Source organism: Microcoleus sp. PH2017_05_CCC_O_A (assembly GCF_020738785.1).
Taxonomy (GTDB): domain Bacteria; phylum Cyanobacteriota; class Cyanobacteriia; order Cyanobacteriales; family Microcoleaceae; genus Microcoleus.
This window is the reverse complement of the sequence record NZ_JAEQCB010000015.1, coordinates 1-57,671: the sequence shown is the minus strand read 5'-3', so window position 1 is coordinate 57,671 and position 57,671 is coordinate 1. Positions and strand designations below refer to the sequence as shown.

The 57,671-nt window shown below is 44.9% G+C and carries 46 protein-coding genes and 2 pseudogenes; 26 read left to right on the top strand and 22 right to left on the bottom strand.

Annotation, left to right across the window (positions count from 1 at the left end):
- The first annotated feature begins 732 nt into the window (after positions 1 to 732).
- Entirely contained in the window at positions 733 to 978 is a 246-nt protein-coding gene (locus JGK20_RS05245) for a hypothetical protein (protein WP_293189988.1), read from the top strand.
- 31 nt (positions 979 to 1,009) lie between these two features.
- Positions 1,010 to 2,041 (top strand): ricin-type beta-trefoil lectin domain protein, encoded by a 1,032-nt coding sequence (locus JGK20_RS05240; protein WP_293189986.1) that lies wholly within the window; start codon positions 1,010 to 1,012, stop codon positions 2,039 to 2,041.
- Between the two features lie 96 nt (positions 2,042 to 2,137).
- On the opposite strand, the gene JGK20_RS05235 is transcribed toward JGK20_RS05240, so the two are convergent.
- Positions 2,138 to 2,341, bottom strand: a complete 204-nt coding sequence (locus tag JGK20_RS05235; protein ID WP_293189984.1) for a hypothetical protein — start codon at positions 2,339 to 2,341, stop codon at positions 2,138 to 2,140.
- Between the two features lie 23 nt (positions 2,342 to 2,364).
- Between JGK20_RS05235 and JGK20_RS34430 the strand changes: the two are divergent.
- Positions 2,365 to 2,667, top strand: a pseudogene (locus tag JGK20_RS34430) (calcium-binding protein); the annotation flags it as partial.
- 45 nt (positions 2,668 to 2,712) lie between these two features.
- The gene (locus JGK20_RS05225; protein ID WP_293229634.1) at positions 2,713 to 5,202 is read left to right on the top strand and encodes a hypothetical protein; all 2,490 of its coding nucleotides are present in this window, start codon (positions 2,713 to 2,715) and stop codon (positions 5,200 to 5,202) included.
- A 505-nt stretch (positions 5,203 to 5,707) separates the two neighbouring features.
- Here the strand turns inward: JGK20_RS05225 and JGK20_RS05220 are convergent.
- The 6 genes from JGK20_RS05220 to cobU form a co-directional block, all read right to left on the bottom strand.
- Positions 5,708 to 6,142, bottom strand: a complete 435-nt coding sequence (locus JGK20_RS05220) for a hypothetical protein (protein ID WP_293229631.1) — start codon at positions 6,140 to 6,142, stop codon at positions 5,708 to 5,710.
- 377 nt (positions 6,143 to 6,519) lie between these two features.
- Positions 6,520 to 6,870 (bottom strand): clan AA aspartic protease, encoded by a 351-nt coding sequence (locus tag JGK20_RS05215; protein WP_293229629.1) that lies wholly within the window; start codon positions 6,868 to 6,870, stop codon positions 6,520 to 6,522.
- Between the two features lie 11 nt (positions 6,871 to 6,881).
- Positions 6,882 to 7,154, bottom strand: a complete 273-nt coding sequence (locus JGK20_RS05210; protein ID WP_293229648.1) for a hypothetical protein — start codon at positions 7,152 to 7,154, stop codon at positions 6,882 to 6,884.
- A gap of 675 nt (positions 7,155 to 7,829) precedes the next feature.
- Positions 7,830 to 9,899, bottom strand: a complete 2,070-nt coding sequence (locus JGK20_RS05205; RefSeq protein WP_293178830.1) for an AarF/ABC1/UbiB kinase family protein — start codon at positions 9,897 to 9,899, stop codon at positions 7,830 to 7,832.
- Between the two features lie 266 nt (positions 9,900 to 10,165).
- The gene (locus JGK20_RS05200; protein WP_293178738.1) at positions 10,166 to 10,588 is read right to left on the bottom strand and encodes a hypothetical protein; all 423 of its coding nucleotides are present in this window, start codon (positions 10,586 to 10,588) and stop codon (positions 10,166 to 10,168) included.
- A 278-nt stretch (positions 10,589 to 10,866) separates the two neighbouring features.
- On the bottom strand, positions 10,867 to 11,415 hold the full coding sequence (gene cobU / locus JGK20_RS05195; RefSeq protein WP_293178740.1) for a bifunctional adenosylcobinamide kinase/adenosylcobinamide-phosphate guanylyltransferase: 549 nt from the start codon (positions 11,413 to 11,415) through the stop codon (positions 10,867 to 10,869).
- Positions 11,416 to 11,849: 434 nt separating this feature from the next.
- Here cobU and JGK20_RS05190 point away from each other — a divergent pair, with 434 nt between their 5' ends.
- On the top strand, positions 11,850 to 12,818 hold the full coding sequence (locus JGK20_RS05190) for a glycosyltransferase family 2 protein (RefSeq protein ID WP_293178833.1): 969 nt from the start codon (positions 11,850 to 11,852) through the stop codon (positions 12,816 to 12,818).
- Positions 12,819 to 12,921: 103 nt separating this feature from the next.
- Positions 12,922 to 13,875, top strand: coding sequence for a glycosyltransferase family 2 protein (locus JGK20_RS05185; RefSeq protein WP_293229627.1), 954 nt, complete (start codon positions 12,922 to 12,924; stop codon positions 13,873 to 13,875).
- A gap of 81 nt (positions 13,876 to 13,956) precedes the next feature.
- Here the strand turns inward: JGK20_RS05185 and JGK20_RS05180 are convergent, their stop codons facing one another.
- From JGK20_RS05180 to JGK20_RS05160, 5 genes are all read right to left on the bottom strand, one after another.
- A complete protein-coding gene (locus JGK20_RS05180; RefSeq protein ID WP_293229625.1) occupies positions 13,957 to 15,480 on the bottom strand; it encodes a hypothetical protein in 1,524 nt (507 codons plus the stop codon).
- A gap of 5 nt (positions 15,481 to 15,485) precedes the next feature.
- Positions 15,486 to 15,803 (bottom strand): hypothetical protein, encoded by a 318-nt coding sequence (locus tag JGK20_RS05175; RefSeq protein ID WP_293229622.1) that lies wholly within the window; start codon positions 15,801 to 15,803, stop codon positions 15,486 to 15,488.
- Between the two features lie 5 nt (positions 15,804 to 15,808).
- Complete coding sequence (locus JGK20_RS05170; RefSeq protein ID WP_293229620.1) at positions 15,809 to 19,600, bottom strand: CHAT domain-containing tetratricopeptide repeat protein; 3,792 nt, start codon at positions 19,598 to 19,600, stop codon at positions 15,809 to 15,811.
- A 335-nt stretch (positions 19,601 to 19,935) separates the two neighbouring features.
- Positions 19,936 to 20,520: a hypothetical protein gene (locus tag JGK20_RS05165; protein ID WP_293229617.1), complete on the bottom strand. Its 585-nt coding sequence runs from the start codon at positions 20,518 to 20,520 to the stop codon at positions 19,936 to 19,938.
- Between the two features lie 495 nt (positions 20,521 to 21,015).
- A complete protein-coding gene (locus tag JGK20_RS05160; protein ID WP_293229613.1) occupies positions 21,016 to 21,879 on the bottom strand; it encodes a cation diffusion facilitator family transporter in 864 nt (287 codons plus the stop codon).
- A gap of 44 nt (positions 21,880 to 21,923) precedes the next feature.
- Here JGK20_RS05160 and hpsU point away from each other — a divergent pair, with 44 nt between their 5' ends.
- The 3 genes from hpsU (at position 21,924) to JGK20_RS05145 (ending at position 25,350) form a co-directional block, all read left to right on the top strand.
- Complete coding sequence (gene hpsU, locus JGK20_RS05155; protein WP_293178755.1) at positions 21,924 to 22,601, top strand: hormogonium polysaccharide biosynthesis acetyltransferase HpsU; 678 nt, start codon at positions 21,924 to 21,926, stop codon at positions 22,599 to 22,601.
- 102 nt (positions 22,602 to 22,703) lie between these two features.
- Positions 22,704 to 24,107 carry a mechanosensitive ion channel domain-containing protein gene (locus tag JGK20_RS05150; RefSeq protein WP_293196168.1) on the top strand — a complete coding sequence of 468 codons (1,404 nt, stop codon included), beginning with the start codon at positions 22,704 to 22,706 and terminating at the stop codon, positions 24,105 to 24,107.
- Positions 24,108 to 24,171: 64 nt separating this feature from the next.
- Complete coding sequence (locus JGK20_RS05145) at positions 24,172 to 25,350, top strand: flagellar assembly protein H (RefSeq protein ID WP_293229611.1); 1,179 nt, start codon at positions 24,172 to 24,174, stop codon at positions 25,348 to 25,350.
- Positions 25,351 to 25,609: 259 nt separating this feature from the next.
- Here JGK20_RS05145 and JGK20_RS05140 read toward each other — a convergent pair whose 3' ends face one another.
- Positions 25,610 to 26,218 carry a TetR/AcrR family transcriptional regulator gene (locus JGK20_RS05140; RefSeq protein WP_293178764.1) on the bottom strand — a complete coding sequence of 203 codons (609 nt, stop codon included), beginning with the start codon at positions 26,216 to 26,218 and terminating at the stop codon, positions 25,610 to 25,612.
- Between the two features lie 114 nt (positions 26,219 to 26,332).
- Here JGK20_RS05140 and JGK20_RS05135 point away from each other — a divergent pair, with 114 nt between their 5' ends.
- The 3 genes from JGK20_RS05135 to JGK20_RS05125 all read left to right on the top strand — a co-directional run bounded on the left by JGK20_RS05135 (position 26,333) and on the right by JGK20_RS05125 (position 29,804).
- Complete coding sequence (locus JGK20_RS05135; protein WP_293178767.1) at positions 26,333 to 27,754, top strand: biotin/lipoyl-binding protein; 1,422 nt, start codon at positions 26,333 to 26,335, stop codon at positions 27,752 to 27,754.
- A gap of 68 nt (positions 27,755 to 27,822) precedes the next feature.
- On the top strand, positions 27,823 to 29,007 hold the full coding sequence (devC, locus tag JGK20_RS05130; protein WP_293178770.1) for an ABC transporter permease DevC: 1,185 nt from the start codon (positions 27,823 to 27,825) through the stop codon (positions 29,005 to 29,007).
- An 80-nt stretch (positions 29,008 to 29,087) separates the two neighbouring features.
- Positions 29,088 to 29,804: a DevA family ABC transporter ATP-binding protein gene (locus tag JGK20_RS05125; RefSeq protein ID WP_293178773.1), complete on the top strand. Its 717-nt coding sequence runs from the start codon at positions 29,088 to 29,090 to the stop codon at positions 29,802 to 29,804.
- Between the two features lie 191 nt (positions 29,805 to 29,995).
- On the opposite strand, the gene JGK20_RS05120 is transcribed toward JGK20_RS05125, so the two are convergent.
- The 4 genes from JGK20_RS05120 to JGK20_RS05105 all read right to left on the bottom strand — a co-directional run bounded on the left by JGK20_RS05120 (position 29,996) and on the right by JGK20_RS05105 (position 33,999).
- Positions 29,996 to 30,997, bottom strand: coding sequence for a glycoside hydrolase family 104 protein (locus tag JGK20_RS05120; RefSeq protein WP_293229608.1), 1,002 nt, complete (start codon positions 30,995 to 30,997; stop codon positions 29,996 to 29,998).
- Positions 30,998 to 31,136: 139 nt separating this feature from the next.
- Positions 31,137 to 32,405 carry a glycosyltransferase family 1 protein gene (locus JGK20_RS05115; protein ID WP_293207108.1) on the bottom strand — a complete coding sequence of 423 codons (1,269 nt, stop codon included), beginning with the start codon at positions 32,403 to 32,405 and terminating at the stop codon, positions 31,137 to 31,139.
- 336 nt (positions 32,406 to 32,741) lie between these two features.
- Positions 32,742 to 33,062 (bottom strand): hypothetical protein, encoded by a 321-nt coding sequence (locus JGK20_RS05110; RefSeq protein ID WP_293178782.1) that lies wholly within the window; start codon positions 33,060 to 33,062, stop codon positions 32,742 to 32,744.
- 19 nt (positions 33,063 to 33,081) lie between these two features.
- A complete protein-coding gene (locus JGK20_RS05105) occupies positions 33,082 to 33,999 on the bottom strand; it encodes a YihY/virulence factor BrkB family protein (RefSeq protein ID WP_293178785.1) in 918 nt (305 codons plus the stop codon).
- A 246-nt stretch (positions 34,000 to 34,245) separates the two neighbouring features.
- On the opposite strand from JGK20_RS05105, the gene JGK20_RS05100 reads away from it, so the two are divergent.
- From JGK20_RS05100 to JGK20_RS05090, 3 genes are all read left to right on the top strand, one after another.
- On the top strand, positions 34,246 to 35,139 hold the full coding sequence (locus JGK20_RS05100) for a CNNM domain-containing protein (RefSeq protein ID WP_293207111.1): 894 nt from the start codon (positions 34,246 to 34,248) through the stop codon (positions 35,137 to 35,139).
- A gap of 118 nt (positions 35,140 to 35,257) precedes the next feature.
- The gene (locus tag JGK20_RS05095; RefSeq protein WP_006633633.1) at positions 35,258 to 35,455 is read left to right on the top strand and encodes a hypothetical protein; all 198 of its coding nucleotides are present in this window, start codon (positions 35,258 to 35,260) and stop codon (positions 35,453 to 35,455) included.
- A complete protein-coding gene (locus JGK20_RS05090) occupies positions 35,439 to 35,768 on the top strand; it encodes a type II toxin-antitoxin system PemK/MazF family toxin (protein ID WP_293189957.1) in 330 nt (109 codons plus the stop codon). The genes JGK20_RS05095 and JGK20_RS05090 overlap by 17 nt, the downstream gene beginning before the upstream one ends.
- An 87-nt stretch (positions 35,769 to 35,855) precedes the next feature.
- On the opposite strand, the gene JGK20_RS05085 is transcribed toward JGK20_RS05090, so the two are convergent.
- Positions 35,856 to 42,584: a glycosyltransferase gene (locus JGK20_RS05085; protein WP_293229605.1), complete on the bottom strand. Its 6,729-nt coding sequence runs from the start codon at positions 42,582 to 42,584 to the stop codon at positions 35,856 to 35,858.
- Between the two features lie 493 nt (positions 42,585 to 43,077).
- Between JGK20_RS05085 and ftsH3 the strand changes: the two genes are divergently transcribed.
- Complete coding sequence (ftsH3, locus tag JGK20_RS05080) at positions 43,078 to 44,916, top strand: ATP-dependent zinc metalloprotease FtsH3 (protein WP_293178800.1); 1,839 nt, start codon at positions 43,078 to 43,080, stop codon at positions 44,914 to 44,916.
- A gap of 45 nt (positions 44,917 to 44,961) precedes the next feature.
- On the opposite strand, the gene JGK20_RS05075 is transcribed toward ftsH3, so the two are convergent.
- The 3 genes from JGK20_RS05075 to JGK20_RS05065 are packed head-to-tail and all read right to left on the bottom strand — an operon-like array spanning position 44,962 to position 45,674.
- Positions 44,962 to 45,165 (bottom strand): hypothetical protein, encoded by a 204-nt coding sequence (locus JGK20_RS05075; protein WP_293229651.1) that lies wholly within the window; start codon positions 45,163 to 45,165, stop codon positions 44,962 to 44,964.
- Positions 45,101 to 45,364 (bottom strand): type II toxin-antitoxin system RelE/ParE family toxin, encoded by a 264-nt coding sequence (locus JGK20_RS05070; protein WP_293178806.1) that lies wholly within the window; start codon positions 45,362 to 45,364, stop codon positions 45,101 to 45,103. Before JGK20_RS05070 ends, JGK20_RS05075 begins: the two co-directional genes overlap by 65 nt.
- A complete protein-coding gene (locus JGK20_RS05065) occupies positions 45,357 to 45,674 on the bottom strand; it encodes a hypothetical protein (RefSeq protein ID WP_293207120.1) in 318 nt (105 codons plus the stop codon). The genes JGK20_RS05070 and JGK20_RS05065 overlap by 8 nt, the downstream gene beginning before the upstream one ends.
- A gap of 54 nt (positions 45,675 to 45,728) precedes the next feature.
- Between JGK20_RS05065 and JGK20_RS05060 the strand changes: the two genes are divergently transcribed.
- Together JGK20_RS05060 and JGK20_RS05055 are read left to right on the top strand one after the other, a co-directional pair.
- A complete protein-coding gene (locus JGK20_RS05060) occupies positions 45,729 to 46,367 on the top strand; it encodes a bifunctional 4-hydroxy-2-oxoglutarate aldolase/2-dehydro-3-deoxy-phosphogluconate aldolase (protein WP_293178812.1) in 639 nt (212 codons plus the stop codon).
- A 117-nt stretch (positions 46,368 to 46,484) separates the two neighbouring features.
- Entirely contained in the window at positions 46,485 to 47,006 is a 522-nt protein-coding gene (locus JGK20_RS05055; RefSeq protein ID WP_293178839.1) for a L,D-transpeptidase, read from the top strand.
- A 201-nt stretch (positions 47,007 to 47,207) separates the two neighbouring features.
- Here the strand turns inward: JGK20_RS05055 and JGK20_RS05050 are convergent, their stop codons facing one another.
- On the bottom strand, positions 47,208 to 48,797 hold the full coding sequence (locus JGK20_RS05050) for an Hsp70 family protein (RefSeq protein ID WP_293229602.1): 1,590 nt from the start codon (positions 48,795 to 48,797) through the stop codon (positions 47,208 to 47,210).
- A gap of 74 nt (positions 48,798 to 48,871) precedes the next feature.
- Here JGK20_RS05050 and JGK20_RS05045 point away from each other — a divergent pair, with 74 nt between their 5' ends.
- From JGK20_RS05045 to JGK20_RS05010, 8 genes and pseudogenes are all read left to right on the top strand, one after another.
- Entirely contained in the window at positions 48,872 to 50,065 is a 1,194-nt protein-coding gene (locus JGK20_RS05045; RefSeq protein ID WP_293229600.1) for an ATP-binding protein, read from the top strand.
- A 78-nt stretch (positions 50,066 to 50,143) separates the two neighbouring features.
- Positions 50,144 to 51,231 (top strand): annotated as a pseudogene (locus JGK20_RS05040) (ISAs1 family transposase).
- A gap of 211 nt (positions 51,232 to 51,442) precedes the next feature.
- Positions 51,443 to 51,682 carry a DUF3696 domain-containing protein gene (locus JGK20_RS05035; protein ID WP_293229598.1) on the top strand — a complete coding sequence of 80 codons (240 nt, stop codon included), beginning with the start codon at positions 51,443 to 51,445 and terminating at the stop codon, positions 51,680 to 51,682.
- 1 nt (position 51,683) lies between these two features.
- Complete coding sequence (locus JGK20_RS05030) at positions 51,684 to 52,229, top strand: hypothetical protein (RefSeq protein ID WP_293229596.1); 546 nt, start codon at positions 51,684 to 51,686, stop codon at positions 52,227 to 52,229.
- Positions 52,230 to 52,493: 264 nt separating this feature from the next.
- The gene (locus tag JGK20_RS05025) at positions 52,494 to 53,183 is read left to right on the top strand and encodes a CPBP family intramembrane glutamic endopeptidase (protein ID WP_293229593.1); all 690 of its coding nucleotides are present in this window, start codon (positions 52,494 to 52,496) and stop codon (positions 53,181 to 53,183) included.
- 1,621 nt (positions 53,184 to 54,804) lie between these two features.
- Positions 54,805 to 55,977, top strand: a complete 1,173-nt coding sequence (locus JGK20_RS05020; RefSeq protein ID WP_293229591.1) for a glycosyltransferase family 4 protein — start codon at positions 54,805 to 54,807, stop codon at positions 55,975 to 55,977.
- Positions 55,978 to 56,331: 354 nt separating this feature from the next.
- Positions 56,332 to 57,459: a glycosyltransferase family 4 protein gene (locus JGK20_RS05015; RefSeq protein WP_293229588.1), complete on the top strand. Its 1,128-nt coding sequence runs from the start codon at positions 56,332 to 56,334 to the stop codon at positions 57,457 to 57,459.
- 89 nt (positions 57,460 to 57,548) lie between these two features.
- The coding region (locus tag JGK20_RS05010; protein WP_293229645.1) for a MerR family DNA-binding transcriptional regulator at positions 57,549 to 57,671 on the top strand (123 nt) is incomplete at its 3' end.

Sequence of the window (57,671 nt, the reverse complement as noted above, 5' to 3'; positions counted from 1 at the left end):
TAACCAAAGAAACCGGGTTTTTACCAAATTTTTCGACTACGGCGAAGTTTCCGCAAAAAAACCCGGTTTCTGGGCCCATGCGTGAGTCCTCAATCGATCGCCCCTAAAACCCCGCAAACACCCATCATTCCGTACTTTTACCCAGTGTTTGCCAAAGTTTACAAAAAAAACTTGAGATTTTTGCATAAAACCACCGAGCTCACCCTGATAAGTAAACAGGAACAACAAAAAGGCAACGAGGTCAAACCTCAAACCCCCAAAACACCCGTTGTTCCGTACTTTCACCCAGTTTTCGCAAAACTTTCAAAAAAAACTTGAGAGTTTTGCATAAAACCACTGAGTTCACCCTGATAAATAAACAGAAGGGAAATTACGAACTGCGTAGGCGTAAGCCGGGGCGTAGCCATCGCACTTGTTGAGATTTATTCAAAAGTGCGATCGCCCGTAACTTCCCGATCGCAATCCGAACCAAATTCCCAAGCGATATGGGAAATGGGTTCATCCAATGTTGGCTTAGTCTATTTCCACGTTTGCATTTATTGTGATACGTATGTACGGCGTGTCGGCGGAGTTTATTTGTCAATTTTTAGCACACTTTGGATCTATTAGAAGACAACAATCATGGCTATTTCTCACATTGAATTAGATCCTATATTCCTAATAAAGCGAAAATTCAATTCCTCGAACAAAATGTCAACGCCAGTAAATATTTTATGGCGAGTGACTATTCTAATGACTCTGCAATTAGCTATTTTGTTTTTAGGTGAGCAAGCACAAGCTGGAGGTGGAGATCCAGTTGATTTAGACTCAGAGACTAGACCAAAAACAATCAATGCTACTGCCAACATTAAATGGGATAAATGGAGTCAGCCTTATTGGTTGAATACCCAAGTTTGTCGGGAAAAAAGTGGCGATCTTGCCTGTTTTAGCTCTGATACTGCTAGAAAAATGGGCTGGAATATTCCCGCCCGCAATTGATTAAATCACTCATCATTAAAGGAGTCAGATCATGAATTTCCAAAAAGTTCAAAAAATTACTGCGATCGCCATTGCTAGTGTTTCTATAGCTTTTACGGCACAAGCAGCTCAAGCAGCGGAAACTTTTCAGGTAAATGGCGGATATGCACTGAATACAAATAAGTCTTTTCGCTTGATTGACGGTAATCCTCGGATGTCTCTTTATCAACATAACATCAACGACCCTGACCAACAATTTGATCGTTTGTCGGGTAGCAGTAGCAATAGTATACTGTTGCGTCACGGTTCAACAGGCAAGTGCTTAAATGCTCATTATCTTTCCAATAATGCGGAAATTAATGTGTGGAATTGCAACGCTTCCGACCCCGATCAAAACTGGAATTTAGTGAATATTCCTAGTGGAGAGTTTTTAATCCGCCGCAATGGAACTAATCTATGTGTTGACTCTCCAACTCGTACTAATACTGGCAGGGTTCATCTAATTACGTGCGATTCTAATAATGCGAACCAGCGCTGGAAAAGTAGTGGTAGTAGTGTAAGTGGTAACATTGATTTACCTTTTGGTCGAGGTCAAAGTTGGTATGTTTGTCAAGGGTATCAAGGTAATCCTACACACACCAATTCCTATGCGTTAGATTTAACAGTCAGCAATCAAGATTTTGGTGCTACAGCTTGCTACCCTAGTGATGGAAGAAGTTTCAGTAAATCGGCTAACTATGATGTTCTTGCTCCAGCATCTGGCACTATTTCTTATGTAAATAGTGATTTAGTTTGTCTTTCAATTGACAATAGTCATAGTCTCTTAATTGGTCATTTCAATCGCACAGTTGCTAATGGTCAAAGAGTAAATGCAGGTCAAGTTTTAGGAAAAACTTCCATTGCTAATTCTAATAATGGTGGTTTTTCGCATATTCATTTAGAGGCTAGAAACACTGCTGGATGCCGGGTTGGAACATCAGTTCCTTTAACTTCTCAATATGGATTCCAATTACGAGGGGTAGGAGATTTACCTAATCTTCCTGGTGGTAACGATTATTTTAAACGTGGTTTAACCAGACCATAGTTTATTGGGAAAAAAGTGCGATCGCCCTTTATTTAAAATTAATTCGTAATCCCTCAATCCTAGGGACACTCCAAGAGCCCATTGGTGTCAACTTAATCAGTTGACACCCAAAATTGATTGAGAGCGATCGCGCCACCAATTTCTTAAGTTGACACCAATGAGCAGTGCTGTGTCCTTACAAGAGTGAAAAATCTTACGATCGCGAATAAAATCTCCTCTTTCATAAAATAAATATTCCAATGCTTGGTTCAGGATTTTGCTGACATCGTAGTCTTCGCTATCGCGAGCATTGCTGAGCAAGTTTTCTAAACGGTTCCAGCGGAATTCGCGGCGAAACAGGAAAAGACTTACTCTACGGTGGCGCTGGCGATGATTTTATCTACGGTGGCGCAGACAAACATATCATCTACGGCGAAGGCGAAAACGATACTCTCTACGGCTTCGGTGGCGATGACATCCTCGAAGGCAACTCAGGAACAGACCGACTTTTTGGCGAACTCGGCAACGATACTCTGAATGGCGGTACTGAAAATGACACCCTCGAAGGTGGCGACGGTAACGACATTCTGGATGGTGGTGATAATAATGACAGTCTGTTCGGACAAGTCGGTAATGATACGGTTATCGGCAATCGCGGCGATGACATAGTTGACGGCGGTTTGGGCAACGATTTGCTTCAGGGGAACGAAGGGCGCGATCGCATTTACGGTCAATCCGGCCTCGACACCCTGTTCGGCGGCGATGATAGCGACACCTTGTGGGGAGGCGATGACGCTGACATCTTGCAGGGAGAATCGGGCACTGATACCCTGTTCGGCGGTAACGGCGACGACACCCTGGACGGCGGCGAAGATAACGACAGCCTGTTAGGAGAAGCCGGCCGCGATATTCTAGCTGGCAACAGCGGCGACGATTTCGTTGACGGCGGTACTGAAAACGATACTCTCTCCGGCAACGACGGCAGTGACAAATTATACGGCCGCCAAGGCAATGATTTGTTAGAAGGCAATGCCGATAATGACCAACTGTGGGGTGGCGATAACGACGATACGCTGCTAGGACAAACCGGAGATGACCAACTGTGGGGTGAATCGGGCAATGACAGCCTCGATGGTGGCGATGGGTCCGATCGACTTTTCGGTCAAATCGGCAAAGATACCCTCTCCGGTAACAATGGAGACGACTACTTAGAAGGTGGTGCAGACGACGATAGCATGACTGGAGGTGAAGGGCGCGATCGAATTTTCGGAAATGACGGCAACGACTTCGCCGACGGCAACAGCGGCGACGACTACATCGACGGCGGCGCTAACAACGATACCTTAGCAGGTGGTGAAGGGGACGATCGCATTTTCGGTCAATCCGGCAACGACAGCCTAGAAGGTAACGACGACAACGACTTCCTCGATGCAGGTACCGGAAATGACACCCTGTGGGGCAACGACGGCGACGACGAACTCTACGGCCGCGAAGACCGAGACTTGATCGACGGCGGCCGTGGCAACGACCAAATCTACGGCGGAGACGCAGCCGACACCCTCCTCGGACAAGTTGGAGACGACAACATCGACGGCGGTTCCGGCGCAGACTCGATTCTCGGCGCTGACGGCAGCGATAACATCTGGGCCCAAGCAGGCAACGACTCGATTTACGGTGGCGCTGGCAACGACAACATTTGGGGCAACGAAGACGACGACCTAATTTTTGGAGAAGCTGGCCAAGACAAAATCGACGGCGGTTCCGGCTACGACACCATCGACGGCGGCGCTGGCAACGACGAACTCTTCGGCGGTACGGGCAACGACCAATTATTGGGAGGCGCCGGCAACGACAAAATTGACGGCAGCATCGACGACGACAAACTCTTCGGAGGTGCCGGCAACGACTTGATATTTGGCAGTCAAGGGCAAGACACGATTTTGGGCGAAGTCGGCGAAGACACCCTCTACGGCGGCGACGAAACCGACATGATGGACGGCGGCGCCAGTAACGACATGGTTTTCGGCGACTCCGGCGACGACACCCTCACCGGCGATTCCGGCGACGACACCCTCACAGGTGGTGGTGGCAACGACTTCATGGGCGGAGGCAACGGCGACGACTTGATGTTCGGCGAATGCGACGACGACACGATGCTGGGAGGTGCCGGTAAAGACACCCTCGACGGCGGTTGCGGCAACGACTTGCTAACCGGGGAAGCTGGCAGCGACAACCTCTTGGGTAACGAAGGCGATGACAGTCTCGATGGCGGCAGCAGCAATGACACCCTCGATGGCCAAGATACCTTGATTGGAGGCAGTAGTTCCGACATATTTGTGCTAGCACCAAGTTCGGGACTAGATCATATATTCTACTTCCAGGGCGATCGCGATTACCTCGGACTAACACAAGACCTCACTTTTGAGCAATTGCAAATCGTTCAAGGCGGCGAAAATTATACTAACGATGCCTTGATCAGCATCGCAGGCACCGGCGAACATTTAGCTTGGTTGAAAGATACTCAAGCCAAAACAGTTGACAGTTCTCGCTTTGTCTCCATCACTCCCGGAGGTGCGCTTCCCGCAGCTTTCAATACACCATTGAATATCGACATTTTGACTGGTCAACCTGTTGATAGCGATGATGTTTTAGAATTGATTAGTAGCAGTTCTAGCACTAGCTTATCCAGCGCTACTCCTGCACCAATTAGTCTGCCAACCAGCACAACTCCTGCACCAGCAAGTCTCAGCCTGCAACCATTGACAACAGGTACTAATCCAGCAACAGCAACTGCACCAATTAGTCTGTCAACTAGCACGACTACCGCAGCAGCAAGTCTGATTCTGCAACCATTAACAACAGCTACTAATTCAGCTAGTTTGACGGCAACTCATGTCAAAACTACCAATGACATCTTGCTAAATGGCGGTTCAATCCCAACCATGAAGACCTTTAGCGAAACCGACGATGACATCCTCATCTACGACACAAAGAGCTTGTTGACTTCTCTCACCAGCGCTCAAACTCAGCCAATTCTGCCTTTGAAAGCGGCCAGTTTGAGTGGTGCCATCGCGCCTATTGCTAATCCTTCTGGTAAGGAAGCTGATCTCTTACTTAATGCGAATCCTAGTCCGATTCAGCTACCAAAAAGTAGCGATTCAAGTGTTATACCATTTTTCTAAAATCGTGCAACACTCTTCGACCCCCCCTAGCCCCCCCTTACAAAGGGGGGAGACAAGAATACTGTTGCATTCTTTTTTTAAATTGGTATTACTTCTACCTTGAAGTAATTGTAGGTTTGCTTGAGGGCGATCGAATAGATAAAAACCCGGTTTCTTCAAGAAACCGGGTTTTTTGCAGTTTTTGCGGTTGGTAATACCAAATAAGGGTTTTGAGGACTAATTACTGCTTGGTAAAAAATACTAGCCTTGTTTATGGCTAACCAGAAAAATCACCGTAAATTTACGAGTTCTACCCAAACTTTGTACACTTGGCGATCGCAAACCACCTTCAATCTTCCCTCACTGCAAATTACTCTCTCTATTTTAACTCGATGAGGCAATTACTAAGTTCAGAACTTGGGTTGGGTAGAGCATTGCAAAACCCAACCTACAAATTCTGCGATCACACTTAAGTTAAGTTAAATTAAATACTGGCAGCGCCCTGCATTGAATCAAAGTCCACTGTTTAGTCAGGAATTATTTTGAATTCTGTAAACCATCCTGTATTGTGTGGATGAACAACAACGGTGACGGGCGCATATCGTAAAGGATTTTGGCAGTAAGGATTTTGACCATGCTGCTGTAATCCAACAACACACCTCTCAACGTTCACTTGATAAGTATTTCCGCTCTGTTCAAAAGAAATACTCGCTGTAGCTTCAGCAACTCTTCCTTGAACGCCTGCACCTAAGGTTGTGATAACTTTATACTCCCCGTTTACGCGAACGGCTTTCCAATAGACATCTGCTCCACTCCCTTTCGTATATTCAATTGCCTGGGCATTGGTGTAAGCTGCAACTTTTGAAGGAAAGTAGCACATTACCCTTCGGCGTTGAGATGTTGTACACGTTCCCGTTTCAGAACGCTTGATTGTTACGCCGTAAGGTGTTGAAGCAAGCATTGTACTGCTCCAACTGACTAAGAGGCTCATTCCCAATCCCAAAACGCTGAGAGACTTTGCATGATTCATTGATGGACTCCAGATTGAATACTCAACGGTCTAACTTATAATTGTGCCGCCGATGCGGTACAATACTATTCCTAGTTGGATTATACCGCACATCTGCGGCTTAACTCCGAACATTCCCAACAGCTTGTTGTCTATTTTAACTCAAAAAATAAACCACCCCGATCGCCCTGTCGGTGAGAAAAAGTAACATAATTTTGTAAAACTTCTAAATGGTAAATTGTCGATCGAGAGGAAAGAGCGATTCCCTACCTTTCGGGAACGCTGCGCGAACGGGATAGCTTCAATCGCACTTGCAACCTTGAGAACAGCTACAACTCATCGATCGTCACCAACCCGCCTTCTGTAAACTGAATAACAAGTTCTTGCTCGTCCAGCAAGGCAGTTCCAAGTAAAGGTCGCCTTCCTGTCGCAATGACAAGGACTTCTCGCTCTTCACCATCCCAAAGGACGATCGCTTCGTGAACTGGTAGCAAGACTTCACTATTATCTGCCAAATTTGCGGGAATGTCGTGTCTAAAGGTCAAGCCCATCAATGAAACAGCTTCTAGAGGAAGACACAATTCCCCAGTGAAGCCTGTATCTATGACAAACTCAATAGGGATGCTTGAGCCATTCGGTAGCAAGAAAGTCAACGTTACAGTTGCGTGTCTATTTGTCACAATCCCAGAAATCACTTGCAGACACGCTCCACGACACCACCAAATGAGACAGCAACGTTATATCCAATACGAATACCAAAGAGTCGGGCGTTTGGGTGCTTCTTGCTAAGGTTACGGGATGCTTGCAATCCAGTTTTATCGACTTCATAATCACCTGTCTCAATGTCGATGATGACCATCTTGCCGATGTTCTCTTCCACCTCTACCTTTTGGCGAATGCTGCTTTCGTACAATTGCTTTGCACGTCGCGCAACTTCTTCGCGGCTTAAAAGGATTGCTTGCATAGGTTGACTCCCCATCGAGGCTTTTCTGTGAATCCTTCCATGATAGCGCACGCACAAGCAGGGCGATTGTTGCGCGGTTAATTCAATAAATTTGTTTATTTTCTGAAAAAAATAGTTCGGACAGTTTTTTAACGGCCCTGTAAGCCGATGGCGAGGAAGCCCTGCCATTTTTAACGCATTTTAAGCAACGAGTGCGATCGACTTAAACCTTAAAAAAATAGTCCACTACATAGCCAGTAATGGTTTCGGACACTATATCAAAGCTAAAACTGTCCGAACTCTTGTATATAAGATAAGAGCGCTTAAGCGCAACTACGTACCTTTTTTATCTGATTGTTGCGCCTGGACTTTCATAGATAGAACAGATCTTAAGCGCAACTACGTACCTTTTTTTATCTGATTGTTGCGCCTGGACTTTCATAGATAGAACAGCGCTTAAGCGCAACTACGTACCTTTTTTTATCTGATTGTTGCGCCTGGACTTTCTTTTTTTTACGATCGCACTATGAGCTGATATCGTTTCCGGTTGCATCGGTATTGTTTAAACCGTCAACAGTTAACAGTCTACAGTCTACAGTCAACATCACCTGACGGTGCAGCCGGAATTGATATCATTTCATCTGCGTTCATCCGTATTCATCCGCTAACATCTGCGGTTCCCAACTCCCGATCTAACTACTTCGCCGCCGGCAAAGACAATTGAGGCGAAGTATGAGGATAGCTGCCATTTTCAGGAATAGCTGCCGGTTTTTCGGAAAGTAAAAACTCGCGAATTAATCTAGCAACTGCTCTTTGAGCTAAACCGCCGACGACTTGCTGGCCCATATTCTGCACTTCTGGTTTCACTAATAATTGCGGCAGTAGTTGCAATACTTTCATGCCGTCAAAACCCGGAGTTGATTGCAAAATATCCCAAATCCGCTTGATGTGTTCGAGGTTTTTTTGTTCGGTTTGTGAAACTACAGGTTGATTTGCTTTGACTCCAAACCATTCGCCGACGACTGCTTTGGCGTTAGCAACAGCATTGCTCGAAAGTGTGTCGAGACTTTTCACCAATTCAGCAACAATCCGATCGCGAATATAATCTCCTCTTTGAGAAAATAAATACTCTAACGCTTGGTTGAGGATTTTGCTCACATCGTAATCGTCGCTTTCGCGGGCATTGTTCAGCAAGTTTTCTAAGCGATTCCAGCGGAATTCGCCTTGTTTGAACAATAAATCTTGCAGGGATGCTCTCAATTCCGGTGCAGGGTCGCTCAACAGCCGTTTTGCTACGTAAGGATAAGCTTTACTCAGCACTTTGAATTCTGGATCGACATTAATGGCAATCCCTTCTAGCGTAACGAGCGATCGAATAATCAAAGCATAGTAAGCGGGAACTCGGAAAGGATACTCGTACATCACCGCCGAAAGTTCGTCAGTAATGCTTTTGAAATTGAGTTCGGCAACGCTAGCACCCAAAGCATTGTTAAACACCCCAGCCAAAGCCGGAATAATTGGCGTCAAATCCGTGTCTGGCGTTAAAAACTCCAACTTCACGTAATCTCTGGCCAAACCTTCAAAGTCGCGGTTTACCAAATGCACCACAGCTTCCAACAAGCCGTACCGCTGATAAGGTTTGACTTCGCTCATCATCCCGAAATCGAGATAAGCCAACTGACCGTCAGGAGTTGCCAAAAGATTGCCGGGATGCGGGTCAGCGTGAAAGAAACCGTGTTCGAGAAGCTGTCTGAGAGAACACTGCACCCCCACTTCAATTAAGTAAGGAGCGTCAATTCCTTGAGCCTTGACGGCTTCTAAATTAGTGAGTTTGATGCCGGTAATCCACTCCATGGTCAAGACGCGGCGGCGGGTATATTCCCAGTAGATTTTGGGAACGTAAATATCCTTCAGATTCCCGTAGAGTTCGGCGAAGCGTTCGGCATTGTGTCCTTCGTGGGTGTAGTCCATTTCTTCGTAAATGCGCTCGCCCAACTCGTCCATAATTCCGGCGAGGTCGCTGCGAATTATTTTGAAGTTGTTTTGCGCCCAAACTGCGACGCGCCGCAGGATGTAAATATCTAAGCCGATGTTTTCGGCTAAACCAGGTCGCTGCACTTTGATGGCGACGGTTTCGCCGGTTTTGAGTTTGCCTTTATAGACTTGTCCGAGGGATGCTGCTGCGATCGGATCTGCGGTGATTTCGGCGTAAATATCCTTGGGGTGTGCGCCCAATTCTTCTTGTATAAATTGATATGCTACTTCGTTGGGAAACGCTGGTAATTGGTCTTGCAGCGTGGTTAGTTCTTCTAAATATACCGGCGGTACTAAGTCGGGGCGAGTTGAAAGTGCTTGTCCGATTTTGATGAAAGCTGGGCCGAGTTGGGCGAGAATGTCTCTGAGTCGGGCGGCGCGACGTTTTTGGTTCTTGGCGACGCGGCCTGTTTTGCCGTCAAACCACAAACTGAAGGCGAAGCTAAAAAATGTCCAAACAACGCTCAACAGCCTTTTCCAGACTTGCAGGGGGCGATTTTTGTATTGGGCTGCGATCGCAACTGGATCGTAGCGCACAGCTTCTCCGGCCAACTCATAGGCGATATCTTTGGCTGATTTGAGCGGTTCGGGAGTCGCTGCGGGACTTTCTATTTCTACTTGTACTGCTTGCAGGGGAACTGTTTCTACCTCTTTGAGATTGCCGATTGCAGTGTGAGTCCCTGAATTTGAGTAAGTTGGCGGGGAGGCTGGCGATACCGTCTTGACATCCATAAACTCAGACCTAGTGTGAAGCATTGTAAAGACATTGTAACAATTTGTGGCCTTCTCGCCACTATTGTGAGATAGAGAAAACCGAATTGGTTAGTCAGTTGACAGTTGACAGTTGACAGTTGACAGTTGGCAGTTGACAGTTGTCAGTTGGCAAAGGACTAAAGAAACCGGGTTTTTTAGTGGAGTATCCAAGGTTGTAACGCTTGTTTTGGCGAAAAACCCCATTTCTGGCCACCCCCTCTCCGATTCCCCTCCTATCGCGATTTTCACTCCCTGCCGGTTCTGAGAAGTCGATCGCGAATGCTTGAAAGTTGCGATTTGGTGCTGACGGGCGATCGGGGTCGGGGCATTTCGGTATCGGGCCAGTTGGCTAAGTCGTTACAGGGACACAACTCCGGCGGCATTCCAGCATCGCGCAACGGTACGGGCATGGCGCAGCGCGCACAGGGACTGATTTCCCATGCTGGTGTCAGCAGTTCGGCGATTGTTTCGTTGGTGCCTTGCAGGTAGGAGTCTCCGCTGTCGGAGGAGATGATTTTTTGCCAGCATTCTTCAAATTCCCTGCTGTAGCGATCGCCCGCAATTACCGATTTTGGTAGCAGCGCTTCGGAACCGTTGCGAATAAATACTTTTTTGCCTAACTGAAACCAGTAAGCAATATATTTTCTGACTTCACTTTCTGATGCCATAGCTTTTACTCAATCCTGCAATTCATTGGTAATTTTAGACTTTAAACTTTAAATTTGATCTCTATCTCAAGAGACATTTGATATTTGACATTCTTTCAAAAGCCGACTATTTTAGGTGTCAAATTGTTGTGCTGGTTGCCCGATGGAGTATTTTTTTGGAGTGATTGATGTGATTTTTGAGTTTTCGAGCTTAATTATAATTATAGCTGATTTTTAGTTAAAATTGTCTGCGGGCAAACCGAGCTTTTTGCTCTAAAAGTCGATCGCGCTTCCGTCTGTTAATTCTTGGCGGGCGGTAGTGGCGTACCCAAAGCGGACAGGTTCAAGGCGTAACCTCCGGTGGCGAGATAAACAGTATCGGCGATCGCCCCGATTTGACGGACGAGTGTGCCGAGGCGATCGCGAAACAGCCGCCCCGCCGGATAAGCAGGCACAACACCCCATCCTGTTTCCTCTCCTACAAAAATTGCATCGGCCGCAGTTGACTTCAAACTCGCTAGCAAATCTTGCTGTGCAGCAGTCCACAGTGTGGCTTCTTGTTCTAAAAGATTCGCCGTCCAAGTTCCGAGGGAATCAATTAACAAGCAATCCGATGGTTTACCAGTGCGGACAAATGTCGGTAAGTCGATCGGCACTTCTAGAGTTTTCCAATGAACCGGGCGGCGATTTCGGTGTTGTTCGAGGCGGCGCAGCCACTCCAAATCTGTTTCATCAACCATGCCAGTAGCCACATAGATTACTTGTTTTCCCGAAGCAGCAGCCAGAGTTTCGGCCCATTCACTTTTACCACTTCGAGCCGGCCCAGTTACTAAGATTATTTTAGTCATTGGTTATTGGTTATTTGTTATTGGTTATTGGTTATTTGCGGTTCCCTGAGCGTAGTCGAAGGGTCGAAGGGTTATTGGTTATTTGCGGTTCCCTGAGCGTAGTCGAAGGGTCGAAGGGTTATTGGTTACTGGTTATTGGTTACTGGTTACTGGTTATTGGTTATTGGTTACTGGTTACTGGTTATTGGTTGCTGGTTATTGGTTGCTGGTTATTAGTTATTTGTTTGATTACCAATGATTTTTAGGCGATAATAGCATTGATAGGACAATATCAGAATAACTACATCAAATTTCCCAACATAGCCGTTTTCCAGCAAGTGAGTTACGCCCTTACCAATTTGCAGAGAGAAGAAAAGAAGCAAAAAATAGAGACTATCCCCAATGCCCAATGCCCTGCGCGGGCCTTCTTCCCAATGCCCAATGCCCCATGCCCCATGCCCAAACCTCAGATATCAGCCATAATTTGCACTCACAATCGCGCCAGCTATTTAGCTGGGGCGATCGACAGCTTGCTGGTACAAGATTTTCCCGATAACTTTGAAGTAGTAGTAGTGGATAACGGTTCTAACGATTATGCCAGCCCCAAAAGTACCACGACAAGCACTCGCGAGGTGGTAGAAGCAAGACTCTCCGACTGCCGCCTCAAGTATGTCTGGGAACCCAAAATCGGTCTGTCAGTAGCGCGGAACACCGGCGCCAAGGAAGCTCGCAGCGAAATATTAGCTTATCTCGACGACGACGCTATTGCTGAGCCGAATTGGCTCAGGGTGCTGCACGCCGCCTATCAAAGCAATCAAAAACTAGCCGTAGCCGGCGGCAAAGTTAACTTGCTGTGGCCTTGTGGAGTCTGTGCACCCAAATGGCTATCGCCCGGATTGGCCCAAAACTTGGGAGTTTACGATTTAGGGGATACTTGCCAGTACGTAACTGCTGCCGGTTTGACTCCCAGGGGTGTAAACTACTCGATCCGGCGTGCTTTTCTCGAACAAATTGGTGGCTTCGATGTCAAACTCGGTAGAGTCGGCACAAAGTTGCTGTCAAATGAAGAATTGCGCGCGACAGAATTAGCATTAGAGTTAGGCTGGCAAGTGGTTTATCTGCCCGAGGCCCTGGTTCTGCACAATGTGGCTGTAGAAAGGCTCAAGCAAGCTTGGTTTCTCGATCGCGGTTGGTGGCAAGGCATCAGCGAGTGTTATCGGGAACAATTGTCCGATCGAGCAGGTATTGCTCAGCTTGGACGGGGCGGTGAAAGAATACTGAGGGGTGTATACAAGTCTTTTAAATACATTAGAGATCCAGGGCTGCGCTTTGAAAATTTCGTTTTTGCTTGGGGTCAAATCGGTTATTTAAGTGCAGCCCTTCAGGGCCTGATCTTTCCACCGAAATCGACCAGCAGGCATTAGGCTATAGGCAATATCCCTCGCTGTTAAAGTCGTCGGCGCTATAAAAGGCCGATCGCACTTCATCCACAATAACTCGACCGCATTCAGGTTCAAGCACTCGATTATGACATCTAGTTCATCAAAGATTCCGGTTTCAGTTCTCATTCCGGCAAAAGACGAAGAACTTAATCTACCTGCGTGTCTGGCCAGCATTGCCAGGGCAGATGAAGTTTTCATGGTTGATTCCCAAAGCAGCGATCGCACGGTAGAAATTGCCATCAGTAGCGGTGCCAAAGTAGTACAATTCTACTTCGACAACCGCTGGCCGAAAAAGAAAAATTGGTCTTTGGACAACCTGCCCTTTCGCAACGAATGGGTTTTAATTGTCGATTGCGACGAGCGCATACCCCCGGAACTTTGGGACGAAATCGCGCGGGCGATCGCCGATCCGAATTTTGACGGCTACTACCTCAACCGCAAAGTCTTCTTTTTAGGTCAATGGCTGCGTTACGGCGGCCGATATCCCGACTGGAATTTGCGTTTGTTCAAGCATCAAAAAGGCCGTTACGAAAATCTCGGCACTGAATCCGTCCCCAACACAGGTGACAACGAAGTTCACGAACACGTCATTTTAGCAGGTCAAGTCGGCTACTTAAAACATGATATGATCCACGAGGATTATCGCGATTTATTTCATTGGATAGAACGGCACAACAGATATTCAAATTGGGAAGCCCGCGTTTATTACAATATTATTGAAGGGCGCGATGACAGCGGCACTATTGGCGCTCACTTATTTGGAGATGCAGTGCAGCGGAAGCGATTTCTCAAAAAAGTTTGGGTGCGGCTGCCTTTGAAACCACTCCTCAGATTTATTTTATTTTACTTTATTCAGCTCGGCTTTTTGGATGGAAAAGCTGGCTATATTTATGCAAGGTTATTGAGTCAGTATGAATATCAAATTAATGCAAAACTGTACGAATTGCGCTCTTGCGGCGGCCAGTTGAATGTGGCAGGATCTGAGCCTAGTTTGTCGCCCGTGGTTAGAAGTCAGGAGACTGAAGTTAAATCGCCGTAAGCAACGGAGGACACGGCAATGCCGTTTCCCTACCGCGATTAATTGTAGGGAAACGGCACTGCCGTATCCTGACTTTGAATTTTATTGTTGTTCGGGAGGATGCGATCGCACTTCTTCCGCTTCCCGCAACATACGATCGACTGGTGGATTTTGGGGATTGGCTAATTGCGGGCGATCGAACTTACCCTTGAATAATTTAAACTTACCATTAATTTTCCATTTACCATTTTTCCATCCTACCAATCCGCCCACAATTATTACAGCTAAAAGACTGAACAACAAGCTTGTTACGCCTGGATGCAGCCGATCGCCCTTTTGAGGTATCTTGATAACGAGGGGTTTGTCAATATCATTGGTAATCGCAGAGGAGACAATTCCTCCCGCCCCCAAGCCAGCACCTAATATTTGAATGGTTTTTTCTAAAGAGCGATCGCGTTCTGCTTGCTCAATCTCCACCCGTCCTCGGATAGCATTTAAAGCTTTTTCTAGTAAATCCGATCCATTGGCAAAATAGTCCAAGTCTGCTTGAATTTGCTCTGCAAAAATATGAGCTTTTTCATCTGCAAAAATTTCAAGAAAACTTAAATCTTCTTGTGGGTATTTTTTTTTGAGCAGCTTTAGCTCTCTTTCATAATTTTGAAGATTGATTTTAAGAGGGAGGCGGTAGTTATCCAAGTCTCTGATTAACTCAACGTAACTAAGATTAAGGCTAGGAATGCGGTTGAGTGCCTTTTTTAAGTCTTCTAAATTACTCGAATCTAAAGTTTTATTATCTGGCAAACTTTCGACAATAGCTATTTCTGCTTTTACTTCTTTATAGCTATGCGAGAGGACTTTATAGACAGAACGACTTAATTTATATGCCTGGGTAATTTTATGGCGATAGCAAAAAATATCAACTAAATTAGGGTATTCTTCTTGTAATTTTTTGTCGGTTTCAGGAGTCACGAATATCCAAACTAAAACGTGACAATAATTTTCTAACTCATCGGCAATACCATACTCAAAAATGGGACTACCAAATAATTCACCCGATCGGTAAAATGGAGGAGTGTCTAACTTGTCTGGAATAAAAGCTCGCAAGCATTTATCTGCCAAAGATTTCAGCTTTTTTTGGTCTTCTCTTGAGTTCCAAAATTGCCAAGTTTTCTCTGGAGTGTACCAAAGAGTTAACAATAAAGTTTGACCAAGAGAAGCGTTAATTTGGCTTGGCATCCAGCAGTCGCTAGGATGCAACCTTTTAAAAAAGTCGATATCTACATCAGGAGTTTTAATTCCCTGTTCGTTTTTTTCGGGACGGCGGACATTTAATGCTAAGGCAAATGTGTCGTGAATTCGGACGGGATAAGCAATGCCTGCGATCGGGGAATCAGACCATTTTTCAAAATCAATGGAGGCATTATCTTCGGTTTGTTGAACCGAAAGTTCAACTCGATATCCGGCTTTGTCTTGGATATCAATTGTTTGATTAATCCCAAATTGTTGTAAGATATTTTCGCCTTTCTCAAATAGTTCTTTGAGATTATCTTTCTGATGTTCGGATTCTTTTCGCAACTGATATGCAAATAAATGAACATTCGGCGCGTAGATTTTGGGAGGAGACATAAAAGTTATTTGCCCTTTTCGATCTCTTTGAGTTTTTGTTTCACCGCTTCGCTTAATTCTTGAAAGACGTTACCGACCCCCCCGGTTTTGCCAGTATCAGGCTTAACTTTAGTAATTTCTTTGTTACTTGCGGCAAACTCCCTAAGCTGTTCTCTGATATCTTTGTCGTTGCGTAACCATTCATTCAGAGTTTCCTCTGTATTTTGCCAAGGTTCGCTGCTGACGGATGCTAAGGCTCGATCTAATTCTCTTAAACAGTCTATTTCAATGGGTTCGCTGTTCACAAAGTTTGGAAAAGCTAATAATAGAGGATTTGTAGTCATAATTTTTACTTTCCTATCGCGCAAAATGCAGCCCAGTAAAACGGGCTTTCAAATGGTTTTTCGTCAGAATCGTAACTTCCAAGGAAACCTTTGATATCTTGGGTTGACTTTGAATCTAATTTTAATTCGCCAATCCATTCTAGTAATTTAGATTGGGTAGCATCTCGCAGCCAAATTTGGGCAGTATTGATAGCTATTGCCATATCAGCGGTTGCCAGATTTTCGTAGCATTTAATCATTAGATAGGCAGTGGCGAAGTCATCGACTGACCACAAACTGGAGAGTACACCCTGACTACCAGCATACAAAAAGCCTGTAGCCAAGCCAATACAGTCGTCACTCTGCTTGGTTGTGTCTGTCAACCCCGTTTCGCAAGCGGAGAGGGTGACGAGGCGACATTTAGGTAAGTTCAGTGTAGCAAAGATGTCTTGCAGAGTTAGGCATTTGGCGGGGTTGGCTTGTCCCCCGGAACGCAATCGGAGGGATTTTGTCCCGGTGGGGGTGGGTGAGTCTGTTAATTCTATGGCTCCTGCTAAGATTAGGGATGAAATTAGGGGTGTCTGGAAATTAAAGGAACCGTGACAGGAAAAGTGGACGTAGTGCGCTTGGGCGAGGGTTTCTAGGTTGTCGATGAGGGCGGTTTTGGTGGCTTGTTGTTTGATTAAAATGTCGGCGGGTTTAAAGGCCTGTTTGATGACTTCTACTTCTATATCAGTGTAGGCAAGGTCTTCGGTAGGGTTTTGGATGGCAAAAAGGGCGCGGGTATCGGCGGGTGGGCGTTCTCGCTGTTGTACCCGTTGTAGGAGTTGACAACTGGGGGCGTATCGCACGCCTTTTTTGAAGCAATCAAGCAGACAAGGTTTGGCGGGGGGTTGGAGATGGGGAGTTTTTTGATTAAATCGCAACCAAGTTTGTTGGCTAACTGATAACGCATGAAGGGGGAATAGATGCAAATAGCGGTGGGGAACTAAAATCAGGGAGTCACAATTGTCTAAGGCGGGATGATTGAGAATTTCATTGAGGCGCAATATTTTGGAAAGATTACTCAGCGACTCGGAAAGATTTTTTCGCCAGGTTTTGGTGTTGTTAAATAAGGCTTCGAGATACTGCTGATTCCACGCTTCCAGCTTTTCTAATTCTGCTTTGTCAAACTGCACAACTTCCAAACTTGACTGAGTGACGATGAATATTTGGAAACTGTCTGTGCCAATATACCATTCTAAAATAGCGGTGTGGGAGTCAATCAAATCGCGGATTTCGGCAACGGTAATAGGTTTGACTTCTTGAGTGAGGGTGAAGGCGGGATCTCCTTTCTGACACTGGGCGAAAACTTCATCGAGTTGGCGCTGATATTCTTGCAGGAGTTGGCGCTGTTGGGCGATATACTCGCGGTTGTAGCTGGATGTTTCGCTGCTACGAAATCCCTGGAAACTATCGCGATTAAATGTGCTGTTATTGTCTGCTTGGGCTAGTAATTGCCGTATTGATGAGGTGGTGCTTCTTAGGTTGCGTAATTCCTGTTTGAGTGCATCGCTAGCGCCTTTGGGTTCAAGTTCTGAATTTGCTAGTAGTTCGACTAAGTTGCGGGATTTGCTACGTTCGACGTATTCTATAGCTTCGGTGTACTTTTTTAGCTCTAAGCAAACTTTTACCATATCTTGATAAAGCCCATTCCATTTTTCTGCTAATTTATCTTTGCTTTCATCTCTAACATAATTAATTTCATTCCGCAGTAATTCTACAGTGTCAATAGCAGCGGCAAAGGCGCTGTAACCGGCACATAATTCATTGTTTTTTTGATATGATTGACCAATTATATATTGAACCTTAAGGTGCTCGTGAGGGAAAGATTTTTGAGTAAATCCTTTTAATGCTTCTTTATATGACGCAATAACTAATTCTTGGTTCTCAGGTAAATCTTTTAGACATAAATAAGCATAAGCCAAATTAATGTTATTTTCTCCCCAAATTTGGGGATTATCTTGAAAGTTTATTGTATTCAAAGATTCAATTAAATATTTTATTCCTTTTTTTATTGTGATATTCTGAGATATTTCTGATGCTAAAGGCTGCAATGATATTGCAACATCTTGCAAAGATGAGATTTCATCTTGAATTTCATTTTGGTTTATTTCTCTTACTTTTCTTAGTTTTTTCCATAAATAATTTGCTTCAATATATACAGTCCCAAGGATATTAAGAGATTCCGCTCTTTCTATTGGATATTTATCAGGAGTTCTTACTTTCAAAGATGCCTGAAGATTTTCAATTGCCTGATGTATTTCGGAATATATATTTAGATATGCTAATTCATCTGAACACACAGATGAAATAAAAATTTTACTTTCTACTACTTCGACAAAATTATCTATATAATCTAAATACAAAACACCTATATTGTATTTAACCCTCGACCACTCTTTTGGTGAGCTTTCAGGAGTATATACTTTTAGACCTTCCTCATAACAACTGATGGCTGCCTTAAAGTTCTCTTTCTTATTACCTTCAGTTAGATAACGGTAGGCATTCCCAAGAGTATTTTGGGTATTTGCCCACTTTTCTGGACACGCTTCAAAAGTACGGACTTTTAATGCCTTTAATAAATGATCAATAGCCAGTTCTAAATTTTTTGATTTTTCTCCCCAGATTCGGTCACAATATATATTCCCTAGATTATGGTTAGTTTCGGCCCAATCTTGTGGGCTGGTTTCAAAAGTGCGTCCTTCAAGAGCTTTTTCATAACATTTAATTGCTGTTTCTAGATTCTCAGCTTTACTTCCTTTCATTCGCTCATGATAGACATAGCCAAGACTATGTTGAATATCTGCCCGTTCTTGAGTCGATATTTCAGGAGATTTTACATCTAATGCTGCTTCATAGTGTCGAATTGAACATTCTAAATTCTCAGCTTTATTTCCTTGAATTCGATTTCTGTACACCTTGCCAAGATTACGTTGAGATTGCACAATTCCATTGGCAAGATTTGCATGAGTGCGAATATCCAAAGAATTCAATAGATAAGAAATAGCATCTTCTAAATTTTTGGTTTTTTCTCCATCTATACGCAAGTCATAAATTGCACCCAAGTTATTAAGAGCATCTCCCCAGTGTTTTAGAGGCGTTTCAGGTGTGTATGTTTGTAGTGCTAATGTATAATATTTAATAGCTAATTCTAAATTCTGTGCTTTCTTCCCTCGAAGGCGAACTCTATAAACATTACCTAAATTATATACAGCCTCCGCCCAATAATGAGCGAATATTTCACGATTTAAAGCTGAAATAGCAACTTCATAGCCAGCTATAGCAATTTCTAGGTTATTGGCACGATTTCCGAGTGTAAAATCTATCATCCACCCACTAAACGTACTGTTGAGGTGTGCGAAGTACATCCGTGTTTGTGGATCAAACTTTCTAACGTTAATTACCGAATTTCGCAATAGTATAACTAATACTTCATCTAGCAAATTTAAGTTATTTAATAGAAATTCATGCACGGTATATGGATTGTTTTGACTATTTGCAAAAGTTTCAGGTAGTGCCATATGGAAGTCAATATAAGATTTTAAATTTGGCTGAAGAAAGTTAATAACTAGCGGGTTGATAACATTTTGCAATCTAGTAAGATAATCTTGATGATCTTGATTGTTCAATCCCATTGAAACTTCTGTAATTGCATCAATCAAAAACACATCAACCAAATATAAGTGAGTATTCAAAATCTCTGGTTCTTCCCCACTTGGGCAAGTCAGCAGCGCTTTAATCAATTGCAGATAAGCTTGGGCGCGGTTTTCATCCATGATGGAGAGGGGGTAGAGAATTATACTGATGTTTATCTTATCATAATTCGATGGTTCGGCGGTTGAAACCGCAGCTACAAAAACGAAGTCCGCCTACGCGGACTAAGAGATATTCGATATGCCTATTACAAAGCAACAAAAAGGGTATCACGGGTGGCCAGAAACCGGGTTTTTGCGACAGACTTCGTTACAGTGCAAAGATTTGGGAAAAAACCCAGTTTCTTCGATTGTGTGCGGGCGACCAAAAACCTCGGTTAGCCTCATAGTCCAACCGGGGTTGAAACCCCTGTCTCATAGCGAAAGTCCTCTGAAGAGGACTAAAGAGTTTTTGATTTTTATCTCAGCTTTTCAGTCGGTTTCAACCGACTTTCGCTATTAGCCAGGGGTTTTAACCCCTGGCGGATGTGTGCGACACCACCGACAGACATTGATGAGCCAACCTCATTTTCCGGTACAGATAATACGAAAAATCCCTCTCTATTATTATCCCATTTCAAGTTATTTTTAATCTGACAAATACACTCACTAACATTCTGCTGATATAGACTATCTATACGATCGCAGTGCCATTCAAATATCACCACCCATTGAGGTTGCTCAGTCAGAATTAACTTAAGAAAATCATCAAAACTTTTGTCTTCCCAATCTATCTCTGAACCATTTACCTCGGATTCTAACAAGTCTAATCCTGTCCCTTGCACCGAAAAATTTAGCCATTGCATACTTCCATAAGCGGGGGGTAAGCGCTTGATTATATGCGGCGGAATTTCCCGCTCTACTAATTTTATATATTTGCCCCAAAGGTAATACTTTTCACCTTGGGGATATTCTACGCCACCCCAAGTAAAAGTTTCCTGATGAGCTTCTAAATAATCAAGAGTCTGTCTTGTCGAAAGTAATATTTCAAAAGAGGCATCCATAATTTCTCCTTTACTTAATCAACATCTCTGCGATACCACCAAAATTTTTGTAATCCACATTCCCATCTTTTCTGTTCCCAATTGTAGCGGAATTCGTGGATATGCGGGTTAGGATGATCGGATGGGCGATCGTGATCCGTCCAATCCACTCTACCCCAAGGTACATCATAGCCATTAGCTTTCGGCCAAGTTGATGAGGGAAAGGTTGCTGACTGGCGGTAACAAATATTATTACTTCCATCTCTTCTTCCAAGTGTTGTATGGGGTCTTCCTTCTGCTAACGGATCTGGTAAGGGGATATCCTCTCCCTTTATTGTTTGTTGTGTAAGAGAGAATTTTGGTATGTAATACTCGCTGTTTGTTGACAGAATATGCTCCTTTTAGTTATTGATTGTAACATAAAAAAATAAGGTTGCGGAAGAAATTGCTCAGTCAATTGGGATCTTAACCGCAGATGGTGGCGGATGTACGCTGATGAACGCAGATGAGGAGACATCATTTAATTAGTTCTTCGAGAGATGGAAACAGCAATTTTTCGGCGCTCACTTTTTCGCAATCGCAAGGTTCTTGAATTGCGGATATTGCTGATACATTTCCTAGCAGCAACTGGATGCTTTCAATTAGCAATGGTAGGGTTAGTAAAATGATTGATACCGATACTAGCAAGCTGATTAATCCGTCAGCCCAATTCCAGTGCAGCCACGCTACGGCGATCGCAGCTAAAATTACTCCAACCGACGAAAATATGTCGGCGACTGCGTGCAGAAAGGCGCTTTTGAGGTTCAAGTCGCCGTGACAGCAGGAGTGCAAGCAGCAAGCATTGATTGAGTTGATGCTTAAACCGACTATTGCGGTAATTAACATCGGGAGTCCTTCTACTTCGGGGGTTGGGGACTGCAAACGGGCGATCGACTCTGCTGCAATCCAAAGCGCGATCGCTACTAAACTGATACTATTAACTAAGGCTGCTATGATTTCTCCACGAGCAGGCAGGATGCCCACCCCACCAGAAAACTCACTCTTTGTGGAACAGGCATCTTGCCTGTTCTTAACAATAGTGTCCGCAGTCAATTCGATCGCGCAATCCACCGATTTACTTCTTTTTACTGACGAGTACCAAGTAGCTGTTAAAGTGATCGCTAAAGCTGCTACATCAGACAAAACATGACCAGCATCTGCCAATAGGGATAAACTGTGAGAGCTCGTCGCAGCGATTAACTCTGCGACAAAAAAGCTACTAAGCAGTACCAAAGCTGTTTGTAAAAGTCGCACTTTGGCAATTCTGGGATTGGGATTGTCGCATTGTGCGAGATTCTTGGTGTTTTCAGGGTTAAAATTGTCCCCAACTGGAAATATCATGCAGCAATCCTTACAGCTAAACTCGATTTTCAATCAAACATTAGATGACTCATTATACGCCAAGTCCCGACCCGGAACCGCCGCATCCGATCGCAAATTCCCCAAATCCTGAAATCAACGATCGTCCAATTGGCGACAACCAACCAAATATTTTAACAGGCGAATCTTTAATTGATTTGCGGCTGTACAACCAATCAAATTTCGATCGCGGAAGACGTGGTTGGCTAATTTTGCTTTGGTGGTTGGTGCAGGCGATCGCATTTCCCCTCACTCCACATCCTTGTAATAGCATCAGAAGCGCGTTGTTGCGGTTATTTGGTGCGAAAATAGGTTTTGGGGTAATTATCCGCCCTACGGCTCGTTTTACCTATCCCTGGAAAATTGAAATCGGTGATTATAGTTGGATCGGAGATGATGTTGTATTGTACAGTTTGGATCGAATTGCGATCGGCAAACACTGCGTCATTTCTCAAAAAAGTTACCTCTGCACCGGCACTCACGACCCCCAAGACCCAGCCTTTGGGTTAATAACAGCATCTGTTATCATTAATAACGGCGTTTGGATTGCCGCCGACTGTTTCATTGGCCCTGGTGTTGCGATCGGTGCAAATGCCTTAATCGGAGCTCGCAGCAGCGTGTTTGAAAATATGCCAGCCGGCTTTGTTTGCACGGGAACACCCTGTCGCCCGCGCGATCGGCGAGAAATTAATAAAAGTTTGTAGTCAGGACTTCATTCCTTTTTTGTCTAACTTGGGACTAAGGACTTGAGTCCTTACTACAAGCTGGTTTAATGCTGGTTATACAAATATTTTTCTGAAATAAGAATGAATACAGTACCCCAAGAACTACTGACTAATCTTTTCCAGCTCTTTACAGCAACCTTATTTAAGATAGGGGAAAATTCTGTATCGCTGCGATCGCTTCTGGAACTGATAATATCATTCATGATTGTGCTGATCGTATCGCGAACTTTTACTGATTTTCTGAAAGAGCGCTTGCTCGTAAAACTAGGAATTGATGAGGGGAATCAGGAAGCCATAGCAGTTATTTTGCGCTATTTAATCATAGCACTGGGAGTGATAATTGCGATCCAAGGAATAGGATTTAACCTTGCTTCTTTTGCAGTAATTGCGGGCGGATTGGGAGTAGGAATTGGTTTCGGAATACAAGATTTAACCACCAATTTTGTCAGCGGACTAACGCTGCTTTTAGATCGACCTGTCAAAGTGGGAGACTTCGTGGAATTAGAAGGATTGATGGGAGTAGTCAAAAAAATCTCGATTCGATCGACTATTATCAAAACCAACGACGACTCCAGCGTCATAGTTCCCAACAGTAATATGATTAGCAACAAAATTGTTAATAGGAGTTACGAAAATTCGACACTTTGCCTGCGACTTTCGATAAAAGTAGACGGAAATAGTGACCCGCTGTTAGTAACAGAAACTCTTTTAAACATTGCTTATACAGAAGCAGGAGTATTGTACGAACCCAATCCGAAAGTATTATTTGCCGAGTTTGGCAATGATTGCTTTAAATTTGAACTTTTAGTGTGGACCGATCGACCAACGGATCGAGAAGTTATTAAAAGTTCTTTGAATTTTGCGATCGAGTATCATTTTCGCCAGGAGGAAATCAATTTTCCATTCAATGTCAAAACATCTAATAAACTCGCAAAAAGAATGCTTTTTGTTGGAGAGGAAAGCAAACAGTTATCTTCCCTCAGTAGTTTGTTGCGACAGGTAAAATACTTTGAAACTTTGAACGATATAGAATTGCGACAACTCATGGAAGTTGGCTATCGGCAACGGCTGCAATCGCAAGAATTTTTGTTCCGAGAAAACGACCCAGGAGATGCTTTTTATATGATTCTTTCTGGTTCAGTAGAAGTGTTTATCGCAGCAACTGATAAGGAACTGACTCATCTGGGTAGGGGCAAGTTTTTTGGCACACTTTCTTTGATACTGGGAATTCCTAGAACTACTTCGGTGAAAGCTTTGGAAGAAACTATTGTGTTTGCTATCAATAAAGAAGGATTACAAAAGATTTTAGAACGGCCATATTTATCCGAACGGATTATTCAAGAAATAGTCAAACATGAAGAACTAAAGGAGAAACAGCAGCAACTGCGAGAAATGGAATTGGTAGATGTACAAGAAGAAGATGAGGTAAATCCTGTAGATTGGGTGAGAAAAAGACTCAAGAATTTATTTATTGTTTCAAGTTGAAATTCGCTTAATAAATATCTTGGAAATATGCTAAAATCAACTCATAAAAAATTGTCTTAATTATATGACGCGATTTATTCACGATCGCTTTGCTAAAGAATTTCTGGAAGAATTGCTGTCGCCGATCGGTACGGTGAATGTCGGTCGCGATGTGACAAGCGAAGTCCGAGAAATCGATGTTTACTTCACTCCTGGTACCCCAATTCCCGAATACTCCGAAAATCTAGGATTGTTGGGGAAAATGGCTGGTACAACTGCTATTTTTGAACCGTTTCGCAATCCAGTAAATGTGGTCGAGGCGATTAGCTGTATCATTAAGCTGTGGAATTTGCGAGGTGAATTGCAGCGGGGGGCTAAAAGAAAAAATACTCCCTCTGATGATGCTGAGTTGCCCAGACTGTGGATTTTAACACCTACAGCATCGAAAGCATTGGTAGAGGGTTTTGGTGCGATACCGAACTCGCAAAATTGGGTTGAAGGAATTTATTTTTTGCCGGGGCATTGGGAATCGGCAATTGTGGTGATTCACCAGTTGCCAGAAACTCCCGAAACTCTGTGGTTGAGGATTTTGGGCAAAGGGAAAGTGCAGGAAAGGGCGATCGCCCAAATGAGCGTTTTAGCAACGGACGATCCGTTGCGGATTACTGCGCTAGAATTATTGTATCGGTTACAGTCAAATTTAGTAGCTGATATCCCACAGAAATTAGAGCCAGAAGAGCGGGAGTTAATTATGGCGATTCGCTACGCGATGGCTACGCCTCACGCACCACTTTTTCGAGAACAAATACAAGCTGCACAGCAACAAGCTAGGGAAGAAGGATTAGAACAAGGGCTAGAACGAGGGCTAGAACGAGGACTGGAACAAGGGCTAGAACGAGGGCTAGAACGAGGCAGACAAGAACAACAGCGGTTAATCTTGGAAAATTTTCTGCGAGTTCGATTTGGAGAATTAAGCCCGAAAATGACTGTTTTTCTATCTCCAATATCCAAGTTGTTTGCTGCGGATTTTACGGTTTTGTTGCTGGCAATATCGATGCTGACAGTCGATGAATCGGGGCGGCAAGAAGCGGTCAAGTTGTTAGCTGAAAGTGTATTGAAAATGTTTGTTACTAACTTGGACGATCTGCTGCCAACAGCCGTGACTAATTTATTGGCTTTGCCGATCGCAGAATTGACATTGTTTGTAGAACAACTGCCACAGTTATCGGATGCTGAATTGAGGGAAAGGTTGGTTGACAGTTGACAGTTGACAGTTGACAGTTGACAGCAAAGTTTGAAAGCTCAAATGATGGGGGAAAGGGAGAGGGAAAGCGACGGGAGCATCTCTTTTTTGAAAAAAGCATTTTTATTATAGTGCGAGCGTCCCCGCTCGCGATCGGTGCAAGGCTAGCGAGCGTCCCCGCTCGCACTATGAAATGCTAAACTGAGATACTCCCAAAGCGACTACTCAAAACCTCAAAAATTAACCCCATCACCCATCTTCCCATCAACATTCGATCGCACTAGGAATTTAACTCCGCAGGCAAAATCAAGTGCAGCAGAGCGTCGATCGCTCGATCGCGCTCCATGGGCATAATATCTTTACCGTGCATCATCTCCTGCGTTAACTGGAAATATACCAGAGAGCCAATAAAAATCCGCGCCGTCGCCTCCGGATCGGACAATTTTAACTCTGGATGCAATGTTAAATATTCAGTCAGCCGATCGATACCCGGTTTAGCTAAGTTTCTCACAAAAGTCTGCGCTAGCTGGGGAAAACGCCCCGACTCCGCAATCACTAGCCTGACGAAATTGAGAAATTCGGGTTCGTGCGTCGCCTGATCCAATATAGTTGTGGCAATGAATCGCAGCGCTACGGCGGGTTCTTCATCCAGAATTGTAAAATGGACTTTTTTTCGCGCCAGCCACTGCACCAAGGCTGCAAACAATCCCTCCTTATCTTGAAAGTAGCTGTAAACCGTGGCTTTGGAAACTCCCCCCGTCTTGGCTACCTTGTCCATACTCGTACCCGCGTAGCCGTGGGTTAAAAATTCTTGCATCGCACCTTGCAGGATTTGCTCGCTTTTGTCACCTAATGTTCCGTCGGGTTCGATTGGTTTTGTCCTGGCCATCTCTGGTTTCTGTAATTTTTGCTTCGGGTATTGACATCATTATACTGAACGGTTTAGTATTCAAATAGAAACTAAACCGTTTAGTTTTTACCTACCCAAATCATGAGGTGTGTCATGGTACACCGATTAACAGCAGAAAGCTTATCTTCCAATTCACCCTTAGTTAAACAACTCCTAGTTGTAGCAGCGTTCTTCACTCTGGCGGCTGGGGGAACTACTGGTTACACGATCTGGCGATCGCGCCTTCCCGATCCCAACGCAGCAACCGCAGCAGCAGCCGTCGCAGCATCCCAATTAACCACAGTGACAGCTTTGGGGCGATTGGAACCGAGGGGAGAAGTGATTAAAGTTTCGGGATCTGGGGCGGCGGATGGAAGCAGGATCGATCGACTCCTGGTAAAAGAAGGAGACAGAGTGAAAACAGGTGAGACGATCGCAATTCTCGACAATCGCGATCGCCAGCAAGCAGCCTTTGACCAAGCTCAACAACAAGTACGCGTTTCCCAGGCAAATCTCGCAAAAGTGAAAGCAGGAGCCAAAAATGGCGAAATTCAAGCCCAGAAAGCCACTATTGGCCGCTTAGAAGCCGATCGCAGTAACGAGATCGCAGCGCAACAGGCGATCGTTGCTCGCTTAGAAGTCGATCGCAGCACCGAAATTACAGCCCAACAAGCCACCATTGCGCGCCTAAAAGCCGAACAGCAAGGGGAAATTCAAACCCAACAAGCAGCAATTGCTCGCATAGAAGCCGAACTCCGCAACGCTACAAACGAACAGCGACGCTACTCGCAACTGTACCAACAAGGAGCAATTTCTGCCTCAACTAGCGACAGCAAAACCCTCGCCACCGAAACAGCCCAACAGCAACTCAACGAAGGAAAAGCCAAACTGAATCAAATTCAGCAATCTCGCCAACAACAAATTAACGAAGCGCAAGCCAAACTGAATCAAATTCAGCAATCTCGCCAACAACAAATTAATGAAGCGCAAGCGAAACTCAGCCAAATTCAGGAATCTCGACAGCAGCAAATCGGCGAAGCGGAAGCAAATCTCGATCGCATCGCCGAAGTGCGCCCCGTTGACATAGAAGCAGCCGCCGCCGAAGTCGGTTCCGCCCAAGCCGCCGCCAAACAAGCCAAAGCCAATTTAGCTCTAGCTTACATCCACGCTCCCAGAGATGCTCAAGTCCTGAAAATTCACACGTATCCTGGGGAAAAAGTGGGAAACGATGGCATTGTCGAACTTGGACAAACTCGCGAAATGCTGGCGGTGGCTGAAATCTACCAAAGCGATGTGGACAAAGTACGGATTGGACAGCCAGCCAAAATTACTAGCGATTCTTTCCAGGGCGAATTGCAGGGAAAAGTAGAATATATCGGTTTGCAGGTGCAGCGGCAAAACATTGTTAACACCGATCCTTCTGCGAATATTGATGCTCGAATTGTGGAAGTGAAAGTGCGTTTGGATGCCGCTTCCAGTCAGAAAGTAGCGGGATTGACCAATTTGCAAGTCAAAGTTGCGATCGGCGGGAATTAAGAATTAAGATTTTTTTAACCGCAGAGAGCGCAGAGGACACAGAGAAAACAGAGGAAGAGAAGAGAGATATGATTGGACTAATTAAACCTTTACAACAGTTAAGAAACAGAACTCCTCTCGGATGGTTGCAACTGAGTCACGACAAAGGACGAATGGCGGTTGCAGTAGCAGGAATTGCTTTTGCTGACGTTTTGATGTTCATGCAGTTGGGATTTCAAAATGCGCTTTACAGTAGCAATACGCGCCTGCACCAAACTTTGCAAACAGACTTAGTTTTGATGAATCCCCAAGGCCGGAATTTGCTGAATTTATCTTCTTTCCCAAGACGCAGATTATATCAGGCGATGAATGTACCTGGTGTGAAATCAGCCGATCCACTTTACGTGAAAATTGCCAACTGGAAAAATCCCGAAACTAGGCAGGAAACGTCGATTATGGTGTTGGGATTTAATCCCGATCGCCCTGCATTTGACCTGCCAGAAGTCAACAAAAATTTGAACTTGATTAAATTGCCGGATACTGTGTTATTTGACCGAGCTTCAAGGGGAGATTATCAAGGGTCTATCGCCCAAATTAATCAGGGACAATCTGTTAAAACTGAGATCGATCGGCGCACAATTGCGATCGGCGGTTTATTTACAGTTGGAGCATCTTTTGCCGCTGACGGAGCTTTAATCACCAGCGATCAAAATTATCTACGCCTGTTTCCCCGACAGGATTCTGCAAGCGTAAATGCCGGATTAATTCAACTGCAACCCGGTGCCGACTCGCTGCAAGTCCAACAAGTTTTAAAAGCATATTTGCCGTCGGATGTCAAGGTTTTGACCAAACAAGAATTTATCGAGTTCGAGAAAAATTATTGGGCTAAAAATACTGCGATCGGCTTTGTCTTTAACTTGGGTGTAGCGATGGGTTTCGTAGTAGGAGTAATTATCGTTTATCAAGTTCTGTCAACCGATGTCAGCGACCATATGGCAGAATACGCTACTTTCAAAGCAATGGGCTACCGCAATATTTACTTGCTCGGCATTGTTTTTGAAGAAGCTATTATTCTTTCTGTCCTCGGTTTTTTACCTGGAGTAGGAGTCTCTGTAGCACTATATCATGTGACTCGTCAAGCTACAAATTTACCCTTATACATGACCATAGGTCGAGCATTAGCAGTATTAATTTTGAACATGGTTATGTGCAGTATTTCAGGAGCTATTGCCACTCGTAAACTGCAAGCAGCCGACCCCGCCGACATTTTTTAATCCCAATTATTCATCTCTCTCTGATCTTTCTCTGTGTTCTCTGCGCCCTCTGTGGTTAAAAAAATCCGAATCCTTAACTTATGAAATCCACTCTTGTTAACCCCACAACCACCAACCTACAGATTTCCGAGCCTGTAATTTCCATGCACAAACTCGACCACTACTTTGGTCAAGGTCAACTGCAAAAACAGGTACTTTTTGATATCAACCTAGAAATATATGCAGGTGAAATTGTCCTGATGACCGGGCCTTCCGGTTCGGGAAAAACCACGCTTTTGACATTGATTGGCGGATTGCGATCGGGTCAATCTGGCAGTCTGAAAATTCTCGGTCAAGAGATGTGCAATGCCAGCCAAGATAAATTAGTAAAGACGCGGCGTAACATTGGCTATATTTTCCAAGCCCACAACTTGCACCGCAGTTTGACGGCGCTGCAAAATGTCCAAATGGGTTTGGAAGTTCACGGCAATTTGTCCCGTGTCGAAATGCGCGATCGCTCTGGGCAAATGCTAGAATTAGTAGGACTAGAAGATAGGCTGAACTATTATCCCGATGACTTGTCGGGCGGACAAAAACAAAGAATTGCGATCGCCCGTGCCTTAGTTAGTCGCCCGCAAATTGTCTTAGCTGATGAACCGACAGCCGCCCTGGACAGCAAATCCGGGCGCGAAGTGGTCAATTTGATGCAGAAACTTGCTAAAGAGCAAGGTTGTACTATTTTGTTAGTGACCCACGATAACCGAATTTTGGATATTGCCGATCGCATCGTTAACATGGAAGATGGAAAATTAGCTTAAACAGTTGACAGTTGACAGTTGACAGTTGACAGTTGACAGATAAATTATATTGATAATAGGTAATGGAAATTGCTCATTCTTCCCTCTAGTTTCCCCAAAAATAGACATCACCCATAACTCCCCAAATTTGAATTTTGGAACTCAAAATTTTATCCAAAATCGCAAATTCCAACTCGTTATTAGACTATTAACTAATTGCTAACAACCAATTCTGGGCGATAAATCCCTAAATTGTGCCGATACATTTTTTCGAGTTTGGGCAGCGACGAGTCCACGGAACCGCCAAAACGCCGAAAAGAAGGCCAGATGTAAGCGAGTTTTCTGACTGCTGGCTCCAATCGACCCGCTTTTATATCTTCTAATGCACCTCGTTCTCGAATTAACTCTATAGCCATTAGGTCTTGATTTTCTGGACTGAAATCCTTGACACCGAATTTTTTGGCGAATCTGTCCCAAGTTGTGCTGAGAAACTGATACCGCCCCGCAGCGTCGGAACAGAGTTTTTTGCCGTAGCGGCGGCCACATCTCATTTCCCTGGGATGGTCGCTGAAACTGGCAAATTTGGTTCCTGTGTACTGGGTGTGGTAGCCATCGGCAGCAGCGGTGCCTTCGGCGCTGGCGATGGTGTCGAGAAATGCTTTTACCCGATCGCGCTCAATATTATCCTCGTTATCGTCGTTCCGATCTCCTTTGTCTGGTGGCTCGTCAGTTGCAACTTTCGGCAACGCTTCTGATGCCGAAGCCGGCGAGCTTTCTGCCGAGGCAGTCAGGCGTTTTGGAGGTGGCGACATTTCTGCCGAGACTGTTTGCCCCCAAAGTTTTGGGGTCATTCTACCCAAAAAAAAGCACAAACAAATGCACAAACCCCACCCCAGCCTCAAACGGAGTCGTTTGGACTGCTGGCTGTGCTCTCGCACCGGCCACGCGTAGAGGGGGATAGCTGCGGGCAAGATTCCGGTTTGCTGGCCGAAGGCGAACAGCGATTTTAGAGCTAGCAAGGTTTGCTTGTAGAAACGGGGTGGAACTTTGCGAGCCCTCATCGCTGCGGCGAAAGTCTGGATATCTGTCAGAGTCACTTCTGCCAAAGGTTTTTCTACAAACAGTTGAAAACCGTTGGCGGCCTGCCAGCTAAAGCGCTTGCTGGGGGTAGATTTGCGGTTTACCCACAGACGAATTAGCTCTTGGTCGGACATACGAAGCAGATGTCTTCCCAGATGTTCTGATGCGTACAAGAGTACCTCCTCATATCACTTATAGTTGAAGGTTCCCAGTTTATAGATGAGATGGATAGGGATCGAGGGAAACAGGCTTCAACCATACTAAGTGATACTACTAAGCGCTCACGGGGTCAAGTTTCATCGCCACTTTTTCGAGCAGTTGAGTGTAAAGTTGACCGAGTTGGGAGGCCACACCGTCCCAACTGAAATTGGCTTGGACGCGCATTCTGCCTGCTTGTCCGAGTTGCTGGCGCCATACTGAGTCAACTAACAGCCGATCGATCGCACTTGCAAAGGCTGCTTCATTTTTCGGCGGCGCCAGCAAACCGGTTTCTCGCGGCACTACGGTATATTTCAGCCCTCCCACGTCGGAGGCGACTACGGGCGTGCGGCAGGCCATCGCTTCAATGGCGACTAAACCGAAGGGTTCGTAGTGGCTGGGAACGACGCAGACATCGGCGGCTGCGTAGTAGGCGGGGAGAATGTCTCGGCTCAAGCCGCCGGGAAAGCTGGTAATGTCGCTTAAGCCTAATTCTTCAACGATGCTGCCGATACGATCGCGCTCTTTTCCGTCGCATTCCCCCTCGCGCCAGCCACCGCCAACGATCAGTTTTAAATCCCCTTTGCCTCGCAGCGCCGACAGACTGACGGCGCGGACTAAGGTTTCGATGCCCTTGCGCGGGTCAAAACGGCCGACGTACAACACCACTTTGGTTTCTGGCGCTATTCCCAACTGGCGGCGGGCCTCCGATCGCGCGATCGACCCAAACTGCTGAGTGTCGGTACCGCAGGGAATGATGTCTATATTGCCTTTTGAGGACACCAGAGACCTCATGTGCTCTTTTTCTTGGGGACTGGTAGCCACCACGCGATCGGCTGTTTCCAGAAGAGTTTTTTCCACGTGCAGCCTGGTTTTGGCAATCATCGGAATTGTCGAAACCGACTTATATTTTACTGCTGCCAAAGAATGGTAAGTATGAACTTGTCGCAGGGGTTGCGATTTTTTCAACTCCATTCCCACCCAAGAAGACAGCCAGTAATTCGTGTGAACTAAGGGATATTGAAAGCCTGACTCTAACTGAAACCTCTGAAATTCGCGAACAAAAATTGGCAAATATCCGTAAAGTGCATCGCGGGGAATAAATTCTTGCGGCCCTGCTACGAGGCGAATTGTCCGGCAATTGGGGCTGTGCTGGACAATACTTGCTTGTTCGCGATCGGATGAGCGGGTGAACATATCAACTTGCCATCCTTGTTTCGCCAAAGATTCTCCTACTTGACGCACGTAAACGTTTTGCCCGCCCGCTTCTTCTTTGCCAATTTCCACAGCCGGATCGCCGTGTACCGAGATCAGGGCGATGCGTTTTTTTGTTAATGAAATCATGATTGTTTACCAAAATTTAAAAAAACTTACCAGAAAGAATTGGTTGAAAGCCGGAACACGAGTGAGGGAGAAATTAAAATCAGACTATTCATTACTCCAATCCTTTTCCTTTTAGGTAGACGTTGCTCTCTTGGGGTCAACTGTCAACTGTCAACTGTCAACTGTCAACTGTTGAAAGCCGATTAATGTGCGATTTTGGCTACTGCGCGGGGAATGAAATGTAGCTGCTAATTGTTATTAAAGTCAAAATAGGCGATCGATAAATCATCCCTCAGGGATAATTTCACTGGAAAAATTGACAAACGACTTCCTTCTGCTGACAGAGACCAGCAGCAGCTAAAACTCTAGATAATCTAAATGGAAATGAACGAGGGTGAAGAGAATTTCCCGGATTTGAGCAGTTGTCAAACTCGAACCAGCTTTCAGCTTGCTGTTCGAGCCGATCCAGTCAGTCGGAGGTAAAATTTTCACCTGTCGCGATAAATAATTTGAACTGTGGAGAAAGCAGAAGTAAATCTTCCCAAAGACAGAATTTGACATGGCGCTCGAAGAGAAAGATAAATTATTGCCTTCAAAATTTTTCTTTCCTTCCGCCTTCCGCTTTCTGGCTGCTTCGCTCTTGCTTTTATCAAAGCCGGGGATAGACTTTAACCTCAAATTTCCCAATTGTCAAATGTTAAGAATTTTTTCGATGTTTGCGTGTGGAGGATTCCCCCTTTTCGCTGTGCAGGGTATTATTTCGCGAACCTCGCATTCGAGAGCCGTATCGGTTAGCCCAAACTTGGGTAAACTCGGCACCTAAGAACAGAATTTGAGCGGAATAATTAATCCAAAGCAGGATAATTACGAACGATCCAGCAGCACCGTAGGTAGAGGCAATACCGCTACCTCCCAGGTAAACTCCTATTAGGGATTTGCCGATCGTAAACAGCATTGAGGTGATGGCGGCGCCGATCCAAACATCATTCCAGGCAAGATCGACATCGGGCAAAAGTTTGTAAATTAAGGCAAAAAGCAGCGTAACTACGCCAAACGAGATAGCAAAGTCCACAATCTGCCAAATGCCAACAGGTAACTGCAACCAGCCGTTCAACCAATAGCTGACGGCAGCTAAAATGGCGCTAAGGACTAAAGATACTAGCAGTAAAAAACCGATGCCTAAAATCATCGCAAAAGACAATACGCGGTCTTGCAAAAATCCCCAAATGCCGCGTCCCGGAGGCGGTGAAACATTCCAAATAGTATTGAGAGCTTCTTTGAGGTTAGTAAATACATTGGAAGCGCCCCACAAAAGTGTAGCGAGACCAACTATAGTAGCAATCATTCCCGACTTGGGTTCGGAAGCTTTAAGGATTAGTTCTTGGACAGTTTGAGCGCCATCTTTGCCGATTAAACTTTGGAGTTGGGCGACGATTTGACCTTGGGCTGCGTCTGCACCAAAGACTAAACCGACGATCGCAATTACGATAATTAGCAGCGGGGCGAGGGAAAAAACTGTGTAATAGGCTAGGGCGGCGGCTAGGGTTGGTGCTTTATCTTCTTGCCATTCAGTAAAAGTTTGTTTTAGCAGCGATATGACTGTTTTTAAGTTCACTACCTTTGGTTTCCTTATACTTATGCTTCACAAAGGCATTGTAATATGTTATGAGTTTTTTCTCGTCGGCCAGAAGATAGATTTATGGATGGCAAATTGCTTTTTTTATCTATTTGTAGGGTGTGCAATGCACACCTTATGAAGACCCGTAGTGCGGATATCCGATATGTGGAGCCGTCAATCTATCTGAATTGCAAGCTAAGATGAAATGATTAACCTAAACATCTATCAGATTAGATATCTATCTTGAATAACCTTACTTGTCTGGAAATAGAAGTCGCCGAAACACTGCTGAGATTAGCAATGTTGCTGGGCTTAACACTTTTAATCGCGTTTTTTGTGGCGTCAGAACTAGCATTAGTATCAGCCGATCGCCATCAAATCCGCCAACTCGCCCAGTTGCGCGATCGCCCAAACGCGAAAACCGCCGAACTCGTCCATCAAGCGCAGAACAACATACCGCATTACCTGTCGGTGACTCAAACAGGCACAACAGCCGGAAGTCTGCTGTTGGGATGGTTGGGCGAGGGTGCGACTGTACACTGGATCGAGCCCTGGATCGACAAATTGCCGATCGGTCATTTTCCCGCGATGCTGACGGCGCATTCGATCGCAGTTCCCGTAGCTTTCATCTTCGTTACATACATCGAGATAGTATTAGGAGAACTCATCCCCAAAGTATTAGCAACCCACGCCCCAGAACGCACAGCTTTGTTACTGATGCCCGCCCTCGAAATCTGCTCGAAAATACTCTGGCCGCTGCTAGCAATTCTCAACGGTACGGTGCGGCTGCTGACAGGTTGGATTACCAGTAAACAGTCAGAATCGCTGCTACCAGCTTCCGAAGCAACTCTGATTGAAAAAGACGCTCATTCAGCCCTAATTTCCGGCGTCTGGGAAGTAACAGCAGTTAACGAAAAACTCGGGTTAAACCTGCCAACCAACCAAGCGTACCAAACAATCGCCGGATTCGCGATCCACAATTTCGGTAAAATTCCAAATAAAGGCGATCGATTTTTGTGGGGCGAATTAGAAATAGAAGCAGCAGATGTAGTAGAAGGCAGTTTAGAAACAGTGCTGCTGCGTCAGGTAACTCGCCCTTTGTTTGAGCCGCAACATCCAGAACTCGTCTTGAATTAATCCTAAATCAGGCTTAAATACTTCCTCGATCTATGTGTGTTAGGTTGTAATTAGTCGCTCAGTGCGACAACCTACCAGAAATCTGCAAATTGCATAAAGCACAGTTTATGAGGTGGATATGCTAAAAACACTTTGGGCTACTGTTCGACAAGGGAAAATTGAACTGCTGGAGTTATCAGAGTTACCCGAAGGGGCAAAAGTATTAGTAACAGTTTTACCTGATGAAGAAGCTGAGTTTTGGCTTCAAGCCAGTCAAACATCACTAGATACAGTTTGGGATAATACTGAGGATGATGTCTATGCCCAGCTACTCTAAAAATGACATAATTTTGGTTAGATATCCCTTTTCAGACTTGTCTAGTTCTAAGGTAAGACCAGCAATTGTTTTGAGTGCGCCACACGTATCTCAAGACATTATGATTGTGCCATTGACAAGCAAAACTGCATCCTTAATTGAGGGTGAGTTCGTACTCGCTGAATGGTCAATAGCAGGGTTAAATGTGGCTACAGCAGTCAAGCGAGGTTTGTATACAGTACATGAAAGCTTAGTTGTAAGAACGATTGGCAAATTAGCAGATTCTGATGCTGAGCGACTGGAGAAATCTCTCCGAGGTTGGTTAGGGTTTTAGTGCAGCAGCGACAGTTTGTCAACGAGTTTCGCAGGTGCTTAAGATTTAAATTGTACTCCATGCACCTGCAATCTGCTGTAGAGCCGTTTACTTCACAGCAAGCTCGATCGCACCCCCAACAAACTGCTCGTAATCCTCAAACAACCATTCAGGCAAACAACTATCCGCATCCTGAACTTGCAACTGTCCAGCGCGACAAAACAGCCTCGCCGCCAACAAATAATTCACAGCCTGAGGCATTCCAAACCCTTTACTCAACTCACCCACCAACGAATTCAAAACAGCACGTTCAGTATCAGTAAGCGGCTCGTTAATAAATCCGCTCCCGAGCATTGCCTTGTAACCTTTACCGAAATCGCTCCGGTACAAAAGTTCAAGTTGTTCGCCGGAAACCTTCAGCCACACATCAGCAATTTGCTTGCGAATTTCCCGCAAATCTGCTATTACCATTTCCGCCGTCGGGTCAATTTCATAAAGATTCACAGCAGCAGTTAATTGATTGAGAAACTGCGGGAGATAATCTTGGTTGACAATCGTTTGTTGATTGTCCGCGAATGGGATTTCAAAGATTTTTTCGTAATCGTCAATCAACCAGTGTGGCAAGCGGGTGTGAGCGTCAGCAACCCGCATTTTTCCTGGTACAAAGTACAGCATTCCACCCAGCAAAGCATTGATAGCTTGAGGATGCACTAACCCTTTGCTAATTTCGGTCACTTGCTGCAAAAAGTTGTGTTCGGCTTCAGTCATTGATTTGGCTTGCAAGCCGCAGCTAAGTATTGCTTGATATGCTTTGCGAACTTCCCCTCGGTAAACATTTTCTAGTTTTTCTGTGGGAACAATTAGCCAAAAATCAGCCAGTTGTTTGCGGATTTGGCGGAGTTCCAAAACTACCGATTCGTCTGACGGATCGATCCGGTAAAGATTGACGCATCCTAATAGTTGATTTGCAAATTGCGGGGATTGAATGTATTGAGCGAGTAAGTCAGAACTTGACTCCTTCTCGACGGTATCTTCTGTTTCAAAAACTTGTTCGTAATCGCCGATTAACCAGTGCGGCAAGCGGTTGCGAGCGTCGGGAATCCGCATGGTTCCCGGCGGGAAATATAGCATTGCTGCGAGCAAGGCGTTGACAGCTTTAGGATGGACTAATCCTTTGCTAATCTGGGTTAGTTGCTGCAAAAATATTTGTTCGCCTTCCATCATCGCTTGATGTTGAAAGTAGCTATGCAGCAGCATTTGATAGCTTTTACCGTCAGCACTTTTATAGGTGGCTTCTAGGTTTTCGGTGGGAACATTTAGCCAGAAATCAGCGATTTGTTTGCGGATTTGGCGGAGTTCGGATATTGCTGAGATGTTTGATGAGTTTCTTTGGTAAAGCTGGACGTTATGCAAGAGTTTATCGCCCAAGTCTGGCTGTTTGGGAATGCTATCCTGTAAGCTGCGGGAGGCTTCTAGGTGGCTGGCTTGCCAGTTGCTAAAGAGTTCTTGGAATAGTTTCGCGATCGCCCCCGAGTATGCAACACTGTCAAAACAGGCGGGATTGCCCTGCATTTTTTGCTGAATTTCCTGGCGTTTTTGCTGCCGCAGTTGCGGGTTTGTGGCGAGATTGACGGCTAGCTGAATGTAGGATGCCTCGTCACGGGCGATTAAATCTGGCATCAAGAGCGATCGTACCACTGCTGCTCCCATGCGCGATCGTAAAGTATCACCATCCCTAACCACAGTTGGCAATCCCACCTCCAGAGGATCCACAAGAGAAGTAGTCCCCGCATAGGGGTAAGAATCCAAATAAACATCACCCAACTTCAAAACTTCCTTGACATCCGCACGATTCGGCAAAGCCTTCACCACCCGCAAACGCTTACTATCAATCCCATACTTCGCAAAAATCCCTTGCATATTATTCACAAAAGCCGCCCCAGGATAATAATTAGTCCAGCTAGGGCCAAAAGGCATTAAAAACAGTATAGAATTAGGAACAGCCGCCAGAATCTTCGCCCAAGTTTCCCTTAACTCCGGCACCAACTTATACAAATTAGCGCTGGAAATAAACACAACCGATTCCTCAGAAATCCCCAGGCTATTTCTAGTCAGTTGAACATTAGGAGTATAGGGTTCGAGGGTATAGCTAAAACAGCAACCCAAGCCGTCAACAGTGGCTAATTCCTCGCGATAATGCGCGCATCCCTCAATGCCAGGTTCCATCAACTTGCCAGCAATATAATAGTCAACGTGGCGCATTCCCGTAGTCACAGGAGAATTAAAACAAGTAGTTTGTACCCGCGCCAATCGATGCTGCGCCAGCAAACTAATCGGATGAGTGACAGCAGTAATATTCGTAGCAACCAACAGAATATCTAAGTCATCAGCGCGGATAGCCTGAACTTGACTCGGCAAATCACTCGGCAATTGCACCAGCCTATCCGCGCGACTCTGGCAATACTGTTCTAATTTATTACCATCCAAATTGATAGCATACAAAATAATTTCAAACTGTTCTCGATTCAGATATTCAAAAGCAGGCAAAGTCGCGAAAGTTTCCGTCATCGCCCCGAAATGCTTAGTCAGAACTCCGACGCGAATTTTCTGTCTGTTTGCACCCCTTGCCGGAAAAATGCAATCAATGGCAGCCCCGCGATTTTTCATCGCAAATTCAATAATTTCTGCCCGTTTGGTGTAGACTTGCTTGAGATTTTCGCTATTGAAATACAAAGGGATAAAGTTAGCGGTTTGAGTGAAAAACCAGGCGATGTCCTGCCAAATTTGTGAATTTTGGTTTTGGAATATATTGCGGTGCACGTAACTAACCCATCCCTGAACGTAGCGGCAATAATTGCCAGCCTCTCCTAGTTCTTGAAAGAGCGTCGGCGCGGTAAACATAAACTTGAGATAGTCGTTAACAAACCAATTGGGTATAGCTGCATTTTCATACTTTAGCAATAACTGATCGGCACGACGGTAGAGAGAGGCTGCTAGTAAGTAGCCAACATCTTTCAGAGTTTTAATTCCCTGGGATAGATGTGTTTCTAGTTGACCGATTAAACTTTGTTCAGTATCTGTGATTGCTTCATATTTGATCGTGCTGTTAAGCAGCATTTGATGTGCCTTGCCTGCATCGCCGGAGTAGGCAGTTTCTAGTTGTTCTGCGGGCAGATTCACAAAATAATCGGCAAGTTGTCGGCGGCTGTGGCGGATGTGAGCGAGAGCAACTTGATTCGTTTGGTCTTTTTGGTAATCTCCCAGGTATTGAGGAAGGGAAGCTAAAAACTGTTCGGGTTTATTAAGCTGAGCTAATTCATCAGCAATTAAGTTACCGTGTTGTTGCAAAACTTTTTCTGACCAACGCACTTCTTCTGGTTTGTAAAGTTGAGAGTGCAGGCGAACAATTGTAGCCCTCATCAAGTCTAATTTTTCGCGTTCTCCCGCCATTTTTTGGGTTCTGCTAGAGCCGTCGCCGTGTTGCCTGTAGTAGAGGTAAGGCTGAGGCAAACGATCGCCTAACCAGCCTTTTTCATAGGCAGAAATCCAAAATTCCCAATCTTCGCATCCCAGCTTCATCACTTTTTTCAAGCCGCCAACTTGCTCGTAAATTTCTCTTCTAAATAAGGAAGTAGCGGGGGCTTGATTGTCTCTCAAAAATTTATTGGGGTCAAAATCCCCGTGGTTGACTAAATCGCAGTTTGCTCCGAAGTGCTGCACATCTGTATAGACAAAACCCACCTCCGGTTTCGCTGATAAAACTTCAACGCACTCCTCCAGAAATTTGGGATGAAGTTTATCGTCAGCATCTAGGAATAAAATGAATTTTCCTGAGGAATTTTGAACACCAATATTTCTGGAATCAGCGGGCCCCGTGTTGGGTTTGTCGATGAGGCGCAGCGCTTTTTGAGAATACAATTGAATTAAATAATTTGCGAAGTTGCTGGTATCATCGGTGCTACCGTCGTTGACAATGATGCACTCCCAATTTTGATAGGTTTGATTGACAACACTTTCAACAGCTTCTCTGAGTAGATTGGCGTGGTTGTAGCAGGGGATGATGATGCTGACGAGTGCTGATTCGGGGGTGCGGTAGGGCATGGCGTTTAGCTGTGACGGAGAGATTGCAACGGGGAGGGTAGTGGCGGGTTTAATACCTCGGCGGATGATGCCGTATTCATTCCATATCTTAAGCGTTTCTTGTTGCGATCGCCCTGAACCATGTTCTAAACCTTGCTCGTTGTGGTAGTAAAGCCCAATTATTTCCGGGATGCGGAACATATTTTCGGTTTTTCCCACCCGCAACCAAAATTCGTAATCGCCAGCCGCCGTCAATTCTGCTCGGAAATAGCCGTGTTTTTCGTGTAGCGATTTTCTCCACATTGGCGCAGAACCCATGATGCAGCGTCGTTCCAGTTCCCCATAGGAAAAGTCCGGCCAATTCCACCGCGTTTGAGCTTGCGTCGCAACCCAGGTATCATTAACAACATTCGTAATTAATTGATCGCCGTAAACCAGAGCAGTTTTTGGTTGCGAGTCCAAATAATTAGCCATGATTTCCAATGCGTCGGGGCGGTGTCTGTCGTCGGCGTTCGCATTAGTAATGTATCTGCCGCGCGACATCTCGATTCCTCTATTCCAAGCTGCATAAATGGTTTCTCGCTGTGGTATCCGGCAATAAATTATGTTGGGATATCTCGATTGAAACTCCCGTGCAATTTCTCCTTCGTTCTGTTCGGAGTTGCTGTTAATTACAATGATTTCCAGTTCGCCTTGTTTGTACAGCGTTTGATCTACCAAGTCTTGCAAGCAGCCGCGAATAAATTTTTCGGAATTGTAGGTAGAAACGATCGCAGATACTTTGAAAGCTGACGGGACAGGCTGCGATGTGTCATAATTCGATAATTCGCTCTGTAAGGCTGGATCGGCTTGCGGTTGAAGGGAATGCTCAGCTACTTGAACCAAAACAGAGCTAACAGTTGCAGCCATTTTCGACCAGGAAAACTTCTTAGCTTGCTCTAACCCCGCCGCAATTAATGAGTTGCGGACAGCAGGCTTCTGTATTTCCCGCAAAGCATTGACAAGCCCGCTGACATCATCGCCATCTACATAAACCGCTGCTTTTCCTGCTACTTCTGGAATCGAACCGTTTGGACAAGTGATGACTGGACAACCGCAAGCCATGGCTTCGACGACTGGCAATCCAAAGCCTTCATATTTCGACGGATAAACTAATACCGCAGCACCCGAATAAGCAACTCTCAATTCGCTATCGCTTAGTTGCAGCGTGCGGACAGTGATTCCAGAACAATACAATTGCAGATCGGGTTCTAATACAGGTTTGCCGCCTGTGCAGACTAGATCAAAGTCAAACTTATTGGCAAGTTGAGAAAAGGCTTTGAAGAATAATATCCCATTCTTGTAACCATGCCAGCCTACCCTCTCGCCTACCAAAAGAAAATAGGGTTTAGCAATGCCGTACTTTGACTTAAAACCTGCGATTTCTTCTCTATCGGCTGGCGAGAAATTGGCGTCTATTCCGCAGTGCGCTACAGCTACAGAAGCTGAGGATATCTGCGGAAAAACCTTAACTAAATCGCGGGCTGTATTTGCTGAAATAGCTATGTAGGCTGAGGCGTGGCGGATACCGGAATGCTTTTCTCTCCACTCGGAATGAGCAAGATTTTGTCCCATCAACTCGGGAATCATGTCATAGGTCATGAATACCGATCGCGTTGACAAAGGCGTTGTATAATAAGTAGAAATAAACAAGTCTGCATTTTCTTCATCGCAGATTTGCTGTAGCATTTGGCGGTCTGCATCGGTTTGGCTGTAGTCGTAGCGGGCTACATTCCGGTACTGGATGCCGGGAATTTTGGGGGCGGTTCCCGCTCTGTCAAGAACTAGAATTTGTTTAGCAAAACCATTTTCTGCCCAGTTTTCTAGCAGCGATGTCCAGACGCGACCAATGCCGGTGCTGTTAAGCTGATAAAATACGCCGTCAATCACAATCTTTTTTAAATTTTTAGGAGATAGGGCTGCTGGAGTTATCATTGATTTGCGGTTCTCTCTGTCGGCAATTTTTCTCAAAGCTGCCTCGTAATCATGTTGGAGTAATGAGGCTTTTTTTAATTCCGGCTCTTGGCAATATGATAAGCTTTGAAAAAGTTGATGCGGGATTTCCTTTTCTGTCAAGAGGTGCAAAGAATCGCCGTTAGAGTAAAAAATTAAATTGAATTTTTCGGCAATTATAGACAGTGCCTTGGTGGTATAAATAGAAATGTGCTGACCTTCATCTAGGGCATAGTACCACCATTCGCTGGGCTGGGGATTGTTGGCTGGCAGCAATCTGGTACTGAATAAAATATTGCGAGAATATTTGAAGATTTTTTCGATCTCCGACAGCGGGTTAACAAAATGCTCAAATACTTCAAATGCTGTTACTAATTCGTAGGGGTAGCTGCTGTTTGCCTCGGCTTCAAAGCCTTGTGCAAATATATTTTTGCAATATTTATCATGCCATGAAAAATCAAATCCTAAATCTCTCATCATCCGAACAAATACACCGTAGCCGCCCCCGTAGTCTAAAAAATTAGCGCGGTGATTAAACAAATTAAAAATAATATTATTGGCTGCGGTGGAGAACATCGTGCTTCTGGATAACATTCCCACGTCGCTGCTAGCTATGGCTTCTGAATAAGCCTCCTCAAGCCAGTACGGTTCCTCGGTTTGAACAAATCCACAATTTGAGCATTGAAAATACTCAACGTTATATTTTTTTAGTACCGTAGCCGCAGCCAAGCTGTTTGTTGGAGAATCACAAATATTGCACTTCATTTTGATTATCTAAACTTACAAGGTTATTCAAGTGACTGTCTGTATTGGAATGCCGAATATCTCTCGCTCTTAACTCAATTTTTAATCTGGCAAAGTGATGGCAATGGGTAGGCTAGACTGTTTTAATGCTGAGGCTTGAAATCTTCGGACGGTTCCTCAACGGTCGATCGCTATGTATGAAGAGTGAATAAACAGGAACATCCTACACCAATGGAGCCCTGACTCAGAGATCTTATCAGGAGTCCGTCCCCTCAAGATTACTTCTACTAAAGGCTTGACAATTTTCAATTTATGCTATATGTGACTCTTTAGTAAAATACTCCCATCTCCTGACGCAGTGAAGGAACATTCGGTTTCCACTACTTCAGACGAGCGATCGCCCTTGCCGGGATTCCTGACAACACAAAAACAAGTTACAAATACGTTAAGATTGATGAACATAAATAAAAATTCCCAAATCACAGGGACTAAATAATTAGGAGGATCGACCTCGGTGAATAAACGCTGGAGAAACGCTGGACTGTACGCACTGCTGGCTATTGTAGTCATTGCCCTAGCCACTGCATTTTTTGACAAACAGCCCCCAAGTAGGGAAGTTTGGAAGTACAGCCAATTCATTCAGGAAGTCGAAGGCAACAGAGTAGACAAAATAAATATCAGTTCCGATCGCAGTAAAGCTCTCGTAACCGCTCAGGACGGCAGCAAGGTAATTGTCAACCTGCCTAACGACCCCGAACTGATTAACATCCTGACCAAAAATAAGGTAGATATTTCAGTTCTGCCCCAAAACGACGAAGGCTTCTGGGTAAAAGCCCTCAGCAGCCTGTTCTTCCCGATCCTGCTCTTGGTGGGACTGTTTTTCCTGGTGCGACGCGCCCAAAACGGGCCCGGCAATCAAGCCATGAACTTCGGCAAATCGAAAGCTAGAGTCCAAATGGAGCCTCAAACTCAGGTGACTTTCGGCGACGTAGCCGGCATTGAACAAGCCAAGCTAGAACTCGCTGAAGTCGTGGACTTCCTGAAAAATGCCGATCGCTTCACCGCAGTCGGAGCTAAAATCCCCAAAGGCGTGCTGTTAGTCGGCCCTCCCGGAACAGGCAAAACCTTGCTCGCCAAAGCAGTCGCCGGAGAAGCAGGTGTTCCTTTCTTCAGCATTTCCGGTTCGGAATTTGTCGAAATGTTCGTCGGTGTCGGTGCTTCCCGCGTCCGCGACTTGTTTGAACAAGCTAAAACAAACGCTCCTTGTATCGTATTTATTGATGAAATTGACGCCGTAGGCCGCCAGCGCGGAGCTGGTTTGGGCGGTGGTAACGATGAACGGGAACAAACCCTGAACCAGTTACTGACCGAAATGGACGGTTTTGAAGGCAATACTGGCATCATTTTGATTGCTGCTACTAACCGCCCCGACGTGCTGGATGCTGCGCTGCTACGTCCAGGTCGCTTCGATCGCCAAGTTGTGGTCGATCGCCCCGATTTCTCCGGCCGCCTCGAAATTCTTAACGTTCACGCCCGCGGCAAAACCTTGTCAAAAGATGTGGATTTGGAAAAAATCGCCCGCCGGACACCCGGTTTCACAGGTGCGGATTTGGCTAACTTGCTCAACGAATCAGCAATTTTGGCAGCCCGTCGCAATTTGACCGAAGTCTCGATGGATGAAGTCAACGATGCGATCGATCGCGTCCTCGCCGGCCCCGAAAAGAAAGACCGCGTGATGAGCGAAAAACGCAAAACCTTAGTAGCTTACCACGAAGCCGGTCACGCTTTAGTCGGTGCGCTGATGCCCGACTACGATCCCGTACAGAAAATCAGCATTATCCCCCGCGGCCGCGCTGGTGGTTTGACTTGGTTCACACCTAGCGAAGATCGCATGGATTCTGGCTTGTATTCTCGCTCTTACTTGCAAAATCAAATGGCGGTAGCCTTGGGCGGCCGCATTGCTGAAGAGATTGTCTTCGGTGAAGAAGAAGTCACAACTGGCGCTTCCAATGACTTGCAACAAGTGGCAAGAGTAGCACGCCAAATGGTAACTCGCTTCGGAATGAGCGATCGGCTAGGCCCTGTAGCTCTCGGTCGCCAACAAGGGAATATGTTCATGGGTCGCGATATCATGGCCGAACGGGACTTTTCTGAAGAAACCGCAGCTACGATCGATGATGAAGTCCGCTTGTTGGTAGAGCAAGCTTACCTGCGCGCTAAAGACGTGCTCGTCGGCAACCGCCACGTGCTGAACGCCTTGGCAGATATGCTAGTTGACAAGGAAACTGTCGATGCTGATGAATTGCAAAATTTGTTAGCTAATAGCGATGTCAAGATGGCGACAATTGCCTAATTGATTTTAGATTTTGGATTTTAGATTTTAGATTTAATCTAAAGCTTAAAATCGATAATTGGGGTGCTTCTGGTATTGTCTGGAATCGCCCCGATTTTTTTGTGGTGCGATCGGCTGTTTAATTTCATTGTGCAATGCGATCGGGCGATCGCACTGCATCATTTCGATATAACCGGACGTGATATCACCCTTGGTAAACTTCTCGCCGGTGACGCACTTTACTGATATCGATCGTGCGGCTGTCGTCATCTATGGTGTATATTACCCTGTAATCGCCCACCCGAATTCGCCAGCCGTTTTTCTTCCCCTTTAACTTGAGACAGCCTGGGGGACGGGGCACACTGGCTAAAGCATTTATCTGGGGATAAATGCGACTGCTGATTTCAACGGGCAGAGCGTCCAGGTCTTTTTGAGCCGAACGTGCAGTAATGACCAAGTAATCAGACATTCAACATACCCTTTTCCTCAAGCTGGCGCTTAACTTCTTCCCAGGGAACTCTTGGTTCATCTTGTCTAGATTCAATAGTCAAAGAGTCATAAACATCCTCCCAGAGTTCGCCGTGCTTCTCGAAGTCAAGCAGCACCGCAATTTTTTCGCCTTGGCCGTCAACTAAAAACTGAAAGTCTGTCGGTTCGCCACATTCAGCCAACACGTCAACCCAAAATTCGCTGTGTTCTTTGAGGTCAACAATTGCAGCGGTTTTGTTGCCTTCATTGTCTATTAAAAATTGAACGCCGCGCATATTGTAGTTTGGCATATATCGAATTTTGTAATGTGTACTAAAATTATATCCTAGTCAGAATGAGTTAGCATGAATCATCAATCTTGGTTGACACTACTAAAAAAACACCGAGCGATCGCCGTGATCCGTTCATCCGAACAGGAAGTCGCTTGGCAGATGGCAAAATCTGTAGCAGCAGGAGGAATCCAATTTATTGAAATTACCTGGAATACCCACAAAGCCGCTGAATTAATTTCGCAACTCCGCTCAGAATTGCCAGATTTTAGTATTGGTACTGGCACTTTATTACACTTAGAACAGTTGCAGCAAGCCATAGATTGCGGGGCTCAATTCCTGTTTACTCCGCACACCGATGTAGGCATGATTCAAGCAGCAGTTGATGCGAGAGTGCCGATCGTCCCTGGTGCTTTTTCTCCCACAGAAATTATGACGGCGTGGCAAGCAGGTGCTACCTGCGTGAAAGTTTTTCCGATCGCAGGCTTGGGAGGCGCTGCTTACCTGAAAAGCCTGCAAGGCCCTCTGGGCGACATTCCTTTGATTCCCACGGGCGGGGTGACGCTGGAAAATGCCAAGGTATTTATTGACGCTGGGGCGATCGCCGTTGGTTTAGCCGGAGACTTATTTCCCAAACACTTAGTGCAAAATCGAGATTGGCGGGCGATCGTCGAAATTGCCAAAACTCTCACCCAAAACTTAACAACTTGTTAAGCCCTCTTTCCCAATTTAAAATCTATAATCTACAATTTAAAATAGTACCAGGTGTGAAAGTTTCCCAATTCTTCAATTTTTCAATCTAAAACTATCAAATCGTCTTGGGTGTGAGGAATAAACATGATTATCAACTCAACTTACTTGCGTCGCGCAGGAACTTTATGTGTTGCCTGCGCCCTAACAGTTGCTGCATTTTGTGGCGGACAAATTCCTGCATTTGCAGGCGAACAGCGCAACATAATTGCCAATAGAATCATGCAGTTGCAGCAATCCAGTCAGCGCTGGATTGAAATTGATTTGTCAAGACAAAAACTCATAGCTTGGGAAGGAAATACACCCGTTTATGCGGTGACTATTTCCAGCGGCAAATCATCGACTCCCACCCGCACGGGAACCTTTGCCATCCAAACCAAATATCGCGTTACTAGAATGACTGGGGAAGACTACGACGTGCCCGACGTTCCCTATACAATGTATTACGATGGCGGTAATGCAATTCACGGCGCTTACTGGCACAATTTGTTTGGAAATCCCGTCACTCACGGCTGCACAAATGTAGCTGTAAATCACGCTAAATGGCTGTTCAATTGGGCCTCGGTGGGGACGCCTGTAGTGGTGCACAAATCTGAAATTTAACTAATAGGTTCGTAGATCAAACGGCGGTTGAAACCGCGTCTATACAGACAAAACCTGCCTCCGCAGGTTGAAGAGTGAGCGGTTAAAATTACATTTATGGAGACAAAATTCACTTCAAGGGCGTGGGAATTTTTGATTTCATTCAGTCCGCGGAGGCGGACTTCCTTTGTCTAGACGCGGTTTCAACCGTACGTCCTATATTTAACTTAACTGCACCACTGGTTTATCCTCTAACAAAGTTTCATTGGTTAGCAAATCTTCCACAGTAATCCGCAAAAAGCGCTGTTCGTCAACGCGGAAAAAGATTTTTATGCGATCGCTCCCCGGATACCCAGGCGGCGTCAATTGCGCGATACTGCGAGCTCCGTCTTTGTCATTTAGCGGCTGTACGGATCTTTCGCCCGCGAGTTGGCGAGTAATTAGCCTGTCGCCGTCAAAATAGATCTCCGTCCCACCAGTTTCCGCTCCCAATTCGCCGATAATTAATTCTATGCTGGGCTGATTTTCCAAAGAAGCTCCCAAGACTAATTCTACCGGTTCGGTCATCGGATAAGACTGACCGGATTTGATTAAACTGTGCCAACTGTGGCAATTGTCGCGGCGGTTCCAGTAGCGAATGCCGTAACTGTGATAGAGAAAATCTTTGATTTCTATGCCTTGACTTAATTGTAGAGCACCTTGGGCGATCGCCTCAAAGGGTTTGTCGCACCGAATTTTTGCCGGATCGAAATATTGCTGCACCCAACGCTGCACCGCTGGAATTTGGACAGTACCGCCAACGAGCAAAACTGCATTGATATCGCCAATTTCTAAGCCTTGGCGCCGCGCTTGCTGCAATACTTGATTCATGCACTCGTCGAGGTTCTCAAAAAACTGATGTTCGGCGAGGATAGATTCAAAGCCCGATCTGTCTAATTCTAATTCGTAACTCTCAAAAGTTTCGTCATCAAAATAAACCTCAGCCGCATTATTTAGCAAAGATAACTGAATTTTTAACCTTTCTGCCAACCTCGTCGTAATCGGAGATTTTGCCAACTTTTTCGTTTTAACAAAATAGTCAACCAACCAATTATCAATATCAGAACCGCCTAAATTTTGTCCGGCTTTAGCCAAAACCCTGGCAACTTTTGTCTTTTGTGCAGAAGATTCAGCTAACAACTTTTCGCCCCATTTCAGCAAAAACCCCAAAGGCTTTTTGTTGGCATTAACATCGAGGCGTACCAATGAAATATCGAGAGTGCCGCCGCCGAAATCAATCACTAATAGAATTTCGCGATCGGCCAAACCGTAACCCAAAGCAGCCGCCGTAGGCTCATCCAACATCCGCACCTGTTCCACTTGCAGAGATTCAGAAACTTTACCCAACCAATGGCGGTAAGCTTCAAAACTATCTACCGGCACAGTAAAAACCAAAGAATCTACCGACAAAGGCAATTCGCGAATTGAGTTCACAATTTGGCTCAAATACCACTCACCGACTCGTTCAAAATCAACAATTTGCCCGTCAAGTTCCGGCACAAAACCCTGCACAAAAGTGCCAATTCCCCGCTTAAAATTGCGAAAAAACCGAGAATCTCCACTCAGATCTAGGCCTTTGTCGCGGACTTGCTGACCGAGGATTACTTTACTTTGAGCAGCGTCCTCAACGTAGAGCAAACTGGGAATTAGGGGTGGATTTTGAACCGAGATTGCCGACAATCCCGGCAATTTCAAGGTTTCGGGCTGCTGGAGAGCTTGATTCCAGCGAGCGACGACGGTGTTGCTAGTTCCAAAGTCAATTGCGATCGTCATTGGGCCAAAATACACAGCTACTACAGATTATCTTATATTATGGTATTTAGAGCCGCAAATGCAAACATAACATTATGACTCAATCCACTTCCTCTAAAAGAAAGAAAAAAGAACTCGTGCAGGGAATTAATGGCATTGCAGTACGCGGCTATAAATCTTTGTATGAAGAATCTTATATTGCAGTGCGTTCGCTAACCATTCTAGCTGGTGCCAACAGTTCAGGTAAATCCAGCATCATGCAGCCCTTATTGCTGATGAAACAAACACTGGAAGCAACCTATGACCCTGGCGCTTTGCTACTGAATGGTCCCCATGTCCGTTTTACTCTAGCAGGACAGCTATTTTTTCAGTCTTCTGGTAAAAACCGTACAGATAGCTTCACAATTAAGGTTGAAATTGAAGGTCATCAATCTCTAACAGTTACTTTTAAGAAGCTGCCTCAAAAATCCATTGAACTTATTGAAATGATATTTCAAAGTGAAAGCGATCGGATTTATTTTTCCCCTAGAATTACTCACAAAGATATTCTACCTGTAATTCCTCAACCTTTGTCTAATGTGTATAATAGTATCTTAGAAAATGTTAAAAATAAATCCATTAATTTGGAGGAAAAACTAAAAGAAGAACTAAAATGGAAAGTGAATCGCACTCGCTGCTTTTTTGAATTTACTTTAGGTATGACTGGGAAGACGAAGTTAACTGAGTCCTTAATGAATGTTGTTAGTGCTAGTCCGTCAAAGTTATTCGACCAATATATCCGACAAATAATTCACGTTCCAGGTTTAAGAGGGAATCCAGAAAGAACTTACAACACTACGGCTATCGGCAGCGAGTTTCCAGGGACTTTTGAGAGTTACGTTGCCAGCGTAATAAATGAATGGCAGAAAAAAAAAGATAGACGTATTAAGCTTTTAAGTACATCTCTAGAAACATTGGGCCTTACTTGTAAAATTCAAGCCAAAGAAGTTGACGATACACAAGTTGAGTTGCTTGTAGGTCGTTTGTGTCGCAATCATAAAGGTAAAACAACGGACATGGTAAGTATTGCTGATGTTGGCTTTGGGGTATCGCAAACTTTGCCTGTTTTAGTTGCCTTGCTTGTAGCAGAACCAGGACAATTAGTTTATCTCGAACAGCCGGAAATTCACTTGCATCCTCGCGCTCAAGCTGCTTTAGCAGAGATATTAGTTGATGCTGCAAATCGAGGTGTGCGAGTAGTTCTAGAAACTCACAGCGAATTGTTGCTTTTACAGGGCGAACGCATCTAAACTTTATATTAACAGAATATGGTATATTGGACAAGAATTATTGAGTAACTACAAAACATTTAATTAGGGTTCACCTGTATGAAACTCAAACCTAAAATTACCATCGCCGACCATTTTTTTGATCTAGAAGACCCAAGAGTCGAGCGGACGAGACATCATCAATTAATTGATATTATCACTCTCTCAATTTGTGCCGTGATTTGCGGCGCTGATACATGGGTCGATATCGAAAGTTATGGGCGAGCCAAATATGAATGGTTAAAAAAATTTTTAGAATTGCCGAATGGCATACCTTCGCATGACACAATTGCGCGAGTATTTTCTCGCCTGAATCCGGAACAATTTCAGAAATGTTTTTTGAGTTGGATTCAATCTATTAGCTGCTTAAAGGAGAGGAGAAGTAATTGCACTTGATGGAAAAACTCTTCGCCATTCTTATGATATTAGTTTTAGGACAAGTTAAAGTTGACAAAAAATCGAATGAGATCACGGCTATTCCGGCTTTACTTAAAGTATTAAAATTAAACGGAAGCATTGTCACGATTGATGCCATGGGCTGTCAGAGGTCAATTGTGAAATCAATTATCGAACAAGGAGGAGATTACGTAATCACCTTAAAAAAGAACCAACCATCCCTGTATGCCAGAGTAGAAGAGTTATTTAAACAAGCAATTGCACAAGGATTTTCGGGATTTACACATACAGCTTATTCGACCAAGAAAGAAAGTAATCATGGTCGCTCAGAAATCCGACATCATTTAATGTTAAGTGACATCAAAGAGCTGATAGATCCCGACAATCAATGGGAGAAACTTCATAGTATAGGCATGATAGAATCCGTGAGAATAGTGAAAGGAAAAACAAGTATTGAAACTCGTTATTACATTAGTAGTTCACCAAATAATGCTCAAAAATTTGGTGAATCAGTTCGCAGCCATTGGGGAATTGAAAATCGTTTACATTGGGTGTTAGATGTGGGCTTTCGTGAAGATGATTGTCGAATCAGGAAAGATAATGCTCCGCAAAACTTTGCCATTCTTAGACACATTTCGCTCAATCTTTTGAATCAAGAAAAAGCCTCAAAAACCGGAGTAAAGAATAAGCGACTCCGAGCCGGGTGGGATGATGGCTATTTGGCCAAGATCCTCGCTGTGGCAGTCAACTAAATTTTCACAAATAACTCATCACTAAATATTATACAACTTGTAAATAGTAGTTGTAATATTTTTATTGTCTCAAAAATAGGACAGGCATAAAAACCACCATTGATCAGTTACTGTTTTCTTATAAAAGTCATTACAAAGCGTATCTATAGCTTCTAAGAATGGTGAATTTATCTCAAAATATACTCACCACTAGCGAAGAGTGTTCAATAAGATGCGTTCCCCCTGGTTGCTTTTAGCAGTTCAATCGTTAGTGGCCGAGGGTAAAATATTACCTGATTTAGTCAAACTTCACTGGTTTAAACGGCGCGACGATGGTGTTACAGAAGTCAGCAGTGCCGATCTAGATGAAACAGGAGCTTTTGGAGAGTGGCCGGAAGATTTTGGCGATGTCTCTTTGCATCTAGAAAACCGCTATTTAAAAGCAGCAGAAGCTGTTTTGTGGAAGCGTTAACATGGCAGATAAAATTTCTAAACGCCTGGTAATTGATGCTTCAGTTGCGCGTGCTGCTGGTGGAGAAGATGCTACCTATCCAATATCCGTTTACTGTCGCGATTTTCTCCAAGCTGTCTTGGATATTTCTCACAGAGTTGTGATGACTCCAAATATTAGAGATGAGTGGAACAAGCATCAATCAAAATCCGCTCGTATATGGCTGCGCCGGATGGTGGCAAAGAAGAAACTATGCCCCTGCGATATCGCGGTAGATGATAATTTGTGGTCTCAAGTTGAATCGATTGCCGAAAGCGATAAAGAGCGGGAAATAATGGTTAAAGATTTGCGGTTGGTGGAAGCTGCGATCGCTACCGATCGCACAGTAATTTCACTTGATAACAAAGTCAGACAATGTTTTGCTAAAGTAGCAGTAGAGGTTGATGAGCTTAAAGATATTATATGGGTAAATCCAGCCCAAATAGCAGAAAAACCTCTTGATTGGCTGCAAAATGGTGCTGAACCCGAAATAGAAAGATCGCTCGGATTTCAAAAAGCCGACAACTGAGTTAATTTAGAGTAATTCCTGATTAGGATCGGAAGTGCGATCGCCATTATACCAATTTTCCGATGCCACAAAGACGCACCACTTTGATAAGTGGCACAAAAATCATACTATTTTATATTTTATATTTTATATTGGGCATGACTGACGGCATCAGAATTTCAGGTTTGGCTAAAGTTAAATTTTTGTAAAACTGGTATCACCTCTGGGAACCGGCCAAGCTTTTACCTTTGATGTCAATCCAAATTTTCAAAGGTGGCGTAAAAAATGCTGGAAATTGGCGATCGCAAAACAGCACTCTTAGCTCTCACACTGCTCGTCCCCGCTGCGAGTATTGGTATAATAACAGGTTTGTATATTGCCCCCGGAGGCTGGGGAAAAACAGTATCAGCCTTGTGTCAACTTTGGTTGCTCCTTTTCCCGATCGCCTGGTGTGTTTTAGTCGATCGGCAAAAACTGCATTTATCCCTCCCCAAGCGGCGAGAATTGCGGGCTGGAGCCATTTGGGGAATAGCCATGTTTGCGGTAATTGTGGGTATCTACAGCCTTTTCGGCCAGCACTGGATCGATCCTGTAGCGGCCAAAGAAAAAGCTCGCCAATTGGGAACCAACAGCCAAAATATTTACTTAATTGTTGAAGCATATTTCGTGCTAGTTAACTCGCTGATTGAAGAATTTACTTGGCGGTGGTTTGTCTGCAACAAATGCCAGATTCTGATACCAGGAAAACCAGCCATATTTCTCAGTTCACTATTTTTCACCCTCCACCACATTTTTGTAATCGCAGCCTACAGCGACTGGCGCGCTGTGATTTTAGGCTCATTCGCCGTCTTCACCGCCGGGATAATTTGGTCGCACTGTTATCTAACTTACCGTTCGCTGTGGCCTAGTTATATCAGCCACGCGATCGCAGATTTAGCCCTCGCAATGATTGCTTGGCAAATCCTCTTTAACTAGCCACTTTTTTAGCAACTATAGCCAAATACGGTTCACTTAACGTTTTTGTCATTGCGAGCGATCGAGCGCGGCAATCGCAGAGACTATGACATTTCTCGGTTAAGTCAGGTGGGCGCTGAGCAATTATCTTCTTAAGTGAACCGTATTAAACTATAGCCCAATACGCTTGGGCTAACACTTTTTGTCCGCAGCGATCGCGCCCCAGAGCAATCTCAGTGTCTATTTTTCAAATCGTTATGACTGCGGGACTCTCTTAACTCAACCGTATTGGACGCTGCTGGGATTTTGACTGATGCTGTACAACAATTGAAAGTTCATGTATTCCCACCGAGAAATGCTTTGTGTGAAGACATCTATTTAAAGTTAGAGATTTTGTTGCGCTGGCGATCGCATAATTTTTACTGCGTGAAAACTGGCAAACCATATCGTTGCCACCCTGGGCACCACAACGCTCAAAAGTACACCGATTGTCCTTCGGAATCGTCAACTCAGGAAATATGATTCTTTCATAGCAGGATTTTTTTTGTAAGCGAACTCGCTTGATACATACCGCTAAGCTGCGGCTACCAATTAAGAGTCAAGGTTGCCACGATCTATATCACTGCACCCTGACAATTGTTGTGATATTTACACGATCGTTAGGTAATTGGGGGAACTTGAATTTTACGGTAATTACTTAGACATCTGTTGGGCACGCTACATACTCGGTGGAGAAGTGGCAGTCACTTTTGGGGATACTTTCAGGCGATCGCCTGCCATTAAAAAATTTAAAACTCAGGCAGTTAATTAAATTGATACCAATCAAATTATATATTCTGTAGCGATCGACAAACCTACCTTTTTCAGCAGTCCAGACGCATCAAACGGTTTTTTAAGACATTTACGGCAACAAGATCGAGCAATAGTTAAAAAAAACCAGTTTTTCCTGATTAACCTATCCATGACTGTGATTTCTGCGATTCCCTTTCAGAATCAGCTCGCGTCCGTGCAGGTGTTTGAGCAAATTACATCTCTGAATTCAGAATAAATAATATATTTTTTAAGCGATACAGAGCGTATAGTAACTTAAAACACACAGTCAAGCATCAGTATTTCTAGCGATGATAGCTATCGCGAATTAATATTTTATAACTAATAATTTAATTTAATAGAATTATATAACAAATTTTTCCGGACGGCGATTGTCAATCTCCGGAATATTGTTACGCTGGCTACCTTTCCCCAACACTAAAGTTTGGAGAGTTACGGTTTACCGTAACTCTGTGTCGGTAAGATCAGCAAATGATGTTATGTTAGGCAGGAAGTGTTGTAGAGCTTCGTGTGTGGGGCGAAAAAAGCTGATGTTAGATCGCGTATCTGTCTTGAGAAGTAACCTTCCGAGACCCGAAAAAATATCCCGCAGGGAACTGTTGGTGAATCGAATCCATCATTACTATAGATTGAATGACAGCGAAATTGTGGATCTATACTGGGGTGTTGCGAACAGTCGCTAGGTTTGATTCTATGCCCACACCGGGAAAGCGGTAATTAAGATTCACCCGCCCCTCTTTCCTGTCGGCTCTCACAAAGCACGCTCATCGCAGCGTCGAAACCGAGTCGGATTATTCAGCGGGAGTTAAACATGAAAATCACCTTTGTTCTTCCTACTCTGTGTCTGACTGGTGGAATTCGAGTAATATCTATTTTCGCAGAACTCTTGAAACAACGAGGACACTCCGTGTTCGTCATCTCTGTACCCCATGAGCAAGCGAGTCTGCGCCAGCAAGTCAAGTCGCTGCTGCGGGGAAGGGGTTGGATTTCCACACCTGAAAATGAGCCATCATTTTTCGATAATCTCAGTGTAGAAAGCAAAATTATCGATCGCTCGCGCCCAATAGAAGACAAAGATGTGCCTGACGCTGACGTAGTAGTTGCCACCTGGTGGGAAACCGCCGAGTGGGTAGCAAAACTCTCCCCGAGCAAAGGAGCTAAAGCTTATTTTATCCAGCACCATGAAGTTTTTGACTATCTACCTGAAGGTAGAGTCGAAGCAACCTGGATGCTGCCCATGCACAAAATTACGATCTCTGACTGGTTAGTTGAGCTAGCTCGGACTAAATACGGCGATCGCCAAGTTTCCTCAGCTCCTCCGAGCGTTGACACCAAGCAATTTTATGCCTGCCCTCGCCACAAACAATCGGTTCCTACCATTGGCATGATGTACTCTGCAATTTACTGGAAAGGAACCGACATCGCACTCAAAGCTTTTTCCCTAGCCGCTGAAAAAATTCCCAACCTGCGTCTGGTTGCCTTCGGTACAGAGGCCCCATCCCCGGAATTGCCGCTACCAGCCAATGCCGAGTATGTAATTAGACCCGACCAAGACAAACTCAAAGATTATTACAGCAAATGCGATGCGTGGCTGCTGGCGAGTCGCTCTGAAGGCTTCGGCTTGCCAATTATCGAAGCGATGGCGTGCCGCACTCCCGTCATCAGTACCACAGCAGGCGCTGCTCCTGAAATTTTGAGCGGCGGTACTGGCATACTTGTAAGCCCAGAAGATCCCGAAGAAATGGCAAAAGCCATAGAATCTATGTGTCATTTGTCGAATGCCCAGTGGCAAGCCATGTCGGAAGCCGCCTATGCTAAGGTGACCAATTACTCTTGGAAAGATGCCACGGAGCATTTTGAAGCAGGATTGAAAGTTGCTGTAGAGAAATCTCAACAGCGTGAAGTTAACATAGTTTCCTGTTCTCCCTACTATGTGCGGGGCCCATTACCATGCGCGGTTCCCACCGGCGCCGGAAAAAGTTAAGCTTTGATGTTAACAGCGGCAATTTGAAATTCTGCGCTAGTGATGCCAGCGATCGCGGGATTCTGCGTAGGAACTCAATTATCGTTTGGTAGGGTGCTTCTAGTAAAACTCACATCGGCGGTGTCCTGTTTTATACCCAGCAGTTTCGACACTAATTCTGACCGCATCTACCTCAAATACTGGTTTCCTGTTACTGCCGGCCAAAATCTCAACCCGAGTTCAACGGATGTTTGAAAGCTCAGGCTGTTAAAGGTTAGACTTGTCTAATCCTCACACATCTCCTGATTTGTCATTGGCAAAAGTCCCTGACGACAATCGATCGACCAGTTTTGATCTTTCACATCTACCTATACTATGAGAATTACTTTTGTCCTTCCTACCCTTGCTCTTACAGGTGGCATGAGGGTTTTGTCTATCTACACACAAATTCTCCAACAGCGAGGACACACAATATGTATCGTCTCTACACCTCACGAACGACCAACTTTAATGCAACAATTGCGCTCTGTGGTCAGAGGTAAGGGTTGGGAACCCGCTCAGGCGAGAGGGCCGTCTCACTTTGACCGTATAGATGTCGAAAGTCGAGTTACCGAAACCTACCGTCCAATTACCGACAGGGACGTACCTGATGCCGATATTATCATGGCTACTTGGTGGGAAACTGCCGAGTGGGTGTCTAAACTCTCCCCCAGCAAAGGAGCGAAAGTATATTTTCTCCAACACTACGAGGCTTTTGACTACACACCAAAAGCTCGAGTAGATGCAACTTGGCGGCTGCCGATGCACAAAATTGCCGTCGCTAAGTGGCTGGAAGACAAGGCTAGGGATGAATTTGGTAATTTGTCTGTATCTCTCGTGCCTCCCACTGTTGACACCACACAGTTTTACGACCCCCGATCGCGATCGGGGCAGCCGCGGGGCAAGCAGTCAGTTCCCACAGTCGGGATGTACTATTCTATAGCTCCTTGGAAAGGCTGTGCTCTTGCCATTGAAGCTTTCAATCTAGCGGCCAAAAGAATCCCTAATCTTCGTTTAGTTGCCTTTGGTTCCGGCGAAACTGCTCCTCCGGATTTGTTGCAGCATAATATTGAGTATTACAAGATACCTAGTCAAGACGAACTCAAAGAACTTTACAGCAAATGCGATGCTTGGCTGTTTGCCAGCCAAACCGAAGGCTTCGGCTTGCCAATTTTAGAAGCGATGGCTTGTGGCACTCCAGTGATCGGCACTCCTGCTGGCGCGGCTCCGGAACTCCTCGCTGGCGGGGGTGGAATACTTGTGAAACCAGAAGACCCACAGGATATGGCAAAAGCGATCGAGCAGATTTGTCAGTTGTCAGATGCCGAATGGCGGGCCATGTCTGAGACTGCTTTGGACACGGTGATACATTATACCTGGGAGGATGCAACCGATATCTTCGAGGCTGCACTGTACACCGCAGTCGAACGTCAGCCACAATTAACGGACAAGCTGTACAAATAGAGCATTCTCCTGTTGATTGATTTACTGAATTTTGCTGCAATTATCTGAATAATGTGTTAAACTAGCAGAATATTCAGCATTATTCACTTTTGGATAACTACTCAACCCCAAGGCAAGCAGCCGAACATTTTGGAGTTTGCCTACATACGCTCAGGCGATGGGAAAAGGATGGCATTATTACCGCCATTCGCACACCCTCCGGTCAACGACGA

Coding starts and splice junctions, on each gene's coding strand:
- JGK20_RS05245 (WP_293189988.1), top strand. CDS start 733: ATGACTCTGCAATTAGCTATTTTGTTTTTAGGTGAGCAAGCACAAGCT.
- JGK20_RS05240 (WP_293189986.1), top strand. CDS start 1,010: ATGAATTTCCAAAAAGTTCAAAAAATTACTGCGATCGCCATTGCTAGT.
- JGK20_RS05220 (WP_293229631.1), bottom strand. CDS start 6,142: ATGCTTGCTTCAACACCTTACGGCGTAACAATCAAGCGTTCTGAAACG.
- JGK20_RS05210 (WP_293229648.1), bottom strand. CDS start 7,154: ATGCAAGCAATCCTTTTAAGCCGCGAAGAAGTTGCGCGACGTGCAAAG.
- JGK20_RS05205 (WP_293178830.1), bottom strand. CDS start 9,899: ATGGATGTCAAGACGGTATCGCCAGCCTCCCCGCCAACTTACTCAAAT.
- JGK20_RS05200 (WP_293178738.1), bottom strand. CDS start 10,588: ATGGCATCAGAAAGTGAAGTCAGAAAATATATTGCTTACTGGTTTCAG.
- cobU (WP_293178740.1), bottom strand. CDS start 11,415: ATGACTAAAATAATCTTAGTAACTGGGCCGGCTCGAAGTGGTAAAAGT.
- JGK20_RS05190 (WP_293178833.1), top strand. CDS start 11,850: ATGCCCAAACCTCAGATATCAGCCATAATTTGCACTCACAATCGCGCC.
- JGK20_RS05185 (WP_293229627.1), top strand. CDS start 12,922: ATGACATCTAGTTCATCAAAGATTCCGGTTTCAGTTCTCATTCCGGCA.
- JGK20_RS05180 (WP_293229625.1), bottom strand. CDS start 15,480: ATGTCTCCTCCCAAAATCTACGCGCCGAATGTTCATTTATTTGCATAT.
- JGK20_RS05175 (WP_293229622.1), bottom strand. CDS start 15,803: ATGACTACAAATCCTCTATTATTAGCTTTTCCAAACTTTGTGAACAGC.
- JGK20_RS05170 (WP_293229620.1), bottom strand. CDS start 19,600: ATGGATGAAAACCGCGCCCAAGCTTATCTGCAATTGATTAAAGCGCTG.
- JGK20_RS05165 (WP_293229617.1), bottom strand. CDS start 20,520: ATGGATGCCTCTTTTGAAATATTACTTTCGACAAGACAGACTCTTGAT.
- JGK20_RS05160 (WP_293229613.1), bottom strand. CDS start 21,879: ATGATATTTCCAGTTGGGGACAATTTTAACCCTGAAAACACCAAGAAT.
- hpsU (WP_293178755.1), top strand. CDS start 21,924: ATGACTCATTATACGCCAAGTCCCGACCCGGAACCGCCGCATCCGATC.
- JGK20_RS05150 (WP_293196168.1), top strand. CDS start 22,704: ATGAATACAGTACCCCAAGAACTACTGACTAATCTTTTCCAGCTCTTT.
- JGK20_RS05145 (WP_293229611.1), top strand. CDS start 24,172: ATGACGCGATTTATTCACGATCGCTTTGCTAAAGAATTTCTGGAAGAA.
- JGK20_RS05140 (WP_293178764.1), bottom strand. CDS start 26,218: ATGGCCAGGACAAAACCAATCGAACCCGACGGAACATTAGGTGACAAA.
- JGK20_RS05135 (WP_293178767.1), top strand. CDS start 26,333: ATGGTACACCGATTAACAGCAGAAAGCTTATCTTCCAATTCACCCTTA.
- devC (WP_293178770.1), top strand. CDS start 27,823: ATGATTGGACTAATTAAACCTTTACAACAGTTAAGAAACAGAACTCCT.
- JGK20_RS05125 (WP_293178773.1), top strand. CDS start 29,088: ATGAAATCCACTCTTGTTAACCCCACAACCACCAACCTACAGATTTCC.
- JGK20_RS05120 (WP_293229608.1), bottom strand. CDS start 30,997: ATGTCCGACCAAGAGCTAATTCGTCTGTGGGTAAACCGCAAATCTACC.
- JGK20_RS05115 (WP_293207108.1), bottom strand. CDS start 32,405: ATGATTTCATTAACAAAAAAACGCATCGCCCTGATCTCGGTACACGGC.
- JGK20_RS05095 (WP_006633633.1), top strand. CDS start 35,258: ATGCTAAAAACACTTTGGGCTACTGTTCGACAAGGGAAAATTGAACTG.
- JGK20_RS05090 (WP_293189957.1), top strand. CDS start 35,439: ATGCCCAGCTACTCTAAAAATGACATAATTTTGGTTAGATATCCCTTT.
- JGK20_RS05085 (WP_293229605.1), bottom strand. CDS start 42,584: ATGAAGTGCAATATTTGTGATTCTCCAACAAACAGCTTGGCTGCGGCT.
- JGK20_RS05075 (WP_293229651.1), bottom strand. CDS start 45,165: ATGACGACAGCCGCACGATCGATATCAGTAAAGTGCGTCACCGGCGAG.
- JGK20_RS05070 (WP_293178806.1), bottom strand. CDS start 45,364: ATGTCTGATTACTTGGTCATTACTGCACGTTCGGCTCAAAAAGACCTG.
- JGK20_RS05065 (WP_293207120.1), bottom strand. CDS start 45,674: ATGCCAAACTACAATATGCGCGGCGTTCAATTTTTAATAGACAATGAA.
- JGK20_RS05060 (WP_293178812.1), top strand. CDS start 45,729: ATGAATCATCAATCTTGGTTGACACTACTAAAAAAACACCGAGCGATC.
- JGK20_RS05050 (WP_293229602.1), bottom strand. CDS start 48,797: ATGACGATCGCAATTGACTTTGGAACTAGCAACACCGTCGTCGCTCGC.
- JGK20_RS05045 (WP_293229600.1), top strand. CDS start 48,872: ATGACTCAATCCACTTCCTCTAAAAGAAAGAAAAAAGAACTCGTGCAG.
- JGK20_RS05035 (WP_293229598.1), top strand. CDS start 51,443: ATGCGTTCCCCCTGGTTGCTTTTAGCAGTTCAATCGTTAGTGGCCGAG.
- JGK20_RS05030 (WP_293229596.1), top strand. CDS start 51,684: ATGGCAGATAAAATTTCTAAACGCCTGGTAATTGATGCTTCAGTTGCG.
- JGK20_RS05025 (WP_293229593.1), top strand. CDS start 52,494: ATGCTGGAAATTGGCGATCGCAAAACAGCACTCTTAGCTCTCACACTG.
- JGK20_RS05020 (WP_293229591.1), top strand. CDS start 54,805: ATGAAAATCACCTTTGTTCTTCCTACTCTGTGTCTGACTGGTGGAATT.
- JGK20_RS05015 (WP_293229588.1), top strand. CDS start 56,332: ATGAGAATTACTTTTGTCCTTCCTACCCTTGCTCTTACAGGTGGCATG.